The sequence below is a fragment of the Nonomuraea sp. MG754425 genome (assembly GCF_021699195.1).
In the GTDB taxonomy this organism is placed as follows: Bacteria; Actinomycetota; Actinomycetes; order Streptosporangiales; family Streptosporangiaceae; genus Nonomuraea.
Genome location: NZ_SSXE01000071.1, coordinates 1 through 43,339 on the forward strand (window position 1 = coordinate 1; position 43,339 = coordinate 43,339).

Consider the following 43,339-nt stretch of genomic DNA (forward strand, 5'->3'; position numbering starts at 1 on the left):
CTGCTGAACCATCCGCCCCGGTCGAGGGCGCACCGACCGAGGGAACGCCGGCCGCAGACCCCGCCGCGGAAGCCGCCTCCGCTGAGGACATCTCCGGCGGGGACACGGACCCTGCGGGCACAGACCCCGCAAGCACAGGCCCTGCGGACACAGCTTCCGCAGGCACAGGCCCCGCAGGAACGGGCCCCACAGGCACAGGTTCCGCGGGCACAGCTTCCGCGGGCTCCGGCTCCGCAGCCACGGACCCGGCGGCCTCAAGAGGCGAAGGCGCGGGCTCCGACGACGCCGCAGCGGTCGAGGGAGGCATGGAGGCCGCGAGCGGAGCCCCGTCGGCGGGAGCGGGCGGGGCCGGGGCGTCGGTCACCGCGGTGGCGGACTCGGCCGTGCCCTCGCCGGGCGACGGCGGCCCGTCCGGGCGGCCCGGGTCATGCCCGGCCGCCGGCGGTGGGCCCGTTCTCTCCTGAACCACTCCGGGATCTCCTCGCCACCTCACGAACGCGTTGCTTGCCGAAAACGCTACCGCTCTCCGGCCGCACTCAGACCGGCAAGGCACGGGAAGATCGGAAGATGGCTCGAAACGAGCGGACGGCAGGGTGATCCCGCGGCTGAACGGGACCACCCGGCGCGATCGCGGCCCGGTGGCACGGGAGCGGGAAGAGGGCCCGGAAACCCTTCGGACCGGACCCGTCTCGTCGGCGGCGAGCGCGGAATTCCGTTGTCTACTGGGCTCCCGGACCCGTCCCGGGTCCAACCCCCCGCCCGGTTGGGGTGCCCCGACTCGACGGACCGACGGCCCTGCACCTGGCTGTGTGGACGAAGTCACGCTCCGTCACGGACGCAGGATCCGACGATGTCAGAGACGGCCAACCGGCCAAGTCCCGTGCTGGACTGCGCAGCAAACTACCGACTCAGCCTCAGATGTCAACCGTGTCCCGATCAGCAGAAACATCAAGTTTCCGCAGGTAGGACATGCTCGGCAGGTGATAGCAAAGCCGGTCAAAGCCCATTTACGGGGGCCTGAGAGCGGCTCGGCAAGCCCCGCAACGCCCGCGAAAGCGGCCGCTCGTGGACGACCCCGAGCCTCTGTGTCGCACGCGTGAGAGCAACATACAGGTCACTGGGTCCTCGTGGCGACTGGGCCGCGATGAGGTCGGGCTCGGCGACGATGACGGAGTCGAACTCGAGACCCTTGGCGTCGGTCACGCCCATCACGGCGACGGGCGCGTCGAGGGCCTGCGCGCCCCGGGAACGACCGGCACCGGGCGCGACGACGACGGTGCCGGGCACACCGGCCGCGATCTCCGTACCGAGCTCGGACAGCAGTGAGTCGGGCACCACCACCGCGACCTTGCCGCCCTCCCCCGCCTCCTCCTTGGCCAGGGCCGGCAGCGCCGCCAGCGGCGCCGCCCACGGCCGCGCGCCCGCCTCGCGCACGGAGGCGGGGGCCTGGAGCTCCGGGTCGATGGTGGCCAGCACGCGGGCGGCCACCTCCATGAGCTCGACCGGGGTGCGGTAGTTGACGGTCAGCCGCTCCTGACGCCAGCGCCCGGCCACGTACGGGTCGAGCACCTCCTCCCACGAGCGCGCCCCGGCCGCCGAGCCGGTCTGGGCGATGTCGCCGACGATCGTCATCGAACGGGTCGGGCAGCGCCGCATGACCGCCCGCCAGGCCATCGGCGACAGTTCCTGCGCCTCGTCCACGATCACGTGCCCGTAGGCCCAGGAGCGGTCGGCGGCGGCGCGTTCGGCGGTGGTGAGGTAGGGGCCCTCGCCGCGCTGGCGCTCGGCCAGCCGTTCGGCCTCCATGACGTCGGACAGCCCGGTCAGCTCCAGCACCTCGCGGGCGTAGGCGAGTTCGGCCTCGCGCTCGCTCTCCTCGGCCTGGCGGGCGGCGGCCAGTTCCTCCTCGGCCTGCACGGCGCTGGCGCGCAGCACCTGCTCGTCGATGTCGCCGAGCAGTTCGGCGGCCTCGTCGAGCAGCGGGATGTCGGACTCGGTCCACTCGCCGCCGGAGCGGCGCAGCAGCGCCCGTTCCTGCGGGGTCAGGGCGGTGGAGGCGTAGCCGAGGCGGTCGGGGGAGCCGTACAGGCCGAGCAGGAGGCGCTGCGGCGTCAGGTACGGCCACAGCCGGTTGAGCGCGGTCTTGACCACCGGCTCGGTGCGCAGCTCCTCGCGCAGGTCGGACAGCTCCTCGTCGTCGATGAGCCCCTTGCCGATCTTGCGGGCCTGCTGCCTGGCCAGGCCGTTGAGCAGCGACCGGACGAACACGGCGCGGGCCTGGTTGTGCGGCCGGCGGGAGCGGGCGGCCTTGTTCCTGGCGCCCTCCAGCATGGCGCGGTCGATGGTGAGCGTGACGCGGCCGACGGTCAGCTCGATGGGCTGGCGGGGCACGCGCTGCCGGTCGCGCACGGCCTTGGCGAGGACGTCGGCCATCCGCGGGTCGCCCTTGATCGCGGCGACCTCGGGACGTTCGCGCGCGGTGGCGGTGACGCCGGGGTAGAGCTCGCCGACCGTGGACAGCAGCACGTCGGTCTCGCCGAGCGAGGGCAGCACCTGCTCGATGTAGCGCAGGAAGGTGAGGTTGGGGCCGAGGATGAGCACGCCGCGCCGTTCCAGCCGCTCGCGGTGGGTGTAGAGCAGGTACGCGGCCCGGTGCAGGGCCACGACGGTCTTGCCGGTGCCGGGGCCGCCCTGGACCACCAGCACGCCGTTCAGGTCGCTGCGGATGACGCGGTCCTGCTCGGACTGGATGGTGGCGACGATGTCGCGCATGCGCCCCGTGCGCCGCTCGTCGAGGGCGGCCAGCAGCGCGGCCTCGCCGTTGAGGGTGGCGCGGTCGTCGTCGGTGAGCGAGTCGAGGTCGAGCAGGTCGTCGTCCACGCCGATCACGGTGCGGCCCTTGGTCTGCAGGTGACGGCGCCTGGTCAGGCCCATCGGGGCGGCCGGGGTGGCGCGGTAGAACGGCTGCGCCACCGGCGCCCGCCAGTCGATGAGCAGGCGGAGCTGCTCGTCGTCGCTCAGCCCGAGCTTGCCGACGTACAGCCGGCCCTCGTCGAGGTGATCGAGCCGGCCGAAAACCAGGCCGCGTTCGACGGCCCAGAGGCGGGCGAGGCGGGTGGCGTACATCTCGGCGAAGGTGTCACGCTCCGACCTGTTCTGCATCGTGCCGACGGCGCCCGCGGCCAGCACCTCCTTGAGCTGCCGCTGGGTGCGCTCGCGCAGCGTGTCGAGGCGGTCGTACAGGCGGGTGACGTACGCCTGCTCCTTGGCGAGCTCGGTTTGACGAGTTGCCGCCTGACCATTAATGTGGTTAATGGGACACTCCGGGCCATTCTGCTTGTTGTTACGATAAACGACGACATTAGCATGCCGGGTGCGGCACTCTCATCACTTTCCCCCTTTCCCGAACCGGGTTACGTCTTGGTTTCGCCCGCTTGACCTTCGCACGCCGCCGTTCTTATCGTCGTGTCAGGTTAGGAAAGTTTCCTTACCTGAAGTGAGGGAGTCGCGGTGAGCGGTCCGGTTCCGGGCACACCCAGTCTGCTACGCGCGATCAATGATCGCGCCGCCCTGCGGGTGCTCCTCGAACGAGGTCCGCTGACCCGCCCCGAGATCGGCGCGCTCACCGGCCTGTCCAAGCCCACGGCCTCGCAACTGCTGTCCCGGCTGCGGCGGGCGAACCTGGTCGTGCTGGACGGCATCAGGGAGGGCCTGCCCGGCCGTACCGCGGAGGTCTACCGGATCAACCCGGCCGCGGCGTACGTGGGCGCGCTCGACGTCACCCGCGACCGCATCGAGGCCAGGGTCGCCGACATCACCGGCACGGTCGTGGGCGAGCACACGCTGCCGACCCCGCGCCGGCCCCACGGCGAACTGGTGGACCGGCTGGCCGCCGCCCTGCGCGGCGCGCAGCCGCCGGACCGGCCGCGCCGGGTCGTCATCGGCGTGCAGGCCGCCGTCGACCCGTCCACCGGCAGGCTCGGCTACGCCGCCGCCAAGGACGTGCCCGGCTGGCACATCCCCGACCTCGTGCCGGCCCTCAGCGCCGCGCTCGGCGTCCCGGTGGACGTCGAGAACAACGTCAACCTGGTCGCGCTCGCCGAGCGGGCGCACGGCGCGGCCCGCGGCCGGGGCGACTTCGTGCTGCTGTGGGCCGACGAGGGCATCGGCGCGGCCATCGTGCTGGGCGGACGCGTGCACCGGGGCGCCACGGGCGGGGCGGGCGAGGTGGGCTACATGCCGGCCCCCGGCGCGCCCACGGCCCGCGAGTCCGGCCGCTACGCCAGCCACGGCTACCAGGCCCTGACGGGCGGGCAGGCGGTGCTGAAGCTGCTGCGCTCGTACGGCGTGCGCGGCGCCGGCTTCCGTACCGCGGTCGCGAACGCCGTGCGCGCGGCGGACGGCTCCGGCCGGCGCGCCGAGGACGCCAGGGCCGGGCTGCGTGACGTCGCCGCCCGCCTGGCCGTGGGCCTGGCCGCCATCACCGCGGTCGTCGATCCCGCGCTGATCGTGCTGACCGGCGGCGCCGTGCTGCCGGGCGGCGAGACCCTGCGCGGGCTGGTCGAGCACGAGCTGCACGCGCTGACCATCCCCCGGCCCGCGGTGCTCCTGTCCAGCGTCGAGGGCAACCCGGTGCTGGCCGGCGCCCTCGACCTCGCCCTCGCCACCGTGCGCGAGGAGGTCTTCGGCTCGGCCGTGCCCTCGTGACCGAGCGTCCGCCGCCCGGGGAAGGTCAGGCGCGGGCGTCGGGACCGACGACGGCCTCCGGGGCCACCTCGGGGGCGCGGTGCTCGTAGGGGGTGCTCAGCACGACCGTCGTGCGGGTCGAGACGTTGGCCGAGGCCCGGATCTGCTGCAGCAGGTCCTCCAGCGCGGTCGGCGAGCCCACCCGCACCTTGAGGATGTAGCTCTCGTCGCCGGCCACGCTGTGGCATGCCTCGATGGCGGTCAGGTGCGCCAGCCGCTCAGGCGCGTCGTCGGGCGCGGCCGGGTCGATGGGCTTGATCGACACGAACGCGGTCAGCGGCAGCCCGACGGCCTCGTGGTCGATGATCGCGGCGTAGCCGCGCACGACCCCGCGCTTCTCCAGGCGGCGTACGCGCTGGTGCACCGCCGAGACGGAGAGCCCGGTCTCCCTGGCCAGGTCGGTGAAGCTCATGCGGCCGTCGCGGGCCAGCAGTGTGACGATCCGGCGGTCGATCTCCTCCATCGGTCAAAGGTAGCCGGTCATGGTCACGACATGGTCCCGACGGGGCTGGCCCCCCGGCGCATCGCGTGCTCGACCAGGGTGATGAGCACCTCGCGACCCGAGTCGCGGCGGCGGGCGTCGCAGCGCACGATCGGGATGTCCGGTTCCAGCCCGATCGCGGCGCGCACCTCGCCGACGGTGAACGGCGAGACGCCGTCGAAGCAGTTCAGCGCCACGACGAACGGCTGCTCGCGTTTCTCGAAGTAGTCGACGGACGGGAAGCAGTCGTCGAGACGGCGTGTGTCGGCCAGCACCACGGCGCCGAGCGCGCCCATGGCCAGTTCGTCCCAGACGAAGAAGAAGCGTTCCTGGCCGGGGGTGCCGAACAGGTAGAGCATGTAGTCGTTGCGGATCGTGATGCGGCCGAAGTCCATGGCCACCGTGGTGGAGAGCTTGCGTTCGACGCCCGACAGGTCGTCGACCTGGGCGCCCGCCTGACTGAGCGCCTCTTCCGTGCGCAGCGGGCGTGTCTCGGACACGGCGCCGACCATCGTGGTCTTGCCCGCGCCGAATCCTCCGGCGACCAAGATCTTGATCGCTGTCGGTAGCCGCCAACGGTCTGAGCGACCGAATTCCATCCAGCACCGCCCGTACAATTCCCGCGCATGCGCGGCCCCACCCCTGAGGTGCCGGTCAGTGGTACCTGTCAAGGTTGGCTAGTGAAGGCCGATCCACATGCCTGGCATCGAGACACCCTAGCAACGCCACATTTTCCACTCAAGCCGCAAGCTTTTACAAGAAACAAAATGTCACGGTTTGTGGTCTCCAACCACGATTTTCGCGCATCTAACAGAGCAACTGTCAAGTTTGTCTGTCATGGATTCAGACGAGACCCTTACCTGGCCCGCCGAAAGTCCGAAACCCCGACCCGCCCGGCCTGGTAACCGAGCTGTCTTCGCAGGTAGGAGGCCGTGCGCGGACTGTGCTCGCAGAGCGGCCCGATGAGACGCTCGGCCTGCCACGCCAGCTCCCCCATCACGCCCGCCACCTCGGCGCTCTCCACGCCCAGCGCGTACCCGTTCAGATCGCCCCAGCTCAGGTCCCTGCGGTAGGAGGCGACGTCGCCGACCAGGTGCAGGTAGCGCTGCACCTGGCGGCTGACCGCGCGCAGGTCGTCCAGGTGCGCCCTGGTCCAGTCGTCGGCGGTGTAGATCCAGTGCGACAGGTCCACGAAGCAGGAGCCCCGGCTGTCGGCGTTGTCGACGTAGCGCTCCAGTGTCGGCACGGTGTGCGTGTCCCGCCACACCCAGGCCCTGGCCATGCCCGCCAGCATGCGGTCGAGCTGGTCGCGCCAGACGCCCTCCAGGGCGGCGAAGTCGTCCCCGGTGGCCAGTTCGTCGCGCAGGTCGGCCAGGAACCGGGTGAGCGCCGAGCGCGGCACGGCCCCCTCGGCGACCGCCAGGCACTCGCGCGCCAGGCGGCCGACCTGCTCGCGGGTGGTCGCGGCGCGATCGACGAGCCGGCCGACGGCCGTGACCCACAGGGCGGCCCGGTTGGCGGCCCTGAGCCGGTCGGCGCCCGCCCAGGGAGCGCTGAAGGCGGTGGCCAGGGTCAGCGAGCTGAAGAAGTCGGCGTCGAAGGCCGCGACGGGGAACAGCCCGTCGTACAACTGGGCGCAGCGCCGCAGATCCCTGCCGCACTCCGCGGCCAGCGCGCACGTCCTGCCGAGCTCGAACGCCTCGTCCAGCTCGTCGCCGGGCATCCTAGGGCCGCTCCGTCGGCTCGCGGACCATAGGCGACGACCCCCCATACCACCTGGACACCCACCTGCTGGGCAATTCTTTCATGATCATTGTGGACCGCTCAAGGTATCAGCAACGTGGCTGATCAGCCCGTTCGGCTGCCCGGCGACGACACCTCCGGGTCGCCGTAGGCGGCCAGCCTGGCCGCCAGCACCACGCGGGAGCCGATGCCGAGCTTCGTGTAGATCTTGCCGAGGTGGTACTCGACGGTCTTGACGCTGATGAGCAGTTCCCTGGCGATCTGCCGGTTGGTCAGGCCGCCGGCGACCAGCGTGGCCGTGCTCAGCTCCTGCGGGGTGAGCCCGAGCCGGACGGTGGCGGGCGGCTCCAGGCCGCACGCCTCCAGCTCGTGGGCGCAGCGCTCCGCCGCCGGTCGCGCCCCCAGCCGCTCGAAGATCGCGCGGGCCGCGCCGAGCCGTTCGGCCGCCGCCTTGCGCCGGCCCGTACGACGCAGGAGCCTGCCCAGGTCCAGCAGCGCCCGCGCCTCCTCCAGCGGGCACGCACCCTGCCCGGCCAGCTCCAGCGCGCGGCCGAACGCCTCCTCCGCCCGCGTTGGAACGTTCCTGGCCGCCAGCAGCAGCCCTTCGAGCCGGCTCCGCTCGGCCTGCCGCCGCACGCCGGTGGGCGGCGGGCCGTCCTGGTCGTGGGCGGCCAGCACCCGTTCCGCCTCCTCCAGCCGCCCGTCGGCCACCAGCGCCTCGACGCGCGCGGGCCGCGGGTCGGGCACGAAGGCGTCCCATCCGCCGCAGGCCGGGACGCCGGCCGCGCCGAGCAGCGCCATGGCCAGGTCCGCCTGCCGCTCCCCCATCGTGTGCCGCATCGCGCGGGCGGCCCCGGCGGCGGCCGTGGCGTGGGCCAGGGCCCGTTCGTGCTCGCCCCTGGCGGCCAGCGGCGCCACGCAGGCCGCCTCCAGGCAGGGCAGCAGCCAGCGCTGCCCCAGCTCGGCCGCCTCGGCGAGGGCGGCCTCGGCGTGCTCGGCGGCCTCGTCCCAGCGGGCCAGGCCGTGCTCGGCGACCGCCAGCAGCGCGGTGGCCGCCAGCCGGTGGTGCGGCAGCCCCGCCGCCCCGGCCGCGGTCACGACCCGCCTGAGCACGGCCCGCGCCCGGCCCGCCTCGTCGCGCGCCAGACACGCCACGGCCTCGGCGAGGCTGTCGGGCGGCGCACCCGCGCCGGGGGCTCCGCCCAGCGCCAGCACGTCGTACGGCCTGGCCACCGGCCCCCTGATGGGCTGCTCGATCGCCAGGCGCGCCCAGTCGGCCGCCTCCGCGCGGTTCCCCGTGACCAGGTGCAGCCAGGAGAGCTGCTCCGCCACATCGGCGGCGAAACCGGGCTCCGCGTGCCGCCACGCCTCGCCCAGCAGTTCGGACGCCTCCTCGAAGCGACCGGCGGCCAGCGCGAGCCGCCCCAGCACGTACCGGCGCACCGGCCGCGGGTCGGCGTTGGGCACGGCGGCGAGCCCGGCCGCGCGGATCACGTCGCCCCCGACGAGGACGTGCTCCAGCGCGGCCGTGCGCAGCTCGTCCCGGCGCGCCGGGGACTCGGTGAGCCCGGCCGCCAGGTCCAGGTGGGCGGCGGCCTCCTGCCACAGCCCGTGTTGCGCGGCCTTGACCGCGAACCGCGCCAGTTCCTCGGCCAGCACGTCGTCCGGCCCGTCCGCCGCGGCGGCCCGGTGCCGCAGGGCCGTGCCGTCGTCGTCGGCCAGCCGGGCGGCGGCCAGGTGCAGCCGGGCCCGCGTGCCCGCGCCGATCCCGTCGTAGGCGGCGGCCCCGGCCAGCGGCTCGGGGAAGTCGATCAGGCGGCCGGGCAACTCGCGCAGCAGCCCGGCGGCGACGGCCTCCTCCAGCGTGTGCAGCGGCTCGCCGATCCCGGTGGCCACGGCCGCCGCCACGTGCAGCGGGCAGCCCCCGCCCAGGACGGCGCACGCCGCGACGAGCCGCCGGGCGGCGGGGGCGCAGGCGTCGAGGCGGCGGGCGAAGGAGCGCCGGTAGGCCACGGGCGCGGGCAGGCGGGTGGCGGGGTCGTCCAGGGCCCGCGGCGGCAGGACGGCCAGCAGGGCGCGGGCGTGCAGCGGGTTGCCCAGGGTGTGCGCGCGCAGCCGCTCGGCGGCGGCCGGGCCGAGCACTTGCGCGGGCGCGCGGCCGGGCGTCGCGGCGGCCAGGTCGCGCAGGTCGGCCGCGCGCAGGCCGCCGAGGGTGACGAGCAGCCGGCCGTCGCCGGTGAGCAGCCGCCGCAGCCCCTCGGGCAGCCACGGGTCGGCGAGGTCGCGGCAGGCGAGCACGACGAGCACCCGGCATGCCCTGACGTGCCGCAGCGCGTAACCCAGGGCCTGCAGCGAGGCGCGGTCCGCCCACTGCGCGTCGTCGACGACCACCGCCAGCGTCCCCGGTGACCGCCCGGCGCGGCCGATGCGCTCGCACAACTCCCGCCCGGCCGCGCAGGGGTCCTGCGCGACGTTTCGGGGCCCGTCGGTCCACGGGTCCGGGGCCGTCTCGTCCATGAGCTGTCCCGCGACGCCGAGCGGCAGCTCCCGCTCGTTCTCCTCGCCGCTGACGGCGAGCACCCGCACGCCCGCCTCCCCGCCGAGCGCGTGGCGGACGAGCGCGGTCTTGCCGATGCCCTCGGGCCCCTCGACCGCCGCCGTCCTGACGGCTCCCGCGCCCGCGGCGCGCAGTTCCGCGCGCAGTGCGGCGACCTCGGCCGTCCTGCCGACGAACATGGGCCCCTCCCTCCGCCGCCCTCGTCCATAGAGAGCGGCGCGGGCCGCGCCTGATACACCTGTCAGGTCACGGCGGTCAGGTCACGGCGGCAGCAGCCCCCACGCGGCGGTGGCGTCGTCGTGCCGCTTGCCCCACACCGGCCCCCGTGCCGCCTCCAGCTCCCGCACGGCCGCGATCACGGCCCCGGGCCCGCGGCCGGCCAGCACGTCGAGGACGTTCTCCCAGCTCCACCCGTACCAGTCGGCCAGGCGGGCCACCCCGTCGGTGAACACTCCGACGCCGCGCGCCTCGCCGGGGGCCAGTTCGCCGGTCACGCTCTCCCTGGCCGCCTCGGGCCGGGCGCCCGCGACCCAGAAGCCGCCGGGCGCGTTCCGCATCCGGCGGACCAGCTCCAGGCTGTACGGCCGCCCGCCCGGCAGCCGATCCAGCCGGTCGTCGCTGACCACCCTGGCCCGTCCGCCCGCCGCCGCGAACACCACCGGCGAGTCCCCCAGCACCAGGTACTCCACCCGGGCCCGGACCCGCACCATGGCCACCGTCGCCGACGGCGAGTCGGGGTTGGCGAGGTCGCAGGCGCCCGAATGCGCCGCCCGCGTCTCCTCGATCGCCGACTCCAGCACCCCGGCCAGCGGCACCGCGTCGCCGGCGGCCAGCCGCCCGGCCAGCGCGCCCCCGAGCCGCCCCACCAGCCAGGCGACGTCGTGGACGCACCCGCTGTCGACGCCTGCCGCCGCCGTGGCGCCGTCCAGCACGACGATCCACGACGGCCCGGTGATCACCAGGTCCTCGTTCGGGCGCTCGGAGCCCGGCCTGGTGGCGTACGTGATCTGGGTGAACATGTGTCCCGCCGCGCCGGCCTAGACGATCACCAGCTCGCGCGGGGTGAGGTTCAGCCGCTCGCCGCCGTCGGCGGCGCAGACCACGATGTCCTCGATCCTGGCCCCGTGGCGGCCCGGCAGGTAGATGCCGGGCTCCACCGAGAACGCGAACCCGGGCTCCAGCGGCTCGCCGTTGCCGGCGACGATGTACGGCTCCTCGTGCGTCTCGATGCCGATGCCGTGCCCGGTGCGGTGCACGAAGTACTCGCCGTACCCGGCCTCGGCGATGATCTCGCGGGCGGCGGCGTCGACCGACTCGCACGACACGCCGGGCCGCACCGCCGCGCAGGCCGCCTGCTGCGCCCGCAGCAGCACCTCGTAGTACGCGGCGAACTCGGCCGGCGGCTCCCCCACGCTGTACGTGCGCGTCGAGTCGGAGCAGTAGCCGTTGTGCAGTTGCCCGCCGATGTCGACCACGACCGGCTCGCCCGCCTCGATGACCCGGTCGGACACCTCGTGGTGCGGGCTGGCGCCGTTGGGCCCGGAGGCGACGATCACGAAGTCGACGCTCTCGTGCCCGGAGGCCAGGATCGCCTCGGCGATGTCCCTGGCGACCTCGCGCTCGGTGCGCCCGGCCCGCAGGAACTCCGGCACCCGCCGGTGCACGGAGTCGATGGCCTGGCCGGCCTCCCGCAGCGCCGCCGTCTCGGCCGCCGACTTGCGCATCCGCAGCTCCCGCAGCACGCTGCCGGCCAGCACCTGCTCGGCGTCCGGCAGCGCCGCGCGGAAGCGCAGCGACGACATGGCCCACATCCGGTCGGCCAGCCCCACCTTGGCCACCCGGCCGAGGCGGGCGGCGGCGATCGCGTACGGGTCGTCGGTCTCGTCCCACGCCACGAACTCCAGCCCCAGCCGCGAGGCGGGCGACGCCTGCGCGGCGGGCAGCTCCAGCCGGGGCACCATCATGTACGCCTCGCCGGAGGCGGGCACCACGAGGCACGTCAGCCGCTCCAGCGGCTTGGCGTCGTAGCCGCTGACGTAACGCAGGTCGGGGCCGGGCGTGAGCAGCAGGGCGTCGAGGCCGGCCTTGGCGGTGGCCTCCTGGACGGCGGCGAGACGGGACACGGGATACAGGTCTGAGGACGTCACAGCCACAATCTACTCCGGGCCCTCCCTCCTAAAATCCGGGGAAAGGTCTCACCACACGACAAGCCTCCGCTACACACCGTTCACGATCGATCACGTAGTGTGGGGCCAATTGTCGGATTCAACCGTCCGTCGAGAGTGAGACCAATGGTCGACGTCATAGGCGCGGCGGAGCTGCTCGGGCACGAGAACCTCGCCGAGATGCTCGCCGCACGGCTGGCCCACGCCCAGCGCCTCGGCAACATGGGCTGGGCCGAGTGGCACCTGCACACCGGCGAGACGATCTGGTCGGACCAGGTGTACGTGATCTTCGGCCGCGACCCCGGCGACGGGCCCATCGCCCTGCCTGACCTGGCCGAGTACGTCGAGCCCGCCGACGTGGCCGCGCTCGACCGCCTGCTGTGGTCGGTGATCCAGGGTGTCGACCCGGTGCGGGCGGAGTTCCGCATCCGGCGCGGGCCCGGCTCCGGCGACCTGCGCGACCTGCGCCTGGTGCTCGAACCGCTGACGGGCCCGAACGGCACGGTCGGCATGCACGGCGTCATCCAGGACATCACCGGCCGCCGCCGCGCCGAGCGCATGGTCTCCGAGTCGCGCCGCCAGCTCCTGGAGGCCCGCGAGCGCGCCGCCGAGGACCGCCACGTCATGCTCGCCCTGCGCGAGGCGATCCTGCCCGAGCCGACCGGCTGCCTCGACCTGCCGCACACCAGGATCGCCGTCCGGTACGTGCCGGCCGAGAAGACCGCGAACCTGGGCGGCGACTGGTTCGAGGCCGCCCCCGCCCCCGACGGCCGCCGCCTGCTGGCCATCGGCGACGTCTCCGGCCACGGGCTGCCCGCGATCTCGCGCATGGCCCAGCTCCGCCACGCCCTCGTCGGCCTGGCCATGACGGGACAGGCCGCCAACCGGCTGCTCGACTGGCTGAACGAGCTCGTCCTGCACCAGCTCAAGGAGACCACCGCCACCGCGATCATCGGCCACCTCGACCCGCGGACCCGGGTGTTCGCCTGGGCCCAGGCGGGCAACCTGGCGCCCATCCTGGTCCGCGACGGCGAGGCCCGCCGGCTGCCGCAGCCCAGGGGCGTGCTGCTGGGGGCCGCGTCCGGCAGCCCGTACGAGCTGGCCACCACCCGCCTGCAACCGGGCGACCTGCTGCTCATGTTCACCGACGGGCTGGTCGAGCGGCGCACCCGCGACATCGACGTCGGCCTCGACCTGGCCATGACGGCGGCCCGCAAGGTGGAGTGCCACGACCTGGACGCGAGCCTCGACCGCCTGCTCACTGACATCGGCGGCCCCAACCCGGAGGACGACGCGTGCCTGCTGGCGGTGGGCGTGATGGGCCCGGAATGACGCCTACCGGCGAGTGTCGGCCGGGGGTGCGACGATGGACGGGTGCTGATGCTACTGGACACCCCATCGCTCTACTTCCGCGCCTTCTTCGGCATCCCGGAGTCGATCAAGGCTCCCGACGGCTCGCCGGTCAACGCGGTCCGCGGGCTCATCGACATGATCGCCACCCTCGTGCGCCGGCACTCCCCCACGGCACTCGCGGCCACCATGGACGCCGACTGGCGGCCCGCCTTCCGGGTGGCGGCGATCCCGACGTACAAGGCGCACCGCGTCGCCCACGGCAACACCGAGGAGGTGCCGGCGGCGCTCGTGCCGCAGATCGCGGTCATCAACGAGGTGCTCGACGCCCTCGGCATCGCCCGCCCCGAGTCGCCCGGCTACGAGGCCGACGACGTGATCGGCACCCTCACCCACCAGGCCGGCGACGGGGCCGTGGACATCGTGACCGGCGACCGCGACCTGTTCCAGCTCGTCGACGACGCCCGTCCGGTCCGCGTCCTGTACACCGCGCGCGGCATCCGCAACCTGCAGATCGTGGACGAGGCGTTCGTCACGGCCAAGTACGGCGTGCCCGGCCGCTGCTACGCCGACTTCGCCACCCTGCGCGGCGACCCCAGCGACGGGCTGCCGGGCGTGCCGGGGGTCGGCGAGAAGACCGCCGCCGCCCTGATCACCCGCTTCGGCTCGCTCGACGCCCTGCTGGAGGCCCTCGACTCGGGCGTCACCGACGGCTTCCCGGCCGGCAGCCGCACCCGGCTGGCCACCGCCCGCGACTACCTCGATGCCGCGCCCGCCGTGGTCAAGGTCGCCCCGGACGCGCCGCTCCCCCCGGCCGACCTGACCCTGCCGGCCAAGCCGCGCGACCCGGAGGCGCTCGTCCGCCTCGCCGACCGCTACGGCCTGGACAGCCCGCTCAACCGGCTCCTGGACGCCCTCGGCCGCTGACCTCCGCCGCCGTGGGTCAGCCCGCGAGGCAGGCGCGGACCGCGGCCTGGGCCGCGTCGCGCAACCGGGCGTGCACGAGCACGTTCTCCTCCCGGTCGGTACGCACCTCCACCACCCGAGGCCCCTCCCCGCGCAGCGCCTTGGGCAGGTCGCCGATGTCCCCGAGCAGCGTGTACGGCGTCCCGCTGGCGGCGGCCACGTACGCCAGGTCCACGCCGTGCGGCGTCCCGAAGACGCGTTCGAAGGGATCCCGCACGGCCGCCTGCGGCAGCAGCGAGAAGATGCCGCCGCCGTCGTTGTTGACGACGACGAGGCACAGGTCGGGCCGCGGCTCCCGGGGCCCGAGGATGAGCCCGTTCTGGTCGTGCAGGAACGACAGGTCGCCCAGCAGCGCGTACGAGGGCCCGTTGTGCGCCAGCGCCGCCCCCATGGCCGTGGAGACGAGCCCGTCGATGCCGGAGGCGCCCCGGTTGGCCATCAGGCGGATGCCGCGCCGGGGCCGCATGGCCTGGTCGAGGTCGCGGATCGGCATCGAGGAGCCGCAGAACAGCAGCGCCCCGTTGGGCAGCGCGTCGACGAGGTCTCGGGCCAGGCGCGGCTCGCTGGTGCCCGACAGGTCGAGCACCTCGTCCGTCGCCGCGCGCACCGCCTGGTCGGCCTGACGCCAGGCGTGCAGCCAGGAGTCGTCGCCCGAGGCGACCGGGATCTCGACGGCCTGCGCCACCTGCGTGGCCGAGCGGGTGGGGTCGGGCCAGCGGTCGAGGTCGGGGGCGACCACGATGTGCTCGCCGGCCAGCCGCAGCCACGACAGCAGCGGCCGCGACAGCCCGGGACGGCCCAGCGTGACCACCACGTCGGGCCGGTGGGCGTCGGCGAACTCCGGCGTGCCCAGCAGGTAGTGGTAGGTGGAGATGGAGTGGTCGCCGTAGCGCCCGCCGCCGTTCGGCTCCGACAGCACCGGCCAGCCGGCCATGCCCGCCGCCGCCACGTAGCGGCGCACGTTGGCGGCGCCGTCGCCGACGACCAGCACGCCGCGCCTGGTGGGCGGGATGTGCAGGGCGATCGGCGGCGGGGCGACGCGGGCGCGCACCCACGGGCCGTTGCCGCCGCCGTCGAGCGGCTCGCACCAGCCGGTGTCGCCATCGGGGATCAGCGGCTCCCTGAAGGCCAGGTTGAGGTGGACGGGGCCGGGATTGCCCGCCCCGGCGGCACGCTGGTAGGCGCGGCAGGCCAGCGAACGCCAGTAGGCCACCTGGCCGGGCCGCTCCTCGGGCACGCCGACCTCGGCGAACCAGCGGGTGGCGGCGCCGAACAGCTTCATCTGGTCGATGGTCTGGTTGGCGCCGGTGCCGCGCAGCTCGGGCGGCCGGTCGGCGGTGAGCACCAGCAGCGGCACACCCGACTCGTCGGCCTCGATCACGGCCGGGTGGAAGTTGGCGGTCGCGGTGCCCGAGGAGCAGATCAGCGCGACGGGCCGCTCGGAGCGCTTGGCCAGCCCGAGCGCGAGGTACGACGCCGAGCGCTCGTCGACGCGCACGTGCAGGCGCACCCGCGACTCGGCGTGCAGCGCGAGCGCGAGCGGGGCGGAGCGGGAGCCGGGGGCCAGCACCACGTCGGTCAGGCCGCAGCGCACCAGCTCGTCGACCAGTACGGTGGCCAGCGCGGTGGCGGGGTTCAACGGGAGGCCTCCTGCATCCGGCGAAGCCACTGGGGAGATTCGATCGCGTGCGCCGACAACCGCCCCGCGTCGACCGCGGGGCGCCGGACCGTCAGGCGGCCGTCCACCGGCACCAGCGAGTCGGCCACGACGTCGCCCGACAGCAGGGACATCGTGCCGAGCCCGCACGCGTACGGCAGCTCCGGCAGCGCCGCGGCCAGCGCTAACCCGGCCGCCAGCCCCACGGACGTCTCGACGGCGCTGGACACCACGGCCGGCAGCCCGCACGCCTCCACGACACGCAGCGCCGCGCGCACGCCGCCCAGCGGCTGCACCTTGACCACCGCGATGTCGGCGGCCTCGGCGGCCCGCACGCGCAGCGGGTCCTCGGCCCGGCGGATCGACTCGTCGGCGGCGATCGGCACGTCGCCGGCCCGCCGCACCCGCGCCAGCTCCTCCAGCGTGGCGCACGGCTGCTCGGCGTACTCGAGGTCGTAGCGGTCGAGGCGCTTGAGGTTGCGCACGGCCTCGTCGGCCTGCCAGGCGCCGTTGACGTCGACGCGCAGCCGCCCGGAGGGACCGAGCGCGTCGCGGACGGCCTCCACCCTGGCGACGTCGTCGCCGAACGTCTGCCCCCGCTCGGCGACCTTGACCTTCGCCGTGCCGCAGCCGGAGCGCCGGACGATCTCGTGGGCCCGCTCGGGGTCAACGGCCGGGACGGTGGCGTTGACCGGCACGCTGTCGCGCACCGGCTCGGGCCAGCCGTCGAAGGCCGCCTCGCGGGCGCAGGCCAGCCATCGGGCGCACTCGCGCGGACCGTACTCGGGGAACGGCGAGAACTCGCCCCACCCCGAAGGGCCGTGCAGCAGCACCCCTTCCCTGACCGTCTGCCCGCGGAAACGTGTGCGCATCGGGATCCGGAAGACCACGGGGGCCACGGGAGAACGCGTCACGACCCTCCCCTGCGCCACTGTCCGACCTGTCGCCATTAACCTTACGAGCATGTGGAGGAACCCGTCGCATCCGGACCGTCCGCTGCATGCCATTGTGCAGCCTCCGGGACCTGCCCTGTTCACCGCGATCCGCGACGCCCTGTCCGGTGACGGGCCGGCCGTCCTCCCGCTGTCCCCCGGCCGGCCGGAACCGGCGCTGGCCGCGCTGCGCCCCACCCACCTCGACGGCGCCCCGCTCGACGGCGGCGCGGGCGTGCCCGATGACGTGGCGGTCGTGATCGCCACCAGCGGCAGCACCGGCGCGCCCAAGGGCGTGCTGCTCTCGGCCACCGCGCTGCGCGCCTCGGCGGCGGCCTCGTTGCGCCGCGTGGAGGCGTCCAAGGGCGAGCGGTGGTTGTGCTGCCTGCCCGTCTCCCACATCTCGGGCCTGCAGGTGCTGGTCCGCGCCCTGCTGTCGGGCAGCGAGCCGATCATCCACCCGGCCTTCGACCCCGCGGCGGTGCTCGGCTCGGGCGCCCACCACGTCTCCCTGGTGCCCACCCAGCTCCACCGGCTGGTCGAGGCGGAGGCGGACCTGTCGGTCTTCAGGACGATCCTGCTCGGCGGCGCCCCGGCCCGTCCCGCCCTGCTGGAGCGGGCCAGGGATCTCGGCGCCCGCGTCGTGACGACGTACGGGATGAGCGAGACGAGCGGCGGCTGCGTGTACGACGGGCAGCCGCTGAGCGGCGTGGACGTCAAGATCGGCGCGGACGGGCTGATCAGGATCGCGGGCCCGGTCCTGTTCGCCGGCTACCGCCCGGCCGCGGATGCAGCGGACACAACAGAGGCCGCGGAGGCCGGCCCGTTCGACGGCGACTGGTTCGTCACCTCCGACCTGGGCGAGCTGAGCGGCGGCCGGCTGCGGGTGCTGGGCAGGGCCGACGACGTCGTCATCACCGGCGGCGAGAAGGTCGTGGCCACGGCGGTGGCCGACGTGGTGGCCGCCCATCCCGAGGTCGCCGACGTCGCCGTGATCGGCGTGCCCGATCCCGAATGGGGCGAGGTGGTCACCGCCGTCATCGTGCCCGCCAACCCCGACACACCGCTCACGCTTCCGCAATTGAGGGCGTACTGCCGCGATAGGCTTCCCCCTCATGCCGCCCCGCGCGGGCTGCGGCTCGTCACCGGCCTGCCGCTGCTGCCGAACGGCAAGACCGATCTGGTACGGCTGAGAGCAGGAACCTGACACGTCGCGACTGCGTCCAACCGGGTAGGTCGAACCGGGGAGAAGGAGGGAGCTTTCATGAACCAGACCCGCAAGATGTGGGCATCCGCGGCCGTCGTCGGCGTCATCGTCGCCGGTGGCGCCTCAGTCGCGGCGGCCGCCTCGGCGGGCAAGCTCGACCAGGTCGCCAGGGAGACCCGGGCCGTGGTGGAGAAGGCGCCGCCGGCCGGTCAGCCGCAGGAGGGCCCGACCGCCGGCCCCGACGGCGGAATCGTGGTCTCCACCGAGGTCAACCCCGATCCTCGCGCGGTGATCGACTTCTGGACTGACGAGCGCATGGAGGGCGCCGAGCCCATGCCGATGCCCGAGGTCACGCCCGGCCAGTTCGAGGTCGGGTCGGGACAGATCGAGGAGACGGAATAACACCTGCCCTCCGGGCGGTTCTGCATACGGGCGAGCCTGCTCTTTTTCATCCCGCAGGGTGCCACGGGAACAAATGACGGCGATTGGCGTTATTGATACTGGTGCGCCGTGCGGACGTGAGACCGCCCCACCACAACCTGCCTGATCGCTTCCACTCCGTACGGAGGAGGTGTCCTCATGCCCAGAACCGCCGTGGCGACCCCACCCGCTACTCTCGACCAGTTGATTGAACGAGGGCGAGCGCAGGGTCACCTTTCTCTGGCGGAGCTGCGTGCCGCTTTCGCGAGGGCCGGTGTCAGCCCCTCGGAAGGCCGCACGATCGTACGCGAACTCTCGGAGTCGGGCGTGAGCCTGGCCGCCGAGAACGAGCCGTCTCCCAGCACCACCGCCCCCAAGAAGAGCGCCAGGAAGAAGCCGGCTCCCGCCAAGAAGACGACGTCGCGGGCAAAGACTACCGGCCGCCCGGCAAGCGAGGCAAAAACCTCCGCGTCCACATCGGCGCCGACATCCGCGTCCGGCCGTGTGTCCGCCGCCGCCAAGGCCGTGACCCCGCCCGAGGCCAAGCCGGAGCACCAGGAGGACGTCCCCGACGACGTCGTCATGGCCGAGGAAGCCGAACTGGAGAACGAGCCGACCGACCTCGACGACACGCAGTCGGTCATGGGCGACTCCGTGCACACCTACCTCAAGTCCATCGGCCGCCGCACCCTGCTCACCGCCGCCCAGGAGGTCGAGCTGGCCAGGCGGATCGAGGCCGGCCTGTACGCCGAGTACAAGCTGGAGTCCCAGCCCGACCTGACCACCGCCGCCCGCGAGGACCTGCACTGGGTGATCGAGGACGGCAGGCAGGCCAAGGACCACATGCTGGAGGCCAACCTGCGGCTCGTGGTCTCGGTGGCCAAGAAGTACACCGACCGCGGGATGTCGCTGCTGGACGTCGTCCAGGAGGGCAACCTGGGGCTGATCAGGGCCGTGGAGAAGTTCGACTACACCAAGGGCTTCAAGTTCTCCACCTACGCCATGTGGTGGATCAGGCAGGCCATCCAGCGCGGCTTCGCCGACTCGGCCCGTACGATCAGGCTGCCCGTGCACGTGCTGGAGATGTTGTCGAAGCTGTCGCGGGTCGAGCGGGACATGCACCAGCGGCTGGGCCGCGAGCCCACGCCGGAGGAGCTGGCCGTCGAGCTCGACAAGACGCCCGACCAGATCGAGGAGCTGCTGCGCACCAGCCGCCAGCCGATCTCGCTCAACGCGACCATCGGCGAGGACGGGGAGACCACGATCGGCGACCTGATCGAGGACGTCGACTCCCCCGAGGCGTCGGAGATCGTCGACCGCCAGCTCCTGGGCGACCAGCTCCGCGGCGTGCTCGACAACCTCTCGCCGCGCGAGTCGAAGATCATGGCGCTGCGCTTCGGCCTGGTGGACGGCAAGCCGCACACCCTCGACGAGATCGGCAAGCACCTGGGGCTGACCCGGGAGCGCATCCGGCAGCTCGAGAAGGAGTCGCTGTCCAAGCTGCGCCACCCGAGCAACACCCGCCCGCTGCTGGACTGGGCGAGCTGAACCCAAGCACGACGGAGCCCCGGCACACCGACCGATCGGTGCCGGGGCTTCGCGCACTCCGCGTCAGGCGGCGCTCACTGGATGGCGGGCACCGGGCGCGGCAGCCGCGGGATGCCCCACAGCCGGTTGTCCTCGCGCAGCGTGCGCAGCCGCTCGACCTCGGACGTCCACATGGCCCCCGCGGGCGTGGCCTTGGCCTTGCGCCGCGCGATGCGGTCGTCGTAGGCCTTCACGCCGAAGGTGGCCCGCTGGCCCGCCTCGGCGGCCCTCAGCGCCTCGGTCAGCGCCTGGTCGAAGGCCCGGCCCGCGCCGAGCAGCTCGATCTCGTCGGCCGCGGCGGCGCGCAGGTCGCGCAGCGTCTGCTCGGTCTGCCTGGCCTTTTCGAGCAGGTCGGGGAAGCTCCTGGAGATCTCCTGGTCCGCGTGGTAGCGGACCTCTGCCTCCCGGCTCACCCGCGGACGGAAAAACGCCATTCGACCCGGCCCCTTCAACGCTGTCGGCACTCGTTCAGACGCCAAGGGTACGCGGTCGCGCGACACGGTCGGAAATCGCCCCGGGGCGAGCGCCTTTACATAGTAAGATGATCACCATGCCCGCCAAGAGACCGCCCGTGCCGCTCTCCCTTGAGCGCATCATCGAGGCAGCGCTCCACATCGCCGACAGCCAGGGGCTGCGCCGGCTCACCATGCGCCGGCTGGGTGACGCCCTGCAGGTGGAGGCGATGGCCATCTACCACCACCTGCCGCGCGGCAAGGAGGCGCTGATGGACGCCCTGGCCGAGCACGTGACCGCCGTACACGTCGAGCGCGGCGCCACCTGGCAGGAGACGGCCAGGGCGTGGTGCCGGGCCGGTAGAGAGCTGCTGCGCGACCATCCGGGCGTGCTGGCCCTGGCGCTGACCAAGCCGCCGAAGGGCGCCACGGTCATCGCGATCGGGGAACAGGTCGAGCAGCTCTCCGACGGGGGCCTGCAGAACGCCGCCGAGGCCGTGCGCACACTCCGGGCGTTCGTGTTCGGCAGCGTAGCGGTCGAAGTACAACAATCAGGATGGGCCGCCCCAGAAGTTGATGAATGGGTCAGGAGGGACGAAAGAGCCGATTTGGACTTCGAGCGCGGACTCGACGCTCTTCTCAAGGGATTGCAAACGTGATGCGCGTGTCGCGCTTGGACCGTTATCCTGCATAAGGCACGCTGTGTCGAAGGTCACACGATCCGGGGACCCTCCTGTAACAGTTCCAACGGACTATGTCGGAAAGAGTGACATACGACGCAGACTTGTCATCACAACAACCCGAGCCGGCTCCCGACCCTCCGCGACGGGAGCGACCCACGAGATATCTGGAGGCACGCCGATGTGCCCGCACCACCCGGCTTGTCCGGATGCCGAGGCGCCGGACCGCGAGGCGGCACGAACCCTCGCCTGCCACCCCGAACAGGGGTGGAGCCTGCTGTGCAACGGTGTCGTCCTGTTCGAGGACACCGGTGAGCTGCTGCCCAGCGGCACAGCCATCGCACCGCACCGGCCAGCGGTCGGCGCCGCCTGAGCGCCCTCTGAGCGCCGTCCGAGCCCCGCGGCGAGCCCTCCTCGCCCGCCGGCCGGCAGCCGACGCCCCGCCCGCGTGACCACTCCGCGGGCCCCGGCCGCAGCCCGAGGCGGCGGCCAGCGGCACCGCGCTACGCGTAGCGCATGATCCACTCCGCGACGACCTCGCCCACCCTGGCGGGGTCGCGCTTGAGATCGTGATTCTCCCCCTCCAGCACCACCAGCCTCGTGGCGTCCGCCGCGTCGGGCACCCCGAACGGGTCCCGGTCGCCGTTGACCACCAGCACGTCCACCCCGGCCCCGCGCAGCTCATCGGCCCGGGAGCGTTCCGGCCGCCCCGGCGGGTGCAGCGGGAAGGCCAGCGCCACCACCGCCCGCGCGCCGACCGCCTTGGCCGTCCGGCACGCCACCCGCGCCCCGTTGCTCCGCCCGCCCTGCACGAGGGGCAGCCCGGACCGCCCGGCGCACAGCTCGCGCAGCACGCTCTCCCACGCCTCGTCCTGCCTGACCGGCGAACCCGGCGCGCGGGCCCCCGCCACCCTGAACGCCTGCGTCACCCTGGCCACACAGGCCCCGGCCGCCAGCGCGGCGGCACGCACGGCCAGCAGGTCGGGGGCGTCCACTCCCCCGGCCGAGCCGTGGGTCAGCACCAGCAGCAGCCGCGGGTCCGCGACCTCGTCGATCTCGACCAGCGCCGGCCCTCGCGGCGTCATCACCTGCATGCCAGCACCGTACCTGGGGAGGATCGGGCCCTACCCCTCAGGACGGATGACGGCGCGCCGCGCGGCAGGGGATGATTTCCCCTATGCCAGAGAAAAGCCTCAGGGATGATCTGACGGCGACCATCGCCGCACGCCGCGACCTGGGCCCCGAGTACGAGGCCGAACTGGTCGACGCGTTCATGGACCGCCTCGACGCCACCATCGCCGCCCGCGTCCGGGCCGAGCTGGATCACCGGCTTGAGCACCGGGAGCCCCCGCGGAGCAGTCGGCAGAACACCGGCTCTCCGATGGTGCCGATCACGCTGGGCTCGCTGGGCATCGGCGTGCCGCTGACGGCCGTCGCGGCGGGCGGCGCGGGCGCCGCCGGGGTGCTGATGACCTGGCTGGCCATCATCGTGCTCAACGTGTTCGCCGCCGTGGCGATCATGCGCCGCCCCTGAGCGGGGTTCAGGCGCCGCGGCCGTGACGCAGCCGCACCTCGGCGGCCAGCGTCTCGTCCGCGTGCTCCAGCCCGTACGACCAGACCCGGACGGCGTCCTCGTCCCGGCCGCGCAGCGGCAGCGTGCGGGCCAGCAGCTCGATCGCCAGCGCGGTGGTCCGCGGGTCGGCCCCGCCCTCCACGCTCTCGGCGAACTCGGCGCAGGCCAGCTCCAGATGCGCGATGCCGAGCTGGACCCGCAGCGCGGGCACCTCGTCCTCGGGGGCGAAGTCGAGGGCGTCGAGGAGCACCTCGGCCGCCGCGCCGGGCTCGCCGTGCTCCAGCATCAGCTCGGCCAGCCGCTGCGCCGCGTGCGCGCCGATGCGCTCGTCGCCCGCCGCCACGCCCGCCTCGACGGCGGCCCACAGCTCCTTCTCCGCCTCCTCCAGGTTCTCCTGCCCGGCGGCCAGACGGGCCAGCGCGAGGTGGGCCAGCGGCGTGTACGCGGCCGTGCCGACCCCCAGAACGGCCTGCCAGGCGGCCCTGGCCTGGTCGTCGCGGCCCTCGCGTTCGAAGCCCTGGGCGAGGTGGCAGGCGGCCTGGGCGGCGTACTCGGGATGCCCGGTGGCCAGCGCCGTCCTGGCCGCCGCCCGGGCCGCCTCGACGTCGCCGAGCTGCTCCAGCACCACGGCGAGCCCGACGGCGGCCTGCGCCCGGTCGGGACCGTCGGGGTCGGCGACCAGCTCGTCGAGGATGCGGGCGGCGGCGTCGAGGTCGCCGCCCTCGGCCAGCCGGCGGGCGGTGTCGAGCGGCGGGGTCTCCAGCTCTGAGGACGTCAAGACGGCTCCCTTGTGGCGACGGTCACGCCGAGCCTAACGACTAACGGCGATCATGTCTGCTCACTTGACCCTGCCGATAAACCTCAGTCCTCGTAGGCTTCCAGGGGAGGGCAGGAGCACACCAGGTTGCGGTCGCCGTAGGCCTGGTCGATGCGGCGCACCGGCACCCAGTACTTGCCCTCGCGCAGCGACGGCAGCGGGTAGGCCGCCTCCGAGCGGGAGTACGGGTGCGTCCACTCGTCGGCGCTGACGGCCTCGGCGGTGTGCGGCGCGTTGCGCAGCGGGTTGTCGTTGCCGTCGTAGTCGCCGGAGCCCACCTTGGCGATCTCCCCGCGGATGGCGATCATGGCCTCGGCGAACCGGTCGAGCTCGCCGAGGTCCTCGCTCTCCGTCGGCTCGATCATCAGCGTCCCGGCCACCGGGAACGACATGGTCGGCGCGTGGAAGCCGTAGTCGATGAGGCGCTTGGCCACGTCGTCCACGGTGACGCCGGTCTCCTTGGTGATCTGGCGCAGGTCGATGATGCACTCGTGGGCCACCAGGCCGCCGCGGCCGGTGTAGAGCACGGGGTAGTGCGGGGCCAGCCGCCTGGCCAGGTAGTTGGCCGACAGGATGGCCTGGCCGGTGGCGGCCGTGAGGCCCTCCGCGCCCATCATCCTGATGTAGGCCCACGAGATCGGCAGGATGCCCGCCGAGCCGTACGGGGCCGCCGAGACGGGCCCGACCGGGCCGCCGGCGCGCAGCGGGTGGCCGGGCAGGTAGGCGGCCAGGTGGGCGCGGACCGCGACCGGGCCGACGCCGGGGCCGCCGCCGCCGTGCGGGATGCAGAAGGTCTTGTGCAGGTTCAGGTGGGAGACGTCGGCCCCGAACTCGCCCGGCTTGGCCAGACCGACCAGGGCGTTGAGGTTGGCGCCGTCGACGTAGACCTGGCCGCCGGCCTCGTGCACCTTGGCGCACACCTCGGTGATCGACTCCTCGTACACGCCGTGCGTGGACGGGTAGGTGACCATGATGGCGGCCAGCGCCGCGCGATGCTTGTCGATCTTGGCGTCGAGGTCGGCCAGGTCCACGTTCCCGTCGTCGTCGCAGGCCACGACCACGACGCGCATCCCGGCCATGACGGCGCTGGCGGCGTTGGTGCCGTGCGCGGAGGACGGGATGAGGCACACGTCGCGGCCGTCGTCCCCGTTGGCGCGGTGGTAGGCGCGGATGGCCAGCAGGCCGGCGAACTCGCCCTGCGAGCCCGCGTTCGGCTGGATGGAGACGGCGTCGTAGCCGGTCACCTCGGCCAGCCAGCCCTCCAGCGTGCCGATCAGCTCACGGTAGCCCTCGGCCTGCCCGGCGGGCGCGTACGGGTGGATCGCGGCGAACTCGGGCCAGGTGATGGGCTCCATCTCGGTGGTCGCGTTCAGCTTCATCGTGCAGGAGCCGAGCGGGATCATCGAGCGGTCGAGCGCGATGTCCTTGTCCTGCAGCCTGCGCAGGTAGCGCAGCATCGCCGTCTCGGAGCGGTGGCTGTGGAAGACCGGATGCGTCAGGTACCCGCTCTCGCGCAGCAGCGCGGCCGGCAGGGCGTCGGGAGCGTTCTCGGGGGTGTTCTCGGGAGCGGCCTCGGCCCCGGACACGCCGAAGGCCGCCCACACCGCGGCCACCTCGGCGACCCCGGTCTTCTCGTCGCAGGCGACGGAGACGTGGTCGGCGTCCACCTGCCAGAGGTTGACGCCCCGCTCGGCGGCGGCGGCCACGACGGCGGCGGCCCGGCCCGGCACGCGGGCCAGCACGGTGTCGAAGAACTCCTGGTGCACGACCTCCACGCCCGCGCCGCGCAGCCCGCCGGCCAGCGCGGTGGCGTGGCGGTGCACGCGATGGGCGATGCGGCGCAGGCCCTCGGGGCCGTGGTAGACGGCGTACATGCTGGCGATGACGGCGAGCAGCACCTGGGCGGTGCAGATGTTGCTGGTGGCCTTCTCGCGGCGGATGTGCTGCTCGCGGGTCTGCAGGGCCAGGCGGTAGGCGGGGTCGCCGTCGGCGTCCACCGACACGCCCACGAGCCGGCCCGGGAGCTGGCGCTGCAGGCCCTCCCGCACCGACATGTACGCGGCGTGCGGCCCGCCGAACCCGAACGGCACCCCGAAACGCTGCGAGGTGCCCACGGCGATGTCGGCGCCCAGCTCGCCGGGGGCGGCGACCAGCGTCAGTGCCAGCAGGTCGGCGGCGGCCACGACGAGCGCGCCGGCCTCGTGCGCGGCGGCGGCCACGGCGCGGAAGTCACGCAGCCGGCCGGACGCGCCGGGATACTGCACGAGCAGCCCGAAGCACTCGGGCAGTTCGCCGTCGAGGTCGTGCTCGACCAGGGTGATGCCGAGCGGTTCGGCCCTGGTGGCCAGCACGGCCTTGGTCTGCGGCAGCGCGTCGGCGTCCACCACGAACACGTCGCTCCTGGACCTGCCCGCCCGGCGGGCCAGCGTCATCGCCTCGGCCGCGGCGGTGCCCTCGTCCAGCAGCGAGGCGCCCGCGACCGGCAGGCCGGTCAGGTCGCAGACGACGGTCTGGAAGTTCAGCAGCGCCTCCAGGCGGCCCTGCGAGATCTCCGGCTGGTACGGGGTGTAGGCGGTGTACCAACCCGGGTTCTCCAGCAGGTTGCGCCGGATGACGGCGGGCGTGACGGTGTCGTGGTAGCCCAGGCCGATCATGGAGGTGAGCACCCGGTTGCGCCCGGCCAGGGCGCGCAGTTCGGCGATGGCCTCGGCCTCGCCGATCGCGGCGGGCAGCCTGAGGCGGTCCTTGGCCCTGATCGCCTCGGGCACGGCCACCGCCACCAGGTCCTCGACGGACTCGAAGCCCACGGCCTCGAGCATGCGCTGCTGCTCGGGCTCGGACGGGCCGATGTGCCTGGCGGAGAACGGCGGAGCTGACAGGTCGGTCATGGGTGTGCCTCCCGAGGGCGTTTGGAGACCGGCGCCAGGGCGCGGGCGAGTGCCGGATCTCCCCCTCTGTCAGCGCGGTCCCGCTTCCTGCGCGGTGCCGCGACCTGAGAGCTTCACCCCGAAAGGGCTTGCACCGTCGGTGAGGCGCGCCTGGCAGGTGCGCCTGCTTTCCAGAGTTGCCTCACCCGAGCGGTACAGATGCCTGAGAGATTCCGGGGAGGGTTGCTCCTTCGGCGCCCCGGCACCAGGTGCCGGGGACTCTCCCGCACGGGGTCGTCAGCCTTGCTGTCCTAGATTACTACGCTAAGCCGCGAATACCGCTCAACGGACCACCCGGGCGCCCACCCGGCGGGAGTCAGCCCGTACGCCGGGCGCGGCGGCGGCGGGCCAGTTCGTCAGCGGGGTGGTCGGCCGGGACGGTGTCCTCGACCGCCGCGCGTTCCCCCGGCAGCTCCGCGAGGGAGCCCTCGACCTCCCGCCAGACCCGCCCGAGCGCGATGCCGAACACGCCCTGGCCGCCCTGGAGCAGATCGATCACCTCGTCGGCCGAGGTGCACTCGTAGACGCTGACGCCGTCGCTCATGAGCGTGATCTGCGCGAGGTCGGCGACCCCGCGGTCACGCAGGTGCTGCACGGCCGTGCGGATCTGCTGCAACGACACTCCGGTGTCGAGCAGCCGCTTGACGACCTTGAGCACCAGGATGTCCCGGAAGCTGTAGAGCCGCTGGGAGCCCGAGCCCTGCGCGGCTCTTATCGTGGGCTCCACCAGCCCCGTGCGCGCCCAGTAGTCGAGCTGCCTGTAGGTGATGCCGGCCGCGGCGCAGGCGGTGGGCCCGCGGTAGCCGATGTCGTCCGGCAGCGTCGTCGGCTGCTCGTCGAAGAGCAGACCCTGCTCCCCGGCACGCTGCCGCGCGCTCTCGCGCCGTACCGGATCTTCCTGGCCGGCCGTCTTTCCCTCGCCGCTGCTGACCGCCACGCGGACCTCCGGCTTTCTCTCATCCCGCGGCCTGATCTGGGGGTTCATAAAGGGCGACCACGGGTTTCACTTGCACCGTAGGACCGTGACCATGCTCAGTCAACGATCCGGCTCGGCGCGTCGTGAAGCGTAAATGCACTGAAATACCTACCCCGCCCTGCCGAAGTCCTCGGGAGTGATCGTGTCAAGGAACTCCCTGAACTTCTCCACCTCGTCCTCCTGGTCGTCCGGGATGATCACCCCGGCCTCCTGGACGACCTCCTCGCTGGCGAAGATGCGCGCCCCCGTACGCAGGGCGAGCGCGATCGAGTCGGACGGCCGCGCGCTCACCTCCACGCCGTTGGAGAACACCAGATCGGCGAAGAAGATGCCGTCGCGCAGGGCGACGATGTTGACCGCGCGCAGGCCCACACCGAGGGCGCTCAGCACGTCGCGGAACAGGTCATGCGTGAGCGGCCTCGGCGGAGGCTCCTCCGCCTGGGCCAGTGCGATGGCCGTCGCCTCGGTCATGCCAATCCATATCGGAAGGAAACGCTCCCCGTGTGCCTCCTTGAGCAAGACGATCGGCTGATTTGTGGGCATTTCAACTCGTACGCCCACGACCTCCATCTGCAACACGGGCTGCTCCGTATTCCTGACCGGTCACCCGGCACAGCTCTTCGATCATCGCTTCTGCTGACATGGCTTCGCATTTCAACGTAACACCCGGCGGGCCTGGAATGCGCCCCGCCTCCCAGCTCGCTACGGTCTCAGCGCCCCAGGACCGACCGCACGCCCATGCGCACAAGGGATGCGTGCAGGTCGAGCAGGAGCGTGGTCAGTTCCCTGGCCGACTCCTCCGCCTCGCCGATGGCTCCGGGGCGGCGACGCTTCAGGATGGGGGCGACGGTCTGCTCCACCAGGCCGGCCTCGCGCTCGGCGGCGGCCTTGACCGCCCGCAGGTGCCGGGCGTGCAGGCCGAAGCGGGCCAGCGCGCCCACGGCGCGGGCCACCTTGAGCGACTCCTCGTCGTAACGCCTGGCCACGGGGGTGAGCAGACCGTAGTCCTCGAGCTCGGTGAGGGTCTCGTCGTCGATCTCCGCGGCCTCGATCAGCTCGGCCCGGCTGAGCTTGACCTCCTGCGCCTGCTGCACGGCCCGCGGAAGGCCGAAGCTCTCGGCCATCTTGTCCTTGATCACCCGCAGCGGCAGATAGTGGTCGCGCTGCTCGGTGAGGATGAAGCGCAGTTGCTCGACGTGCAGGTGGGTGAACTTACGGTAGCCGGACGGGCTGCGCTCGGGCTCGATCAGGCCCTCGCCCTCCAAGAACCTGATCTTGGAGATGGTCACATCGGGGAACTCGCCCTGAAGGAGGGCGAGCACCTCCCCGATGCTCATGTGCGACCGTGCGGCCTGTGAGGTCATACGCCTAGTTGACCCGCATCAGGAAGACGAGGCGGAACTTGCCGATCTGCACCTCGTCCCCCGTGTGCAGGGGGACCTCCTCGATGCGCTCGCGGTTGACGTAGGTGCCGTTGAGGCTGCCCACGTCGCGCACGGAGAACTGGCCGCCCCGGTGGCGGTAGAACTCGACGTGCCGGCGCGAGACCGTGATGTCGTCGAGGAAGATGTCGCTCTCCGGGTGACGCCCGGTCGTGGTGAGCTCCTTGTCGAGCCGGAACCGGCTGCCCTGATTGGGGCCCCTGGTGACCGTGAGCAACGCCGCGCCGGGCGGGAGCTGCTCGACGAGCGCCCGTTCGGCCAGGAGCATGTCGCCGGCCTCAGCCTCGTATGCCTCGATTCCCGCGACGGAGATCGTCGATGTGGTATCCCCGGCGACCTCGGGCCTGGTCAACGGTGACCCACAGCGGGAACAGAAACGGGCATCCTCGGGGTTGGCGTGCCCGCACTGCGTGCAGTAGACGCTCGGCATCGATCGGCTCGGCCTCCTACCGCGAAGACGCGGCGACGGTGCTCAGGGCGCGCCTCGCTTCGCTTTTTCAAGTTTGCGAATGCCGCAAGATACGCTGATCAGCGGCAAAGGTCAAGACGGGGCGCTGCACGTTGGTTCGGACGCAGACAAAGTTACCGTCGCCCCCGCCCCGTGGTCCATGCCGCCGCGCGTTTCTACATTACGATCTTGCGGCACTCCCTGCGCACATCGTTCGGCAAACCCTTTCCGATCACAGGGTGTGACGCTATCACCCCGCGGCCTGTTCCACTATGCGCGCCCAGTGTTCGAGCAACGCCTGGGCGCTGTCCATGTCCGCGGCCTCGGCCCACAGATCGGTGACGGGCTCGGTCGCGGCGGGCAGGACCAGCACCCAGCTCCCGTCGTCGCGGGCCACGCGCACGCCGTCGGTGGTGTCGATGCGGTGGCCCTCGGCCCCGGCCTCGGCGGCCTCGATGACCGAGCGCATGACGGCCCCCTTGGCCGCCCAGGGCGTGGGCACGGTGCGCTTGAGCATCCGCACCTCGGGGATCCTCGCGTCGATCTGGCTCAGCGACAGCCGGGTGCGGGCGACCAGCCCGAGCAGGCGCATGAACGCGGCCAGCCCGTCGATCGCGGGGCTGAACTCCGGCACCACGAAGCCGCCGCGCCCGTCGGCCGCGAAGATCATGTCGGGTCCGGCGGCGGCCGAGGTGAGGGCGTCCAGCGCGGTGGAGGTCCACTGCACCTGGACGCCGTGGAAGCGGCACACCTGCTCGGCGACCCGTGTGGTGGTGACCGGCAGCGCGACCTGGCCGCCCTGGCGTTCGGCGGCCACCAGGTCCAGCACCACGAGCAGCGCGCGCTCCTCGCTGATGAGCTGGCCCTTCTCGTCCACCAGGGCGATGCGCTCGCCGACCGGGTCGAACCGCACCCCGAACGCCGCCCGCGAGTTGCTGACCAGCTCCGACAGGCGCTGCAGGTCGCGGCGGCGCTCGGCGAGCGTCTCGGTGGGCGAGACGTCGTCGAGGCGGGCGTTGACGGTCAGCACCTCGACGCCGACCCGGCCGAGCAGGGTGGGCAGCACGAGCGAGGAGGTGCCGCCCGCGCAGTCCACGACGACCTTCATGTCCCGTACGTCGCTGACGCTCACGTGGCGCAGCAGTTCGTGGGTGTAGTCCTCGAAGGCCCTGGCGGGGAAGTTCAGCTCGGCGATCTCGCCGGGGAAGGCGCGGCGGAACTCCTGGCGCGAGAAGACCCGTTCCAGCTTGCGCTGGGCGGCGGGCGGCAGGTCGGCGCCCCGGCTGTCCATGATGACGATGTCCACGCTCTGCGGGTCGCCCGGGGTGGTGCGCAGCGTGATGCCGCCGGCGGCCGACTCGCGCGCGGTGTGGAAGCGGGTGACGGGCAGCGGGGCGGCCTCGAGGTCGAGGACGTTGATGGCGCCGGCGGTGAGCGCGCCGATGACGGCCCGCTTGAGCGCCCTGGCGGCGAGGGAGCAGTCGCGGGAGGTGACGACGTACTCGCCCTTCTTGAGGGTGGTGGCGTACGCGCTGGCCAGGCGGACGCACAGCTCGGCGGTGATCTCGACGTTGACCAGCCCGCTGACGCCCCGGGGGCCGAACAGGTTGCGCTGGCCGCGCGACTCCCAGATCACGCTGGTGTTGACGACCGCGCCGGCCTCGATGGTCTTGAACGGGTAGACCTTGACGCCGCTGGAGACGTACGCCTCTGCCTCGATGACGCACTCGTCGCCGATGACGGCGTTCTCCTCGATGCGGACGCCGGCCATCACGTCGGTGCTCTTGCCGATGACGCAGCCGCGCAGGTGGGCGCCGGGGCCGAGGTAGACGTTGTCGTGCACGATCGCGCGGTGCAGGAACGCGCCCTCGCGGACGACGGCGTTGTTGCCGAGCACGGTGTACTCGCGCAGTTCGGCGCCGGCCTCGACCTTGGCGTAGTCGCCGATGAGCAGCGGGCCCTTGAGCACGGCTTGGGGGTCCACCGAGGCGGAGTCGGCCACCCAGACGCCCGGGGACAGCTCGAAGCCGCCGATGTCCAGCTCGACCTTGCCGGACAGGGCGTCGGCCTGGGCCTTGAGGTAGCTCTCGTGGGTGCCGACGTCCTCCCAGTAGCCGTCGGCGACGTAGCCGTAGATGGGGGCGCCGCGGGCCAGCAGGGCCGGGAAGACGTCCGAGGACCAGTCGACGGGCTCGCCGGTGGCCACGGCGTCGAGGACCTCGGGCTCCATGACGTAGATGCCGGTGTTGACGGTGTCGGAGAAGACCTGGCCCCAGGTGGGCTTCTCCAGGAAGCGCTGGACGCGGCCCTCGTCGTCCACGATGATGATCCCGAATTCGAGGGGGTTCGGTACCCGTTTGAGGCCGATCGTCACGAGGGCCCCATTTTCGCGGTGAAAACGGATCATGTCGGATAAATCGATATCCGTCAGGGCGTCTCCGGAGATCACCAGGAATCGATCGTCGCGGAGGCGGTCGGCGGCGTTCTTGACGCTGCCCGCGGTGCCGAGCGGGATGTCCTCGGTGGCGTACTGGAGGCTCATGCCCAGTTCGTCGCCGTCGCCGAAGTAGTTGCGCACGAGCGCGGCGAGGAACTGCAGCGTCACCACCGTCTCGGTGACGCCGTGCCGCTTGAGCAGGCGCAGGACGTGCTCCATGATCGGCCGGTTGACCACGGGGAGCAGGGGTTTGGGCTGGTTGGCGGTCATGGGACGCAGCCGAGTGCCCTCACCGCCCGCCATGACGACCGCCTTCACCCGATCACCCCTTCTCGGCCGTGCTCTTGGCCTCGTTTACGAGTTGGCGCACCTGTACCACATACAGCACCCCCGCCCACCAGTACAGGCCCGTTCCCCAGAGTGCGAAGGACCACCCGGCAATTCGGGCTATATCGGCATACCACCCAGAGTGGGAGGCAAGGAAGAGCAGCGGGAAGGCATACATGAGGTTGAACATGGCGGCCTTGCCCAGAAAATGCACTTGAAGTGCCTTATAGCCGTATTTGCGAAGTACGGGGAAGAAACTCGCGACCAAGAGTTCCCGCCCGAGGATGACCGCGACCAGCCACCACGGGATGACGTCGCGGAGCAGGAGGGCGAAGATCGTGGCGAAGACGTAGAGCTTGTCCGCCGCCGGGTCGATGATCCGGCCGAGATTGCTGGTCTGGTTGAACGCGCGCGCGATCTTTCCGTCGAGCCAGTCCGTGAAACCGGCCACCGCCAGGACGCCGATGGCCCAGCCGTCCGCCCTCGGCCCGAGGACCAGCCACAGGAAGACGGGGACGCCGAGGAGGCGCAGGAAGCTCAGCAGGTTGGGAACCGTCCAGATCCGGTCCTCGGCGGAAGTTTCGCTCACGCAGCAGACCCTACTGCGTGAAACTCCCACGTAGTGGGCCGCCTCCGTCCGGCTTTGCGGCCGTACGCCCCCGCGCCGCACGGCGCTGCGCGCCCGGGAGCGGGCCGGTCGCGGGGTGACCGGCAGGGGATGTCAGGTGCGGAGGAAGGCGTGGGTGCGGCCCGCCTCCTCGAAGCCGAGCCGGGCGTAGAAGTGGCGCGGCCAGTCGTCGGCGTCCGCGACGAGGAAGATCAGCTCGGCTCCGGCCGCCTCCGCCAGCAGGGCGGTCATGAGGGAGCGCGCGTGGCCCCTGCCCCGGTGCTCCTCGCCGGTGAAGACGCTCTCGATCTGGACGACGCCGTCGTGCGCGTACAGGTCGGCCCGGGCGGCGATCTCGCCGGACGGGGCGCGCACGCCGCGGAAGGCGACCGTCGAGGCGCCCCGCAGCCGGGCCTCCACGCGCCGGGCGAGCCCGTCGATCACCTCGTCGGGGGCCTGCGGCAGGACGCGGCGCCAGTCGCGGCGCAGCACCGGCAGCAACTCCTCGAGCCCGAGCCGCTCGGCGGGCGGCGGGCCGGGCGGGACCACGCCGCGGAAGACCATGACGAGGTTCGTCTCGTGCTCGTATCCGGCGGCGGCGAAGGCGGGCGCCCACGCGGCGCCGAGGCGGTCGTCGTCGACGCAGACCAGCCGGTGCCGCCGCTCCGCGAGCACCTCGTCGGCCGCCGCCAGCACCTCGCCGACGTCAGGGCCTGCTTCGGCGCCCGCTCCAGGGGCGATGATCAGCTTGTTGTCGTCGTACGAGCCGGGGAAACGATCGTCGAGCACCCCGAACCCGCCCGGCGCGGGCAGCACCCGTGGTGCCCGGCGGCGGGCGAAACCGTGCAGGAAGCCCAGCGCCCGCGCCGGCTCAGCCACCGGAGCGCCGCACCTCACGCAGGAACGCCTCGATCAGGCCCGGGTCCTTGACGCCCGGCGCGCTCTCCACACCGCTGGACACGTCGACCCCCCAGGGCTCCGCGGCCTCGATCGCCTCGCGGACGTTGCCGGGGGCGAGCCCGCCCGCCAGCATCCACCGCCCGGAGGGCCGGCCGCGCACGGCGGCCCAGTCCCACGGCAGGCCGGAGCCGGCGTGCGGGGCGTCGACCAGGAGCAGGTCCTCGTCGTAGGCGCCGCACCGCAGGTCGGCCTGGGCGTCAACGGCGCGCACGAGGCGGACGCCGAGGTCCTTCAGCGCGGTGAAGTCGGCGTGCGGGTGGTTGCCGTGCAACTGCACGGCCCGCACCCCGGAGGCCAGCGCCGCGGCGCGGACCGTCTCGGGGTCCTCCCCGCGGAAGACGCCGACGGTGAGCACCCGCTCGGGCACCAGCGCCGCCAGCTCCGCCGCCCGCTCGGGCGTGATCCGGCGCGGGCTCCTGGTCATGACCAGGCCGATCGCGTCGGCCCCCGCCCCGACGGCGGCGGCCACGTGCTCGGGCTCGCGCAACCCGCAGATCTTCACATACACATCTCCGACCTTAACGCCGGCGCGCGGCTGCCGGTGACCACGCCCAGACCAGCACGGCGACGATCAGCCCGAACAGCACCACCCCGGCCGGCAGGTGCGCCCCCAGCCACAGCCAGGTGACGTGCTGGAGCATCCCGGCCAGGAACAGCGCGAGGCTGGCCAGCGCGGGCCAGCCCGCCCCGCGGCCCGGCCGCCAGACCAGCACCGCCAGCACGACCTGGACGAGCGCGACGAGGTGCACGATCAGGCCGGCCAGCACGTGGGTCTCGATCATCGACTCCGACTCCACCGCCTGGCCGGCGAAGGAGGCGGCCACGACCAGCGCCGCCGCCTGGGCGGTGACGGCGAGGCGCAGGCCGTACAGGAGGCCGGTGGAGACCTGGCTCGTCTTCGGGGGCGCGGTGACGGTCATCGGTGGTCCTTTCGCTCACGAGAGGACCACATGGTCGTGGCGCGGGGTGCGGCCGGTCGTCAGCCTGCCGGATGACACCCGCGTACGCCGTGCGGATGAGCCGGGGCCTCAGCCGCCGCGCGGCGGGCGTACCGGGCGGAAGGAGGCGTCCACGAGTCCGGTGCGGTGGGCGACGACGGCGGCCTGGATGCGGTTGCGCAGGCCCAGCTTCTCCATCGCGGCGGCGATGTGCGTCTTGACCGTCGTGACGCCGACGTGCAGCTCCTCGGCGATCTCCGCGTTGGACAGGCCGGTGCCGACCAGGGCCAGCACCTCCAGCTCGCGCTCGGTCAGGCCGGGCGGCGCGGCGGGCGCGGCCTGCTCCTCGGCGGCCAGGAACCGTTCGACGACCCGGCGCAGCACGGAGGGCGCGAGGAGCTGCTCGCCGGCCGCCGCCCGGCGCACGGCGTCCACCATGCGCTCGGGCTCGTCGTCCTTGACCAGGAAGCCGACGGCGCCGGCGCGCAGGGCGGCGTAGACGTTGCCGTCCTCGGCGAACGTGGTCAGCACCACGATCCGGGTGCTGGGCCGGGCGGCGAGCACGCGCTTGATCGCCTCCAGGCCGTCGACCCTGGGCATGCGCAGATCCATGAGGATCACGTCGGGCAGGTGGCGCTGGGCCAGGCGGACGGCCTCGGCGCCGTCGTTGGCCTCGCCGACGACCTCCATGTCGCCCGTGGCCTGCAGCAGCATGCGGACGCCCGCGCGGACGAGCGCCTGGTCGTCGGCCACCAGCACGCGGATCATGCCGCGCTCCCCGGCGACAGGCGGGTGTGGGTGGGCAGGTGGGCGGCCAGCAGCCAGCCGCCCTCGCCGTCGGGCCCGGCGCTCAGGGTGCCGCCGAGGGTGCGGACGCGCTCGCGCATGCCGGCCAGCCCACGCCCGGAGGAGGGCAGCCGCTCGATGACGGTGGGCGGGCGGCCGTTGCGGACCTCCACGTCCAGTCCTTCCTCGACGGAGGCCACGGATACCCGGACGCGGGTGCCGGGGCCTGCGTGCTTGAGCACGTTGGTGAGTCCTTCCTGGACGATGCGGGCCGCTGAGGTGCGGGCGATGAGCGGGGCCTGGTCGGTGGCCGGGTCGAGGTCGAGATCGACGACGAGGCCGGCGGCGGCCATGCGTTCGGCGGACTCGCGCACGACGTCGGCGGGGTTGGCCAGCAGGTCGGGCTGGCGGTCGGGGTCGCGCAGCAGGTCGAGCAGGTCGCGCAGGTCCTGGAGCACCTGGTGGCCGGTCTCGCGGATGTCGCTGAGCGCGTCGGCCACGGGCCCGTCGGGGGCGGTGTAGCGGGCGGCGCTGGCCCGCAGCACCATGGCGCCGACGTGGTGGGCGACGATGTCGTGCACGTCGCGGGCGATGCGCTCGCGCTCGGCGAGCTGGTCGGCGCGCACCTGGGCGACGGCGGCGCGGGCGGCCTCCTCGGCGACGAGCTTCTCGGTCGCCGCGGCGGCCCGGCGCACGCCCAGGTAGCGGCCGATCGCGATGGGCGTGGCCACGAGTGTCATGAGCACGCCGACCCGGAACGGGGTGATCTCGGTGTTGTCGCCGACGACGGCGATCGCGGTGAGCAGGCAGCCGGTCACGTACGCGGCCACCGTCCAGGCCCAGGACACCACCCGCATGGCGAACACGCCGATGGCGATCAGGGTGAGGATCACGCAGGTGTTGACGGCGGCGTTCAGGTAGGTGTCGGCGGACACGAGCAGCACCCCTTGGACGAGGAAGACCAGGCCGGGCAGCCGCCTGGCGATGCCCAGCGACAGGCCGCCCACCACGGCGAGCAGGCCGATCACCCAGACGGGCAGGGAGCCGGAGTGCCAGGTGGTCCAGGTGCTGAGCACGGTGATCGCCACGCCGCCCGCCGCGAGCAGCGCGTCGGGCGTGACCTCGCGCTCCTCCAGCCGCTCGGCCGAGCTGCGCAGGTACGCGCCCAGCACGGCGGGGAAGACGGGCAGCAGCACCGAGTACATCCACAGGTTGCCGGTGAGGGGGACGCCCGGGTCGGCGATGTTGGACGCGGTCGCGAAGATCGACGCGGCCACGGCGACGGCCGTGGCGCGCACCCGCGAGCGGTAGCCGGCCACGCCGAGTGACACGCACACGAGGATCTGCGCGGTGTTGGAGGTGAACGAGCCGAGCTGGTCGGTGACGGCCAGGAAGGCCGCCAGGTAGAGGCTGACGGCGACCGGCCGGTGGCGGACGAACCCCATGGGCAGGCCGACCAGCAGCGCCATGGGGATGTTCAGCTCGGCGGGCAGGAACTCGGTGTCGCCCGCGTGCGCGGTGGTCAGCAGGTCGAGACCCACTCCCGAGGCCGCCAGCAGGATGTCTAGCGGCACGCCACGCCAACGCATGCACACACCGTATCCGCACGGGTGTGCCGCGCCGGTCCTCCCGGCGGAGGACCGCCGCCTCCTCCAAGTGGCCGGAGCTCCGCCCGGAGGGGGGAGCGATCACCCGCTCCGCGGCCATAGGTTCTATGGCATGCCCAACGACACCGCACTGTTCCTCGGACAGTTCCTGCGCAACCCGGCGTCGATCGGCGCGCTGACGCCGAGTTCGCGCCGGCTGGCCGCGGCCGTGTGCGCGCCGGTACCGGAGCGTGGTGAGCCGATCGTCGTCGAGCTCGGGCCGGGCACGGGCCCCTTCACCGCGGAGATCCAGGAGCGGCTGGGCGGGCGTGGACACCACCTGGCGGTCGAGTTGAACCAGACGATGGCCGGGCTGCTGGCCGAGCGGTTCCCCGCGGTGGACGTGGCCAACGAGGACGCCACCCGGCTGGGCGATCTGCTCGCCGAGCGCGGGCTGGGTGCGGCGGACGTGGTGGTGAGCGGGCTGCCGTGGGCGGCTTTCCCCGACCGGTTGCAGCGTGACCTGCTGGGCGCGGTGACGGGGGCGATGAGCCCGGGTGCGGCGTTCACGACGTTCTCCTACGTCCACGCCATTCCGCTCAGCTCGGCGCGGCGTTTCCGCGCGCTGCTGGCGGAGCGGTTCGAGGAGGTGGTGCTGGGGCGTACGGTGTGGCGGAACACTCCCCCGGCCTTCGTCTTCCACGCCCGCCGGCCTCGATAGGCCGGATCCGCGGCGGGAACGGGGTGCCCGGCCGCCCGATCGGCGCCGGAATCGGGCGGGCCGCGCCTTGGGCGGGGAGCTGGTTGCTCAACCCCTCGCGGCGCGGGCACTCGGACCGCCCCGCGGCCGTTCCCGCGGTCGTCAGCCCGGTGGGATGACCTCCTTCCCCGTCGTCGTGCCTCCGTGAGTGCCGCCTACCCGAGGCCCGGGCAAGCACACGCGGTCAGCCGAAGGAGGGTGGCCGTTTCTCCCTGAGCGCGGCCACACCCTCAGCCACGTCGGGGCCGGTGAAGCCGAGGAATTCCATGGCGAGCGAGGCGTCGAAGGACGGCCCGGCCAGGCGCAGCCAGTTGTTGAGTGAGTACTTGGTCAGCCTGATCGCGTCCTGGGCGCCGGACGCGAGCCTGACGGCGATCTCCATGGCCTTGTCGTGCACCTCGTCGTCGTCGACGCACAGGCTGACCAGGCCCATCCGCTCGGCCTGTGCCCCGGTGACGGGCTCGCACAGCAGCAGGTGGTACTTGGCCTTGGCCATCCCGCACAGCAGCGGCCAGATGATCGCGGCGTGGTCGCCGGCGGCGACGCCGAGCCTGGTGTGGCCGTCGATGATCCGCGCGGTGCGGCCGGCCACGGAGATGTCGGCCAGCAGCGCGACCGCCAGGCCGGCGCCGACGGCCGGGCCCTGGATGGCGGAGACGACCGGTTTGGAGCAGTTGAGGACGTTGTAGACGATGTCGCGGGCCTCGGCGAACACGCGCATCCTGGTGGCGTGGTCGCGCATCATGTCCTCGATCATGGACAGGTCGCCGCCCGCGGAGAACGCCTGGCCCTCGCCCCTGACCACGATCGCGCGCACGCCGTCGTCGCGGTCGGCGTCGCGCCAGATCTCGCCCAGTTCGCGGTGGGCGGTGGCGTCGACGGCGTTGAGCCTGGCGGGCTCGCTGATCGTGATGCGCAGTACGCCCTCGGCCGGGGTGTCGAGCTTGAGCTTGGTGTAACCGTCCGTCACAGGAACTCCCTCAGCCGGTCCGCGACGTACTCGCGGGCCTCGATGGCCTGGTCGAACAGGCCGGGCAGCACGTAGAAGGTGTGCACGGCGCCCTCGAACCTGCGCAGCTCGACCGGCACGCCCGCCTCGGTCAGGCGCTCGGCGTAGCGCTCGCCCTCGTCTCTGAGGACGTCGCAGCCGGCGGTCACGACGGTGGCGGGGGCCAGGCCGGACAGATCGGGCAGGCGCAGCGGGGACAGCCGGGGGTCGGCGGGATCGACGCCGTCGGCGTACTGGCGGGCGAACCAGGCCATCTCCTCGGCGTCCAGGCCGAAGCCCTTGGCGAAGCGCGTGTAGCTGGGGGTGTCCATGGCGACGTCGAGCACCGGGTAGACGAGCACCTGGTGGGCCAGCCGCAGGCCCGCGTCGCGGGCCTGCCAGGCGGCGACGGCGGCCAGGTTGCCGCCCGCGCTGTCGCCGGACACCGCGACCCTGCCGTTGCTCTGGTAGAAGGCGGGACGGGCGAAGATGTCGCGCACGACGGTCCAGGCGTCGTCGGCGGCGGCCGGGAACGGGTGCTCGGGGGCCAGCCGGTAGTCGACCGACACCACCACGGCGCCGGTGCGGATCGCCAGGTCGCGCGCGGTCGCGTCGTTGCGCCTGACGCTGCCGAGGACCCAGCCGCCGCCGTGGAAGTAGACCACGACCGGCAGCGGGGCGTCGCCGCGGACGGCGCGGTAGATGCGGATGGGCACGCCCTCCGCCGACTCGTCGCGGACGAACGGCAGTTTCGTCAGCGGCCCGCGGTGGGCCGCCATGGGGTCCTGCGCGCGCATTTCCTGGATCGCGGCCAGATCGAGCGCGGCCAGATCGGTGTTCAGATCCGATGGGTACCGGGCGAGGTAGTCCCGCGCCTGGGGGTGCAGCGGCATGATCGCAGCCTAGCGGGCCGCCTCGATGAACGCATCGAAGAGACGGGTGTCGCCGCCCCGTTCCGCGTGCCACTGGACGCCGACGCCGAAGCGGTGTCCCTGCAGCTCGATGCCCTCGACGATCTGGTCCTCGGCCCAGGCCACGGCCAGCAGCCCGGTTCCGAGGCGGCGGACGGACTGGTGGTGGGGGGCGTTCACCTCGACCCGGTCGCCGACGGCCTTGCCGAGCTTGCTGGAGACGCTGACCTGGATCGTGTGGCCGCCGTCCGGCTCGGCGTGGCGGTCGCTCTCGAGCACGTCCGGCAGCCAGGGGATGAGCGAGCCGCCCTGGGCGACGTTGAGCACGTGCATGCCGCGGGCGATGGCCAGGATCGGCACGTCGGCGCGGACGGCGGCCCTGGCCAGGGCCAGTTCGAACCGGTCGCGGTGCGCCTGCGGCTCGCGGACGCGCTCGTCCTGCTCGCCGCTGTAGGTCTCGGCGCCCAGTTCGACGCCGCCGGCCAGGACGACGCCCTTGAGGCCGCTCACGTAGTCGTCCACGGCGCTGGGGGCGATCGGTGGCAGCACCACGGGCGCGCCGCCCGCCCGGCCCACCGCCCTGGCGTAGGAGGGCGGGGAGAGCACGGCCTCGCGCACCCAGTCGCCCCAGCGGGCTGCTTCGAAGTAGGCGGTGATACCGATGAGCGGTCGGGACATACGGTCTCCAGGGGGCGGGGCGAGTCGGGCGGCCGCCGGCTTCGGCCTTTCGGTGACGACCCCCGCCCCATCATGGCGCACTCTCTTTCCGATATGTCACCCCTCCCGAAGATCCCGGGCGTTCCCGGGGGTTCTCGGGGATTGCTGAGGTTTCGCCCCGTCGTGCCGGGCGGGCGCGCGGCTGGGCGAGCTCCTCGCGCACGCCGCTCGGTCAGGAGGCCGTGCCGCCGCTGGGCGGGCCGGTCGTGTGGATCGCCGGATCGGCGTGACGGATCATCGCCGCCCGGGAACGCGCGACCGGCCGAGTCGATCCGGCGCCGTTTCCGGTGATTTCTCCGGGAAACGCGAAGACAAATGTTTTTCGCATTCACCGGCCGACATTAGTCAGGTCATGTGCGGAGAATCACAAACTCACTACCGATAGTTCCGCATAGCACCGTATCGGGGGAATCGGTTGTGACGGGTCATCGGTGGTGTAACACTCATTTCTGAGCGAACGGGAGGTGCCGGGGCGGACTCCCTCGCTCGTCACCCGGATCCATCAGGAGGTGAACGGCGAGGGACCGGAACGCGTTTCCGGTCAAAAGGTGGGACTGAAATATGTCGTTGAATCCGCGCCTGGTCAAAGAGAGTTTCTCTGTCGTCGAGCCGCTGGCGGACAAGGCCACGGCCTACTTCTACGGCCGCTTGTTCGCCGGGAGTCCACACCTGCGGGGGATGTTCCCGCCCGCCATGGACGCCCAGCGGGACCGGCTGTTCGGGGCGCTGACCCGGATCGTGTGGAGCCTGGACAGCCCGGACAGCCTGGCCGGGCACCTCGCCCGGCTCGGCCGCGACCATCGCAGGTACGGCGTGGTCGCGGAGCACTACACGGCCGTGGGCGACGCCCTGCTGGCCACGATCCGGCACTTCGCCGCCGGGGTCTGGAACGACGAGATCGAGGCGGCGTGGGTGTCGGCGTATCGGCTGGCGGCCGATCTCATGATCGAGGCGGCCGAGTCGGACGCGAAGCTCGCGCCCGCCTGGTGGCTGGCCGAGGTCGTCGGCCACGAACTGCGCCGGCCGGACATCGCGGTCCTCACGCTGCGGCCCACCCGGCCGCTGCCGTACGAGCCGGGCCAGTACGTCAACGTGCAGCACGCGCGCTGGCCGCGCGTGTGGCGGGCGTTCTCGATCGCGAACGCCCCCCGCCCGGACCACACGATCACGCTGCACGTGCGCTCGGTGCCCGGCGGCTGGGTCTCCACCGCGCTGACCAGGCACACCCGCGTGGGCGACACGCTCATGCTGGGCCCGGCCCTGGGCACGATGACGCCGCCCGGGAACGGCACGCGCGACCTGCTGTGCGTGGCCGGCGGCACCGGCCTGGCCCCGCTGAAGGCGATCGTGGAGTCCGTCATCGCCTCCGGCCGCCGCCCCGGCGTCCACCTGCTGTACGGGGCCCGCACCGCCGATGAGCTGTACGACCTGCCGGACCTGATCCGGATGGAGTCGGCCTTCCCCTGGCTGCGGGTGCTGCCGGTGGTGTCGGACCAGCCCTCCTACGACGGCATGCGCGGCAGCCTGCCGGAGGCGGCGCGGCGCCTGCGCTCCTGGGCCGAGCACGACGTGTACGTGAGCGGCCCGGCCCCCATGGTGGACGAGACCGTGCGCCGCCTCCAACTCGACGGCGTGCCCCCGGCCCGCATCCACCGCGACCCCGCCCCGGACGAGCACCGAGGCCCCCTTCGGCGATCAGGAGGTTGACAGCGCGGGCCGCAGGATGCCATGTGGATATTGACGCCACGTGGAGGTCGACTGTGCCATCCCCCGCCCGGCGCCGAGGAATCGGCGGACTCGTCACCGTCATCACCGCGACCCTGTTGCTGACCACGTCCGCCTCGGCCGCGCAGGCGGAGGCGGTGCCGCTGATCGAGCTGGGCTCCGACGCGTACGCCAACGCGACGAGCCAGCACGGCACCCAGGCCGGCCCCGACACCTTCCACTGGGACTCGACGATCGTGGCCGCGCAGCAGGCCGGCCGCTTCCATGACGGAGGGGCCTCCGGCATCGCGTTCGCGACGTCCGCCGACAACGGCGCCACCTGGGCGAAGGGCACGCTGCCCGGTCTCACCACGTTCGGCGGCGGGCCGTACGCGCGGGTCAGCGACCCGTCGGTGGCCTTCGACGCCGAGCACGGCGTGTGGCTGATCACCTCGCTCGCGCTCGCCGGCCCGGACGGGACGACCGGGGCGGCCGTGGTGACCAGCCGCTCCGCCGACGGCGGCCGGACCTGGAGTACCCCCGTCACCGCCGCGGCCGGCGGCGACCTGGACAAGAGCTGGGTCGTCTGCGACAACGGCGCGGACAGCCCGTACCGCGGCACGTGTTACGCGGTCTTCGACGATCACGGCGCGGGCAACACGATCAGGGTGAGCCGCTCGTCCGACGGCGGCCTGACCTGGGTCGTGGCCGGCACCACGGCCACCGGCCTGGGCGGGCAGCCGGTGGTGCGGCCGAACGGCGCGGTGGTGGTGCCGTACCTGGGCGGCGACGGGCGGATCCGCTCCTTCCGCTCCCGCGACGGCGGCGCGAGCTGGGGCGAGAGCGTGCCGGTCGCGCAGGTGGAGCGGCACCCGGTCGCGGGCGGGCTGCGGGCCGCGCCGCTGCCGTCGGCGGAGATCGACGCCGGCGGCACCGTGTACGTCGTCTGGCACGACTGCCGCTTCCAGGTGGACTGCGCCGGCAACGACATCGTGCTGAGCCGCTCGTCCGACGGCGCCGCGTGGGGCCCCGTCCTGCGGGTGACCGACGGCGCCGGGGACCACTTCATCCCCGGCCTCGGCGTGGACCGCGAGAGCTCGGGCGACAGGGCCCGGCTGGCGCTGGCCTACTACCGCTACCCGGACGCGGCCTGCGCGCCCGCCGCCTGCCGTCTCACGATCGCCTACACCTCCTCGGTGAACGGCGGCGCGAGCTGGTCGGCGCCGCTGGAGCTGCATCCGGGCATGGCGCTGGACTGGCTGGCGAACAGCTCGCAGGGGCGCACGGTGGGCGACTACATCTCCACCTCGGTCGTGCCGGGCGGCGCCGCCTTCCCGGCCTTCGCGGCGGCGGGGACGCCGGCGGGCGGGGCGTTCGACGTCCGCACCCACACGGTCGCGGGCGGGTTGTCGATCACGGGCGGCGCGCCGCCCACGATCGCCATCGAGGCGGCCATCGCGACCGGCGAGCCCGCACAGGACCCGCCGACGAC

The 43,339-nt window shown here is 73.0% G+C and carries 38 protein-coding genes, 1 pseudogene and 1 riboswitch; of the genes and pseudogenes, 12 read left to right on the forward strand and 27 right to left on the reverse strand.

Annotated elements, in window-relative coordinates; translation table 11 throughout:
- Positions 1–996 precede the first annotated feature (996 nt).
- Positions 997–3,189, reverse strand: a complete 2,193-nt coding sequence (locus FAF44_RS24220; RefSeq protein ID WP_237105532.1) for an ATP-binding domain-containing protein — start codon at positions 3,187–3,189, stop codon at positions 997–999.
- Positions 3,190–3,510: 321 nt separating this feature from the next.
- Between FAF44_RS24220 and FAF44_RS24225 the strand changes: the two genes are divergently transcribed.
- Entirely contained in the window at positions 3,511–4,707 is a 1,197-nt protein-coding gene (locus FAF44_RS24225; protein WP_237105533.1) for an ROK family transcriptional regulator, read from the forward strand.
- A 25-nt stretch (positions 4,708–4,732) separates the two neighbouring features.
- Here FAF44_RS24225 and FAF44_RS24230 read toward each other — a convergent pair whose 3' ends face one another.
- The 6 genes from FAF44_RS24230 to FAF44_RS24255 all read right to left on the reverse strand — a co-directional run bounded on the left by FAF44_RS24230 (position 4,733) and on the right by FAF44_RS24255 (position 11,674).
- On the reverse strand, positions 4,733–5,209 hold the full coding sequence (locus tag FAF44_RS24230; protein WP_237105534.1) for an Lrp/AsnC family transcriptional regulator: 477 nt from the start codon (positions 5,207–5,209) through the stop codon (positions 4,733–4,735).
- 23 nt (positions 5,210–5,232) lie between these two features.
- Positions 5,233–5,826, reverse strand: a complete 594-nt coding sequence (locus FAF44_RS24235; RefSeq protein WP_237105535.1) for an ATP/GTP-binding protein — start codon at positions 5,824–5,826, stop codon at positions 5,233–5,235.
- 257 nt (positions 5,827–6,083) lie between these two features.
- Entirely contained in the window at positions 6,084–6,950 is an 867-nt protein-coding gene (locus FAF44_RS24240; protein ID WP_237105536.1) for a terpene synthase family protein, read from the reverse strand.
- 125 nt (positions 6,951–7,075) lie between these two features.
- The gene (locus FAF44_RS24245; RefSeq protein ID WP_237105537.1) at positions 7,076–9,706 is read right to left on the reverse strand and encodes a helix-turn-helix transcriptional regulator; all 2,631 of its coding nucleotides are present in this window, start codon (positions 9,704–9,706) and stop codon (positions 7,076–7,078) included.
- Between the two features lie 81 nt (positions 9,707–9,787).
- The gene (locus FAF44_RS24250) at positions 9,788–10,546 is read right to left on the reverse strand and encodes a protein phosphatase 2C domain-containing protein (protein ID WP_237105538.1); all 759 of its coding nucleotides are present in this window, start codon (positions 10,544–10,546) and stop codon (positions 9,788–9,790) included.
- Between the two features lie 18 nt (positions 10,547–10,564).
- Positions 10,565–11,674 (reverse strand): Xaa-Pro peptidase family protein, encoded by a 1,110-nt coding sequence (locus tag FAF44_RS24255; protein ID WP_237105539.1) that lies wholly within the window; start codon positions 11,672–11,674, stop codon positions 10,565–10,567.
- Between the two features lie 144 nt (positions 11,675–11,818).
- Between FAF44_RS24255 and FAF44_RS24260 the strand changes: the two genes are divergently transcribed.
- A complete protein-coding gene (locus FAF44_RS24260) occupies positions 11,819–13,024 on the forward strand; it encodes a PP2C family protein-serine/threonine phosphatase (protein WP_237105540.1) in 1,206 nt (401 codons plus the stop codon).
- A 48-nt stretch (positions 13,025–13,072) separates the two neighbouring features.
- Entirely contained in the window at positions 13,073–13,969 is an 897-nt protein-coding gene (locus FAF44_RS24265; protein WP_237105568.1) for a 5'-3' exonuclease H3TH domain-containing protein, read from the forward strand.
- 16 nt (positions 13,970–13,985) lie between these two features.
- Here the strand turns inward: FAF44_RS24265 and menD are convergent, their stop codons facing one another.
- Both menD and FAF44_RS24275 read right to left on the reverse strand, forming a co-directional pair.
- Positions 13,986–15,647, reverse strand: coding sequence for a 2-succinyl-5-enolpyruvyl-6-hydroxy-3-cyclohexene-1-carboxylic-acid synthase (menD, locus tag FAF44_RS24270; protein WP_237105541.1), 1,662 nt, complete (start codon positions 15,645–15,647; stop codon positions 13,986–13,988).
- Positions 15,644–16,579 carry an o-succinylbenzoate synthase gene (locus FAF44_RS24275; protein ID WP_308193367.1) on the reverse strand — a complete coding sequence of 312 codons (936 nt, stop codon included), beginning with the start codon at positions 16,577–16,579 and terminating at the stop codon, positions 15,644–15,646. Before FAF44_RS24275 ends, menD begins: the two co-directional genes overlap by 4 nt.
- A gap of 49 nt (positions 16,580–16,628) precedes the next feature.
- Between FAF44_RS24275 and FAF44_RS24280 the strand changes: the two genes are divergently transcribed.
- From FAF44_RS24280 to FAF44_RS24290, 3 genes are all read left to right on the forward strand, one after another.
- A complete protein-coding gene (locus tag FAF44_RS24280) occupies positions 16,629–17,804 on the forward strand; it encodes an AMP-binding protein (RefSeq protein ID WP_237105542.1) in 1,176 nt (391 codons plus the stop codon).
- A gap of 57 nt (positions 17,805–17,861) precedes the next feature.
- Positions 17,862–18,206 (forward strand): hypothetical protein, encoded by a 345-nt coding sequence (locus FAF44_RS24285; protein ID WP_237105543.1) that lies wholly within the window; start codon positions 17,862–17,864, stop codon positions 18,204–18,206.
- Between the two features lie 177 nt (positions 18,207–18,383).
- Positions 18,384–19,772: an RNA polymerase sigma factor gene (locus FAF44_RS24290; RefSeq protein WP_237105544.1), complete on the forward strand. Its 1,389-nt coding sequence runs from the start codon at positions 18,384–18,386 to the stop codon at positions 19,770–19,772.
- 74 nt (positions 19,773–19,846) lie between these two features.
- Here the strand turns inward: FAF44_RS24290 and FAF44_RS24295 are convergent, their stop codons facing one another.
- Complete coding sequence (locus FAF44_RS24295) at positions 19,847–20,224, reverse strand: hypothetical protein (protein WP_237105545.1); 378 nt, start codon at positions 20,222–20,224, stop codon at positions 19,847–19,849.
- 137 nt (positions 20,225–20,361) lie between these two features.
- Here FAF44_RS24295 and FAF44_RS24300 point away from each other — a divergent pair, with 137 nt between their 5' ends.
- Both FAF44_RS24300 and FAF44_RS24305 read left to right on the forward strand, forming a co-directional pair.
- Positions 20,362–20,922 carry a TetR family transcriptional regulator gene (locus FAF44_RS24300; RefSeq protein WP_237105546.1) on the forward strand — a complete coding sequence of 187 codons (561 nt, stop codon included), beginning with the start codon at positions 20,362–20,364 and terminating at the stop codon, positions 20,920–20,922.
- Between the two features lie 202 nt (positions 20,923–21,124).
- Positions 21,125–21,316 (forward strand): DUF5999 family protein, encoded by a 192-nt coding sequence (locus tag FAF44_RS24305; RefSeq protein WP_237105547.1) that lies wholly within the window; start codon positions 21,125–21,127, stop codon positions 21,314–21,316.
- A gap of 130 nt (positions 21,317–21,446) precedes the next feature.
- Here the strand turns inward: FAF44_RS24305 and FAF44_RS24310 are convergent, their stop codons facing one another.
- Complete coding sequence (locus FAF44_RS24310) at positions 21,447–22,037, reverse strand: alpha/beta family hydrolase (RefSeq protein ID WP_237105548.1); 591 nt, start codon at positions 22,035–22,037, stop codon at positions 21,447–21,449.
- A gap of 83 nt (positions 22,038–22,120) precedes the next feature.
- On the opposite strand from FAF44_RS24310, the gene FAF44_RS24315 reads away from it, so the two are divergent.
- A complete protein-coding gene (locus tag FAF44_RS24315) occupies positions 22,121–22,477 on the forward strand; it encodes a hypothetical protein (RefSeq protein ID WP_237105549.1) in 357 nt (118 codons plus the stop codon).
- A gap of 7 nt (positions 22,478–22,484) precedes the next feature.
- On the opposite strand, the gene FAF44_RS24320 is transcribed toward FAF44_RS24315, so the two are convergent.
- The 13 genes from FAF44_RS24320 to FAF44_RS24380 form a co-directional block, all read right to left on the reverse strand.
- Positions 22,485–23,294, reverse strand: coding sequence for a hypothetical protein (locus FAF44_RS24320; RefSeq protein WP_237105550.1), 810 nt, complete (start codon positions 23,292–23,294; stop codon positions 22,485–22,487).
- Between the two features lie 83 nt (positions 23,295–23,377).
- Positions 23,378–26,221, reverse strand: coding sequence for an aminomethyl-transferring glycine dehydrogenase (gene gcvP, locus FAF44_RS24325; RefSeq protein ID WP_237105551.1), 2,844 nt, complete (start codon positions 26,219–26,221; stop codon positions 23,378–23,380).
- A gap of 180 nt (positions 26,222–26,401) precedes the next feature.
- Positions 26,402–26,497, reverse strand: a riboswitch (glycine riboswitch).
- A 79-nt stretch (positions 26,498–26,576) separates the two neighbouring features.
- On the reverse strand, positions 26,577–27,197 hold the full coding sequence (locus FAF44_RS24330; protein ID WP_237105552.1) for a MerR family transcriptional regulator: 621 nt from the start codon (positions 27,195–27,197) through the stop codon (positions 26,577–26,579).
- A 147-nt stretch (positions 27,198–27,344) separates the two neighbouring features.
- The gene (locus FAF44_RS24335; protein WP_090771501.1) at positions 27,345–27,815 is read right to left on the reverse strand and encodes a bifunctional nuclease family protein; all 471 of its coding nucleotides are present in this window, start codon (positions 27,813–27,815) and stop codon (positions 27,345–27,347) included.
- A gap of 131 nt (positions 27,816–27,946) precedes the next feature.
- Positions 27,947–28,573 (reverse strand): MerR family transcriptional regulator, encoded by a 627-nt coding sequence (locus FAF44_RS24340; protein ID WP_237105553.1) that lies wholly within the window; start codon positions 28,571–28,573, stop codon positions 27,947–27,949.
- Positions 28,574–28,604: 31 nt separating this feature from the next.
- Positions 28,605–29,108, reverse strand: coding sequence for an FHA domain-containing protein (locus FAF44_RS24345; protein ID WP_237105554.1), 504 nt, complete (start codon positions 29,106–29,108; stop codon positions 28,605–28,607).
- 268 nt (positions 29,109–29,376) lie between these two features.
- On the reverse strand, positions 29,377–31,881 hold the full coding sequence (locus FAF44_RS24350) for a mannose-1-phosphate guanyltransferase (RefSeq protein WP_237105555.1): 2,505 nt from the start codon (positions 31,879–31,881) through the stop codon (positions 29,377–29,379).
- Positions 31,882–31,885: 4 nt separating this feature from the next.
- Positions 31,886–32,479: a CDP-alcohol phosphatidyltransferase family protein gene (locus tag FAF44_RS24355; protein ID WP_237105556.1), complete on the reverse strand. Its 594-nt coding sequence runs from the start codon at positions 32,477–32,479 to the stop codon at positions 31,886–31,888.
- Between the two features lie 132 nt (positions 32,480–32,611).
- Entirely contained in the window at positions 32,612–33,376 is a 765-nt protein-coding gene (locus FAF44_RS55910) for a GNAT family N-acetyltransferase (protein WP_237105557.1), read from the reverse strand.
- Complete coding sequence (locus FAF44_RS24365; RefSeq protein WP_237105558.1) at positions 33,369–33,965, reverse strand: phosphoribosylanthranilate isomerase; 597 nt, start codon at positions 33,963–33,965, stop codon at positions 33,369–33,371. The genes FAF44_RS55910 and FAF44_RS24365 overlap by 8 nt, the downstream gene beginning before the upstream one ends.
- 10 nt (positions 33,966–33,975) lie before the next feature.
- Entirely contained in the window at positions 33,976–34,377 is a 402-nt protein-coding gene (locus tag FAF44_RS24370; protein ID WP_237105559.1) for a hypothetical protein, read from the reverse strand.
- A 108-nt stretch (positions 34,378–34,485) separates the two neighbouring features.
- The gene (locus tag FAF44_RS24375; RefSeq protein WP_237105560.1) at positions 34,486–35,163 is read right to left on the reverse strand and encodes a response regulator transcription factor; all 678 of its coding nucleotides are present in this window, start codon (positions 35,161–35,163) and stop codon (positions 34,486–34,488) included.
- On the reverse strand, positions 35,160–36,755 hold the full coding sequence (locus FAF44_RS24380; protein WP_237105561.1) for a sensor histidine kinase: 1,596 nt from the start codon (positions 36,753–36,755) through the stop codon (positions 35,160–35,162). The genes FAF44_RS24375 and FAF44_RS24380 overlap by 4 nt, the downstream gene beginning before the upstream one ends.
- A gap of 145 nt (positions 36,756–36,900) precedes the next feature.
- On the opposite strand from FAF44_RS24380, the gene FAF44_RS24385 reads away from it, so the two are divergent.
- On the forward strand, positions 36,901–37,488 hold the full coding sequence (locus tag FAF44_RS24385; RefSeq protein WP_237105562.1) for a class I SAM-dependent methyltransferase: 588 nt from the start codon (positions 36,901–36,903) through the stop codon (positions 37,486–37,488).
- A 223-nt stretch (positions 37,489–37,711) separates the two neighbouring features.
- Here the strand turns inward: FAF44_RS24385 and FAF44_RS24390 are convergent, their stop codons facing one another.
- The 3 genes from FAF44_RS24390 to FAF44_RS24400 are packed head-to-tail and all read right to left on the reverse strand — an operon-like array spanning position 37,712 to position 40,104.
- Entirely contained in the window at positions 37,712–38,497 is a 786-nt protein-coding gene (locus FAF44_RS24390) for an enoyl-CoA hydratase/isomerase family protein (protein ID WP_237105563.1), read from the reverse strand.
- A complete protein-coding gene (locus FAF44_RS24395; RefSeq protein ID WP_237105564.1) occupies positions 38,494–39,408 on the reverse strand; it encodes an alpha/beta hydrolase in 915 nt (304 codons plus the stop codon). Before FAF44_RS24395 ends, FAF44_RS24390 begins: the two co-directional genes overlap by 4 nt.
- 9 nt (positions 39,409–39,417) lie before the next feature.
- Positions 39,418–40,104, reverse strand: a complete 687-nt coding sequence (locus FAF44_RS24400) for a gamma-glutamyl-gamma-aminobutyrate hydrolase family protein (RefSeq protein ID WP_237105565.1) — start codon at positions 40,102–40,104, stop codon at positions 39,418–39,420.
- Positions 40,105–40,704: 600 nt separating this feature from the next.
- On the opposite strand from FAF44_RS24400, the gene FAF44_RS24405 reads away from it, so the two are divergent.
- The gene (locus FAF44_RS24405) at positions 40,705–41,850 is read left to right on the forward strand and encodes a globin domain-containing protein (RefSeq protein ID WP_237105566.1); all 1,146 of its coding nucleotides are present in this window, start codon (positions 40,705–40,707) and stop codon (positions 41,848–41,850) included.
- Positions 41,851–41,903: 53 nt separating this feature from the next.
- Positions 41,904–43,339, forward strand: a pseudogene (locus FAF44_RS24410) (hypothetical protein); the annotation flags it as partial.

What these genes read in the sequence shown, in the direction of transcription:
- FAF44_RS24230 (WP_237105534.1), bottom strand. Translation starts at nt 5,209, where the DNA reads ATGGAGGAGATCGACCGCCGGATCGTCACACTGCTGGCCCGCGACGGC.
- FAF44_RS24235 (WP_237105535.1), bottom strand. Translation starts at nt 5,826, where the DNA reads ATGGAATTCGGTCGCTCAGACCGTTGGCGGCTACCGACAGCGATCAAG.
- FAF44_RS24240 (WP_237105536.1), bottom strand. Translation starts at nt 6,950, where the DNA reads ATGCCCGGCGACGAGCTGGACGAGGCGTTCGAGCTCGGCAGGACGTGC.
- FAF44_RS24245 (WP_237105537.1), bottom strand. Translation starts at nt 9,706, where the DNA reads ATGTTCGTCGGCAGGACGGCCGAGGTCGCCGCACTGCGCGCGGAACTG.
- FAF44_RS24250 (WP_237105538.1), bottom strand. Translation starts at nt 10,546, where the DNA reads ATGTTCACCCAGATCACGTACGCCACCAGGCCGGGCTCCGAGCGCCCG.
- FAF44_RS24260 (WP_237105540.1), top strand. Translation starts at nt 11,819, where the DNA reads ATGGTCGACGTCATAGGCGCGGCGGAGCTGCTCGGGCACGAGAACCTC.
- FAF44_RS24265 (WP_237105568.1), top strand. Translation starts at nt 13,073, where the DNA reads ATGCTACTGGACACCCCATCGCTCTACTTCCGCGCCTTCTTCGGCATC.
- FAF44_RS24280 (WP_237105542.1), top strand. Translation starts at nt 16,629, where the DNA reads ATGTGGAGGAACCCGTCGCATCCGGACCGTCCGCTGCATGCCATTGTG.
- FAF44_RS24285 (WP_237105543.1), top strand. Translation starts at nt 17,862, where the DNA reads ATGAACCAGACCCGCAAGATGTGGGCATCCGCGGCCGTCGTCGGCGTC.
- FAF44_RS24290 (WP_237105544.1), top strand. Translation starts at nt 18,384, where the DNA reads ATGCCCAGAACCGCCGTGGCGACCCCACCCGCTACTCTCGACCAGTTG.
- FAF44_RS24300 (WP_237105546.1), top strand. Translation starts at nt 20,362, where the DNA reads ATGCCCGCCAAGAGACCGCCCGTGCCGCTCTCCCTTGAGCGCATCATC.
- FAF44_RS24305 (WP_237105547.1), top strand. Translation starts at nt 21,125, where the DNA reads ATGTGCCCGCACCACCCGGCTTGTCCGGATGCCGAGGCGCCGGACCGC.
- FAF44_RS24310 (WP_237105548.1), bottom strand. Translation starts at nt 22,037, where the DNA reads ATGCAGGTGATGACGCCGCGAGGGCCGGCGCTGGTCGAGATCGACGAG.
- FAF44_RS24315 (WP_237105549.1), top strand. Translation starts at nt 22,121, where the DNA reads ATGCCAGAGAAAAGCCTCAGGGATGATCTGACGGCGACCATCGCCGCA.
- gcvP (WP_237105551.1), bottom strand. Translation starts at nt 26,221, where the DNA reads ATGACCGACCTGTCAGCTCCGCCGTTCTCCGCCAGGCACATCGGCCCG.
- FAF44_RS24340 (WP_237105553.1), bottom strand. Translation starts at nt 28,573, where the DNA reads ATGAGCATCGGGGAGGTGCTCGCCCTCCTTCAGGGCGAGTTCCCCGAT.
- FAF44_RS24345 (WP_237105554.1), bottom strand. Translation starts at nt 29,108, where the DNA reads ATGCCGAGCGTCTACTGCACGCAGTGCGGGCACGCCAACCCCGAGGAT.
- FAF44_RS24370 (WP_237105559.1), bottom strand. Translation starts at nt 34,377, where the DNA reads ATGACCGTCACCGCGCCCCCGAAGACGAGCCAGGTCTCCACCGGCCTC.
- FAF44_RS24375 (WP_237105560.1), bottom strand. Translation starts at nt 35,163, where the DNA reads ATGATCCGCGTGCTGGTGGCCGACGACCAGGCGCTCGTCCGCGCGGGC.
- FAF44_RS24385 (WP_237105562.1), top strand. Translation starts at nt 36,901, where the DNA reads ATGCCCAACGACACCGCACTGTTCCTCGGACAGTTCCTGCGCAACCCG.
- FAF44_RS24395 (WP_237105564.1), bottom strand. Translation starts at nt 39,408, where the DNA reads ATGCCGCTGCACCCCCAGGCGCGGGACTACCTCGCCCGGTACCCATCG.
- FAF44_RS24400 (WP_237105565.1), bottom strand. Translation starts at nt 40,104, where the DNA reads ATGTCCCGACCGCTCATCGGTATCACCGCCTACTTCGAAGCAGCCCGC.
- FAF44_RS24405 (WP_237105566.1), top strand. Translation starts at nt 40,705, where the DNA reads ATGTCGTTGAATCCGCGCCTGGTCAAAGAGAGTTTCTCTGTCGTCGAG.